The sequence below is a fragment of the Campylobacter sp. CNRCH_2016_3089 genome (assembly GCF_025772505.1).
GTDB lineage: Bacteria > Campylobacterota > Campylobacteria > Campylobacterales > Campylobacteraceae > Campylobacter_D > Campylobacter_D lari_D.
This window is the reverse complement of the sequence record NZ_JAKMSF010000005.1, coordinates 57,672-113,946: the sequence shown is the minus strand read 5'-3', so window position 1 is coordinate 113,946 and position 56,275 is coordinate 57,672. Positions and strand designations below refer to the sequence as shown.

At 29.4% G+C, this 56,275-nt stretch carries 66 protein-coding genes, 1 tRNA gene and 1 other RNA gene (2 of these 68 only partly in view); 37 read left to right on the top strand and 31 right to left on the bottom strand.

What is annotated here, in order from left to right:
- The 3 genes in view from L8W69_RS04855 to L8W69_RS04845 are tightly spaced (at most 15 nt apart) and all read left to right on the top strand, a layout consistent with a single transcriptional unit that may run on beyond the window.
- Positions 1-1,546 carry the 3' portion of a nickel-dependent hydrogenase large subunit gene (locus L8W69_RS04855; RefSeq protein WP_220566244.1) on the top strand. It extends 170 nt beyond the left edge of the window, so the window shows 1,546 of its 1,716 coding nt (coding positions 171-1,716); the start codon falls outside the window, past its left edge; the stop codon is at positions 1,544-1,546.
- 15 nt (positions 1,547-1,561) lie between these two features.
- Positions 1,562-2,254 (top strand): Ni/Fe-hydrogenase, b-type cytochrome subunit, encoded by a 693-nt coding sequence (gene cybH, locus L8W69_RS04850; RefSeq protein WP_258107368.1) that lies wholly within the window; start codon positions 1,562-1,564, stop codon positions 2,252-2,254.
- Positions 2,251-2,784 (top strand): HyaD/HybD family hydrogenase maturation endopeptidase, encoded by a 534-nt coding sequence (locus L8W69_RS04845; protein WP_133318932.1) that lies wholly within the window; start codon positions 2,251-2,253, stop codon positions 2,782-2,784. The genes cybH and L8W69_RS04845 overlap by 4 nt, the downstream gene beginning before the upstream one ends.
- Before the next feature lie 22 nt (positions 2,785-2,806).
- Here L8W69_RS04845 and L8W69_RS04840 read toward each other — a convergent pair whose 3' ends face one another.
- Complete coding sequence (locus L8W69_RS04840) at positions 2,807-3,229, bottom strand: PepSY-like domain-containing protein (protein WP_133318931.1); 423 nt, start codon at positions 3,227-3,229, stop codon at positions 2,807-2,809.
- A 126-nt stretch (positions 3,230-3,355) separates the two neighbouring features.
- Here L8W69_RS04840 and gltX point away from each other — a divergent pair, with 126 nt between their 5' ends.
- Genes gltX through L8W69_RS04825 form a run of 3 tightly spaced genes read left to right on the top strand, consistent with a single transcriptional unit; the run spans position 3,356 to position 6,578 of the window.
- On the top strand, positions 3,356-4,651 hold the full coding sequence (gene gltX, locus L8W69_RS04835; protein ID WP_263659681.1) for a glutamate--tRNA ligase: 1,296 nt from the start codon (positions 3,356-3,358) through the stop codon (positions 4,649-4,651).
- 1 nt (position 4,652) lies between these two features.
- Positions 4,653-4,940, top strand: coding sequence for a YggT family protein (locus L8W69_RS04830; protein ID WP_012661430.1), 288 nt, complete (start codon positions 4,653-4,655; stop codon positions 4,938-4,940).
- Positions 4,941-6,578, top strand: a complete 1,638-nt coding sequence (locus tag L8W69_RS04825) for a lytic transglycosylase domain-containing protein (protein WP_263666559.1) — start codon at positions 4,941-4,943, stop codon at positions 6,576-6,578.
- On the opposite strand, the gene L8W69_RS04820 is transcribed toward L8W69_RS04825, so the two are convergent.
- Positions 6,466-6,960: a hypothetical protein gene (locus L8W69_RS04820; RefSeq protein ID WP_263661337.1), complete on the bottom strand. Its 495-nt coding sequence runs from the start codon at positions 6,958-6,960 to the stop codon at positions 6,466-6,468. The two genes, L8W69_RS04825 and L8W69_RS04820, sit on opposite strands and share 113 nt — an antisense overlap.
- Positions 6,961-7,047: 87 nt before the next feature.
- On the opposite strand from L8W69_RS04820, the gene mobB reads away from it, so the two are divergent.
- From mobB to L8W69_RS04790, 6 genes are all read left to right on the top strand, one after another.
- Positions 7,048-7,527, top strand: coding sequence for a molybdopterin-guanine dinucleotide biosynthesis protein B (gene mobB, locus L8W69_RS04815; protein ID WP_220566249.1), 480 nt, complete (start codon positions 7,048-7,050; stop codon positions 7,525-7,527).
- Between the two features lie 9 nt (positions 7,528-7,536).
- The gene (locus L8W69_RS04810) at positions 7,537-8,385 is read left to right on the top strand and encodes a class 1 fructose-bisphosphatase (protein WP_263660318.1); all 849 of its coding nucleotides are present in this window, start codon (positions 7,537-7,539) and stop codon (positions 8,383-8,385) included.
- Positions 8,385-8,579, top strand: coding sequence for a hypothetical protein (locus L8W69_RS04805; RefSeq protein WP_263660319.1), 195 nt, complete (start codon positions 8,385-8,387; stop codon positions 8,577-8,579). Before L8W69_RS04810 ends, L8W69_RS04805 begins: the two co-directional genes overlap by 1 nt.
- Positions 8,580-8,591: 12 nt before the next feature.
- Entirely contained in the window at positions 8,592-10,478 is a 1,887-nt protein-coding gene (gene metG / locus L8W69_RS04800) for a methionine--tRNA ligase (RefSeq protein WP_263666558.1), read from the top strand.
- Positions 10,479-11,420, top strand: coding sequence for a hypothetical protein (locus L8W69_RS04795; protein ID WP_220566252.1), 942 nt, complete (start codon positions 10,479-10,481; stop codon positions 11,418-11,420).
- 61 nt (positions 11,421-11,481) lie between these two features.
- The gene (locus tag L8W69_RS04790) at positions 11,482-12,225 is read left to right on the top strand and encodes a substrate-binding domain-containing protein (RefSeq protein WP_263666557.1); all 744 of its coding nucleotides are present in this window, start codon (positions 11,482-11,484) and stop codon (positions 12,223-12,225) included.
- 41 nt (positions 12,226-12,266) lie between these two features.
- Here the strand turns inward: L8W69_RS04790 and L8W69_RS04785 are convergent, their stop codons facing one another.
- Both L8W69_RS04785 and queC read right to left on the bottom strand, forming a co-directional pair.
- Positions 12,267-12,839 carry a YceI family protein gene (locus L8W69_RS04785; RefSeq protein ID WP_263666556.1) on the bottom strand — a complete coding sequence of 191 codons (573 nt, stop codon included), beginning with the start codon at positions 12,837-12,839 and terminating at the stop codon, positions 12,267-12,269.
- Between the two features lie 62 nt (positions 12,840-12,901).
- Positions 12,902-13,567 (bottom strand): 7-cyano-7-deazaguanine synthase QueC, encoded by a 666-nt coding sequence (gene queC, locus L8W69_RS04780; protein WP_263666555.1) that lies wholly within the window; start codon positions 13,565-13,567, stop codon positions 12,902-12,904.
- 53 nt (positions 13,568-13,620) lie between these two features.
- Here queC and ybeY point away from each other — a divergent pair, with 53 nt between their 5' ends.
- Positions 13,621-14,031 carry an rRNA maturation RNase YbeY gene (ybeY, locus tag L8W69_RS04775; protein WP_263666554.1) on the top strand — a complete coding sequence of 137 codons (411 nt, stop codon included), beginning with the start codon at positions 13,621-13,623 and terminating at the stop codon, positions 14,029-14,031.
- Positions 14,032-14,313: 282 nt separating this feature from the next.
- On the opposite strand, the gene L8W69_RS04770 is transcribed toward ybeY, so the two are convergent.
- Positions 14,314-14,724: a PepSY-like domain-containing protein gene (locus L8W69_RS04770; protein ID WP_263666553.1), complete on the bottom strand. Its 411-nt coding sequence runs from the start codon at positions 14,722-14,724 to the stop codon at positions 14,314-14,316.
- Positions 14,725-14,837: 113 nt separating this feature from the next.
- On the opposite strand from L8W69_RS04770, the gene L8W69_RS04765 reads away from it, so the two are divergent.
- Both L8W69_RS04765 and L8W69_RS04760 read left to right on the top strand, forming a co-directional pair.
- Positions 14,838-15,368 carry a rhomboid family intramembrane serine protease gene (locus L8W69_RS04765; protein WP_133318917.1) on the top strand — a complete coding sequence of 177 codons (531 nt, stop codon included), beginning with the start codon at positions 14,838-14,840 and terminating at the stop codon, positions 15,366-15,368.
- Positions 15,365-15,856, top strand: a complete 492-nt coding sequence (locus L8W69_RS04760) for a SixA phosphatase family protein (protein WP_133318916.1) — start codon at positions 15,365-15,367, stop codon at positions 15,854-15,856. Before L8W69_RS04765 ends, L8W69_RS04760 begins: the two co-directional genes overlap by 4 nt.
- A gap of 421 nt (positions 15,857-16,277) precedes the next feature.
- On the opposite strand, the gene L8W69_RS04755 is transcribed toward L8W69_RS04760, so the two are convergent.
- Positions 16,278-16,478: a molybdenum cofactor biosynthesis protein gene (locus tag L8W69_RS04755; protein WP_133318915.1), complete on the bottom strand. Its 201-nt coding sequence runs from the start codon at positions 16,476-16,478 to the stop codon at positions 16,278-16,280.
- Positions 16,479-16,571: 93 nt separating this feature from the next.
- On the opposite strand from L8W69_RS04755, the gene L8W69_RS04750 reads away from it, so the two are divergent.
- A complete protein-coding gene (locus L8W69_RS04750; RefSeq protein WP_263661341.1) occupies positions 16,572-17,255 on the top strand; it encodes an aspartate/glutamate racemase family protein in 684 nt (227 codons plus the stop codon).
- Positions 17,255-18,322, top strand: coding sequence for a tyrosine-type recombinase/integrase (locus L8W69_RS04745; protein WP_263659689.1), 1,068 nt, complete (start codon positions 17,255-17,257; stop codon positions 18,320-18,322). Before L8W69_RS04750 ends, L8W69_RS04745 begins: the two co-directional genes overlap by 1 nt.
- A 34-nt stretch (positions 18,323-18,356) precedes the next feature.
- On the opposite strand, the gene L8W69_RS04740 is transcribed toward L8W69_RS04745, so the two are convergent.
- Positions 18,357-19,214 (bottom strand): DMT family transporter, encoded by an 858-nt coding sequence (locus tag L8W69_RS04740; RefSeq protein WP_263666552.1) that lies wholly within the window; start codon positions 19,212-19,214, stop codon positions 18,357-18,359.
- Positions 19,215-19,300: 86 nt separating this feature from the next.
- On the opposite strand from L8W69_RS04740, the gene murA reads away from it, so the two are divergent.
- Both murA and L8W69_RS04730 read left to right on the top strand, forming a co-directional pair.
- Entirely contained in the window at positions 19,301-20,557 is a 1,257-nt protein-coding gene (gene murA, locus L8W69_RS04735; protein WP_263661344.1) for a UDP-N-acetylglucosamine 1-carboxyvinyltransferase, read from the top strand.
- The gene (locus L8W69_RS04730) at positions 20,554-21,714 is read left to right on the top strand and encodes a molybdopterin molybdotransferase MoeA (RefSeq protein ID WP_263666551.1); all 1,161 of its coding nucleotides are present in this window, start codon (positions 20,554-20,556) and stop codon (positions 21,712-21,714) included. The genes murA and L8W69_RS04730 overlap by 4 nt, the downstream gene beginning before the upstream one ends.
- Positions 21,715-21,744: 30 nt before the next feature.
- Here L8W69_RS04730 and L8W69_RS04725 read toward each other — a convergent pair whose 3' ends face one another.
- Positions 21,745-22,041, bottom strand: a complete 297-nt coding sequence (locus L8W69_RS04725) for a hypothetical protein (RefSeq protein ID WP_263666550.1) — start codon at positions 22,039-22,041, stop codon at positions 21,745-21,747.
- A gap of 108 nt (positions 22,042-22,149) precedes the next feature.
- Here L8W69_RS04725 and L8W69_RS04720 point away from each other — a divergent pair.
- Positions 22,150-22,224, top strand: a tRNA-Gly gene (locus tag L8W69_RS04720).
- Positions 22,225-22,228: 4 nt separating this feature from the next.
- Here L8W69_RS04720 and L8W69_RS04715 read toward each other — a convergent pair.
- Entirely contained in the window at positions 22,229-23,536 is a 1,308-nt protein-coding gene (locus L8W69_RS04715) for a Cj0814 family flagellar-dependent secreted protein (RefSeq protein ID WP_263666549.1), read from the bottom strand.
- A 156-nt stretch (positions 23,537-23,692) separates the two neighbouring features.
- On the opposite strand from L8W69_RS04715, the gene flgA reads away from it, so the two are divergent.
- Genes flgA through L8W69_RS04675 form a run of 8 tightly spaced genes read left to right on the top strand, consistent with a single transcriptional unit; the run spans position 23,693 to position 30,656 of the window.
- The gene (gene flgA / locus L8W69_RS04710) at positions 23,693-24,355 is read left to right on the top strand and encodes a flagellar basal body P-ring formation chaperone FlgA (RefSeq protein ID WP_263666548.1); all 663 of its coding nucleotides are present in this window, start codon (positions 23,693-23,695) and stop codon (positions 24,353-24,355) included.
- On the top strand, positions 24,352-24,930 hold the full coding sequence (locus tag L8W69_RS04705) for a UbiX family flavin prenyltransferase (protein ID WP_263661346.1): 579 nt from the start codon (positions 24,352-24,354) through the stop codon (positions 24,928-24,930). Before flgA ends, L8W69_RS04705 begins: the two co-directional genes overlap by 4 nt.
- Positions 24,927-25,409 (top strand): pantetheine-phosphate adenylyltransferase, encoded by a 483-nt coding sequence (gene coaD, locus L8W69_RS04700; protein WP_263659694.1) that lies wholly within the window; start codon positions 24,927-24,929, stop codon positions 25,407-25,409. The genes L8W69_RS04705 and coaD overlap by 4 nt, the downstream gene beginning before the upstream one ends.
- Positions 25,400-25,984, top strand: coding sequence for a dTMP kinase (gene tmk / locus L8W69_RS04695; RefSeq protein ID WP_263666547.1), 585 nt, complete (start codon positions 25,400-25,402; stop codon positions 25,982-25,984). Before coaD ends, tmk begins: the two co-directional genes overlap by 10 nt.
- Entirely contained in the window at positions 25,977-27,203 is a 1,227-nt protein-coding gene (gene hisS, locus L8W69_RS04690; RefSeq protein ID WP_263664684.1) for a histidine--tRNA ligase, read from the top strand. The genes tmk and hisS overlap by 8 nt, the downstream gene beginning before the upstream one ends.
- A complete protein-coding gene (gene speA / locus L8W69_RS04685; protein ID WP_133318906.1) occupies positions 27,200-29,029 on the top strand; it encodes a biosynthetic arginine decarboxylase in 1,830 nt (609 codons plus the stop codon). Before hisS ends, speA begins: the two co-directional genes overlap by 4 nt.
- The gene (gene cysE, locus L8W69_RS04680; protein ID WP_133318905.1) at positions 29,026-29,628 is read left to right on the top strand and encodes a serine O-acetyltransferase; all 603 of its coding nucleotides are present in this window, start codon (positions 29,026-29,028) and stop codon (positions 29,626-29,628) included. The genes speA and cysE overlap by 4 nt, the downstream gene beginning before the upstream one ends.
- Positions 29,625-30,656, top strand: a complete 1,032-nt coding sequence (locus tag L8W69_RS04675) for a UDP-N-acetylglucosamine--N-acetylmuramyl-(pentapeptide) pyrophosphoryl-undecaprenol N-acetylglucosamine transferase (RefSeq protein ID WP_263666546.1) — start codon at positions 29,625-29,627, stop codon at positions 30,654-30,656. Before cysE ends, L8W69_RS04675 begins: the two co-directional genes overlap by 4 nt.
- On the opposite strand, the gene L8W69_RS04670 is transcribed toward L8W69_RS04675, so the two are convergent.
- Genes L8W69_RS04670 through L8W69_RS04650 form a run of 5 tightly spaced genes read right to left on the bottom strand, consistent with a single transcriptional unit; the run spans position 30,649 to position 33,890 of the window.
- Entirely contained in the window at positions 30,649-31,266 is a 618-nt protein-coding gene (locus L8W69_RS04670) for a YggS family pyridoxal phosphate-dependent enzyme (protein ID WP_133318903.1), read from the bottom strand. The genes L8W69_RS04675 and L8W69_RS04670 overlap by 8 nt on opposite strands.
- Positions 31,267-31,272: 6 nt before the next feature.
- On the bottom strand, positions 31,273-32,520 hold the full coding sequence (locus L8W69_RS04665) for an RNA polymerase factor sigma-54 (protein WP_263666545.1): 1,248 nt from the start codon (positions 32,518-32,520) through the stop codon (positions 31,273-31,275).
- The gene (gene lptB, locus L8W69_RS04660; RefSeq protein WP_263666544.1) at positions 32,520-33,245 is read right to left on the bottom strand and encodes an LPS export ABC transporter ATP-binding protein; all 726 of its coding nucleotides are present in this window, start codon (positions 33,243-33,245) and stop codon (positions 32,520-32,522) included. Before lptB ends, L8W69_RS04665 begins: the two co-directional genes overlap by 1 nt.
- Positions 33,238-33,645: a tRNA (adenosine(37)-N6)-threonylcarbamoyltransferase complex ATPase subunit type 1 TsaE gene (gene tsaE / locus L8W69_RS04655; protein ID WP_263666543.1), complete on the bottom strand. Its 408-nt coding sequence runs from the start codon at positions 33,643-33,645 to the stop codon at positions 33,238-33,240. Before tsaE ends, lptB begins: the two co-directional genes overlap by 8 nt.
- Positions 33,642-33,890, bottom strand: coding sequence for an RNA-binding S4 domain-containing protein (locus L8W69_RS04650; protein WP_066007995.1), 249 nt, complete (start codon positions 33,888-33,890; stop codon positions 33,642-33,644). The genes tsaE and L8W69_RS04650 overlap by 4 nt, the downstream gene beginning before the upstream one ends.
- 115 nt (positions 33,891-34,005) lie before the next feature.
- Between L8W69_RS04650 and L8W69_RS04645 the strand changes: the two genes are divergently transcribed.
- From L8W69_RS04645 to rnpB, 8 genes are all read left to right on the top strand, one after another.
- A complete protein-coding gene (locus L8W69_RS04645; RefSeq protein WP_258107343.1) occupies positions 34,006-35,226 on the top strand; it encodes an argininosuccinate synthase in 1,221 nt (406 codons plus the stop codon).
- Positions 35,227-35,237: 11 nt separating this feature from the next.
- Positions 35,238-35,681 carry a 50S ribosomal protein L9 gene (rplI, locus tag L8W69_RS04640; RefSeq protein WP_039618280.1) on the top strand — a complete coding sequence of 148 codons (444 nt, stop codon included), beginning with the start codon at positions 35,238-35,240 and terminating at the stop codon, positions 35,679-35,681.
- Positions 35,681-36,223 (top strand): ATP-dependent protease subunit HslV, encoded by a 543-nt coding sequence (gene hslV / locus L8W69_RS04635; RefSeq protein WP_133318899.1) that lies wholly within the window; start codon positions 35,681-35,683, stop codon positions 36,221-36,223. Before rplI ends, hslV begins: the two co-directional genes overlap by 1 nt.
- Entirely contained in the window at positions 36,220-37,539 is a 1,320-nt protein-coding gene (hslU, locus tag L8W69_RS04630; protein ID WP_263666542.1) for an ATP-dependent protease ATPase subunit HslU, read from the top strand. Before hslV ends, hslU begins: the two co-directional genes overlap by 4 nt.
- Positions 37,536-38,408 carry a GTPase Era gene (gene era / locus L8W69_RS04625; RefSeq protein ID WP_263662445.1) on the top strand — a complete coding sequence of 291 codons (873 nt, stop codon included), beginning with the start codon at positions 37,536-37,538 and terminating at the stop codon, positions 38,406-38,408. The genes hslU and era overlap by 4 nt, the downstream gene beginning before the upstream one ends.
- Positions 38,398-39,408 (top strand): hypothetical protein, encoded by a 1,011-nt coding sequence (locus L8W69_RS04620; RefSeq protein WP_263665721.1) that lies wholly within the window; start codon positions 38,398-38,400, stop codon positions 39,406-39,408. The genes era and L8W69_RS04620 overlap by 11 nt, the downstream gene beginning before the upstream one ends.
- On the top strand, positions 39,371-39,910 hold the full coding sequence (locus L8W69_RS04615) for a hypothetical protein (RefSeq protein WP_263665720.1): 540 nt from the start codon (positions 39,371-39,373) through the stop codon (positions 39,908-39,910). Before L8W69_RS04620 ends, L8W69_RS04615 begins: the two co-directional genes overlap by 38 nt.
- Positions 39,911-39,936: 26 nt before the next feature.
- Positions 39,937-40,258, top strand: an RNA gene (gene rnpB / locus L8W69_RS04610) — RNase P RNA component class A.
- On the opposite strand, the gene L8W69_RS04605 is transcribed toward rnpB, so the two are convergent.
- The 17 genes from L8W69_RS04605 to L8W69_RS04525 all read right to left on the bottom strand — a co-directional run bounded on the left by L8W69_RS04605 (position 40,253) and on the right by L8W69_RS04525 (position 55,216).
- A complete protein-coding gene (locus tag L8W69_RS04605; RefSeq protein ID WP_133318894.1) occupies positions 40,253-40,468 on the bottom strand; it encodes a hypothetical protein in 216 nt (71 codons plus the stop codon). The two genes, rnpB and L8W69_RS04605, sit on opposite strands and share 6 nt — an antisense overlap.
- A complete protein-coding gene (gene fliS / locus L8W69_RS04600) occupies positions 40,465-40,836 on the bottom strand; it encodes a flagellar export chaperone FliS (RefSeq protein WP_133318893.1) in 372 nt (123 codons plus the stop codon). The genes L8W69_RS04605 and fliS overlap by 4 nt, the downstream gene beginning before the upstream one ends.
- Positions 40,837-40,854: 18 nt before the next feature.
- Positions 40,855-43,149 (bottom strand): flagellar filament capping protein FliD, encoded by a 2,295-nt coding sequence (fliD, locus tag L8W69_RS04595; protein WP_263666541.1) that lies wholly within the window; start codon positions 43,147-43,149, stop codon positions 40,855-40,857.
- Between the two features lie 2 nt (positions 43,150-43,151).
- The gene (locus L8W69_RS04590; protein ID WP_133318891.1) at positions 43,152-43,493 is read right to left on the bottom strand and encodes a FlaG family protein; all 342 of its coding nucleotides are present in this window, start codon (positions 43,491-43,493) and stop codon (positions 43,152-43,154) included.
- A gap of 119 nt (positions 43,494-43,612) precedes the next feature.
- Positions 43,613-45,406, bottom strand: coding sequence for a menaquinone biosynthesis decarboxylase (locus L8W69_RS04585; RefSeq protein ID WP_263666540.1), 1,794 nt, complete (start codon positions 45,404-45,406; stop codon positions 43,613-43,615).
- Positions 45,407-46,333, bottom strand: a complete 927-nt coding sequence (gene hemC, locus L8W69_RS04580) for a hydroxymethylbilane synthase (protein WP_263659844.1) — start codon at positions 46,331-46,333, stop codon at positions 45,407-45,409.
- Positions 46,324-46,719 carry an FxsA family protein gene (locus L8W69_RS04575; RefSeq protein WP_133318888.1) on the bottom strand — a complete coding sequence of 132 codons (396 nt, stop codon included), beginning with the start codon at positions 46,717-46,719 and terminating at the stop codon, positions 46,324-46,326. Before L8W69_RS04575 ends, hemC begins: the two co-directional genes overlap by 10 nt.
- Positions 46,716-48,416, bottom strand: coding sequence for a proline--tRNA ligase (locus L8W69_RS04570; protein ID WP_220567209.1), 1,701 nt, complete (start codon positions 48,414-48,416; stop codon positions 46,716-46,718). The genes L8W69_RS04575 and L8W69_RS04570 overlap by 4 nt, the downstream gene beginning before the upstream one ends.
- Complete coding sequence (gene hemA, locus L8W69_RS04565) at positions 48,403-49,710, bottom strand: glutamyl-tRNA reductase (RefSeq protein WP_258107336.1); 1,308 nt, start codon at positions 49,708-49,710, stop codon at positions 48,403-48,405. The genes L8W69_RS04570 and hemA overlap by 14 nt, the downstream gene beginning before the upstream one ends.
- A complete protein-coding gene (locus tag L8W69_RS04560; protein WP_258107335.1) occupies positions 49,710-50,603 on the bottom strand; it encodes a polyprenyl synthetase family protein in 894 nt (297 codons plus the stop codon). The genes hemA and L8W69_RS04560 overlap by 1 nt, the downstream gene beginning before the upstream one ends.
- Positions 50,604-50,650: 47 nt before the next feature.
- A complete protein-coding gene (locus L8W69_RS04555; RefSeq protein WP_133318977.1) occupies positions 50,651-51,058 on the bottom strand; it encodes an exporting protein in 408 nt (135 codons plus the stop codon).
- A 29-nt stretch (positions 51,059-51,087) separates the two neighbouring features.
- Complete coding sequence (locus L8W69_RS04550; RefSeq protein WP_258107334.1) at positions 51,088-51,351, bottom strand: DUF2018 family protein; 264 nt, start codon at positions 51,349-51,351, stop codon at positions 51,088-51,090.
- Between the two features lie 2 nt (positions 51,352-51,353).
- Positions 51,354-51,980: an HAD family hydrolase gene (locus L8W69_RS04545; RefSeq protein ID WP_263666539.1), complete on the bottom strand. Its 627-nt coding sequence runs from the start codon at positions 51,978-51,980 to the stop codon at positions 51,354-51,356.
- On the bottom strand, positions 51,977-52,309 hold the full coding sequence (locus tag L8W69_RS04540; RefSeq protein ID WP_258107332.1) for a hypothetical protein: 333 nt from the start codon (positions 52,307-52,309) through the stop codon (positions 51,977-51,979). The genes L8W69_RS04545 and L8W69_RS04540 overlap by 4 nt, the downstream gene beginning before the upstream one ends.
- Positions 52,306-53,931, bottom strand: a complete 1,626-nt coding sequence (locus tag L8W69_RS04535) for a cation:proton antiporter (RefSeq protein ID WP_133318882.1) — start codon at positions 53,929-53,931, stop codon at positions 52,306-52,308. The genes L8W69_RS04540 and L8W69_RS04535 overlap by 4 nt, the downstream gene beginning before the upstream one ends.
- Before the next feature lie 25 nt (positions 53,932-53,956).
- The gene (locus tag L8W69_RS04530) at positions 53,957-54,331 is read right to left on the bottom strand and encodes a heat shock protein transcriptional repressor HspR (protein ID WP_039668403.1); all 375 of its coding nucleotides are present in this window, start codon (positions 54,329-54,331) and stop codon (positions 53,957-53,959) included.
- A 12-nt stretch (positions 54,332-54,343) separates the two neighbouring features.
- Positions 54,344-55,216 carry a J domain-containing protein gene (locus L8W69_RS04525; RefSeq protein ID WP_263666538.1) on the bottom strand — a complete coding sequence of 291 codons (873 nt, stop codon included), beginning with the start codon at positions 55,214-55,216 and terminating at the stop codon, positions 54,344-54,346.
- A gap of 152 nt (positions 55,217-55,368) precedes the next feature.
- Here L8W69_RS04525 and L8W69_RS04520 point away from each other — a divergent pair, with 152 nt between their 5' ends.
- Positions 55,369-56,275, top strand: partial view of a DegQ family serine endoprotease gene (locus tag L8W69_RS04520; RefSeq protein ID WP_133318880.1) — the 5' portion only. It continues 509 nt past the right edge of the window; the window shows 907 of its 1,416 coding nt (coding positions 1-907); it begins with the start codon at positions 55,369-55,371; the stop codon falls past the right edge of the window.

Here is a 56,275-nt window from a genome sequence, read left to right as displayed (position 1 = left end):
AACTCAAAGAATTTGTGGTGTTTGTACTTTTTCACATTATAGAGCAGGGATTATCGCAGTAGAAAATGCTTTAGGTATTACTCCGCCACTAAATGCAGTTTTAACTAGAACTTTAATGAATGCAGCTTTATACATGCATGATCATCCTGTACATTTTTATCAACTTCATGGTCTTGATTTTGTTGATGTTGTAAGTGCTTTAAGTGCTGATGTAAAAAAAGCAAGTGATGAAGCATTTAAATATACTGATATGCCTTATGCAACAGGTGCAGATAAGCTTTTAGAAGTTCAGCAAAGACTAAAAACCTTTGTAGATAAAGGAAATCTTGGACCATTTGCAAATGCTTATTATGGACACGCAACTTATCGCTTTACTCCTGAGCAAAACCTTATTGCACTTTCGCATTATTTAGAATGTTTAAGAATTCAAAGAACAATAGCTCAAGCTATGGCGATTTTTGGTGCTAAAAATCCTCATCCACAAAGTTTAACAGTAGGTGGTGTAACTTGTGTTATGGATCTTTTAAACCCATCAAGAATGGCTGAATATATGACTAAATTCCAAGAAGTAGCTGATTTTATTAATCGTGCTTATTATCCGGATTTAATCATGGCAGCTAAAGCTTACTCTAAAGAAGCAAGTGTATTAAATGATGTAGGGGTAAATAACTTTTATACTGAGAGAGAATTCCAAATTTCAAGTGATGAATGGTTGTTTGAAGGTGGTATTATTAGAAATGGTGATTTGAGTAAGGTTGAAGAAGTAGATGAAGCTAAAATCACCGAAGAAGCTACAAGATCATGGTATGCAGACAATGAAGCTTTACATCCTTATGATGGTAAAACTAATCCAAACTATACAGGCTTAATTGATGGTGAAAGCATTGATGATAAAGGCAATATGGTTCATAGTAAGGTATTTGATATTAAAGGCAAATATAGCTGGATTAAAGCTCCAAGATATGAAAATTCGCCTATGCAAGTTGGGCCATTAGCAAATATTTTAGTAAATTATGCTAAGGGTAATAAAATTGTAGTAGAAGCGGTTGATTCTTTCTTAAAAGCTACGAATTTACCAGTTCAAGCACTTATGAGCACTTTAGGAAGAACAGGAGCTAGAGCAATTGAAGCTAAAATTATTGCTGATCATGGTTTAAAAGCATTTGATTCTTTGGTTGAAAATTTAAAAACAGATGAAAGCACTTGTACTACTTATGTAATTGATAAAAACAAAGAATACAAAGGTAGATTTATGGGAAGTGCACCTCGTGGTGCGTTAAGCCATTGGTGTAGGATTAAAAATGGTGTAATTGAAAATTGGCAAGCAGTAGTTCCTTCTACTTGGAATGCAAGTCCAAAAGATGCAAATGGAGTAGGTGGTAGCTATGAACAATGTCTTATTGGTATGAAACTAGCTGATGTTAAACAGCCTTTAGAAGTAATAAGAGCTATTCACTCTTATGATCCTTGTATAGCATGTGCAGTACATGTAATGGATACTAAAGGTAATAATCTTAGCGAGTATAAAGTTAATGTAAATTTATAAGGAAAGGACTTTAGTATGGATTCTAAACATTCCTTAAAATCAAACAGAAAGGCCGAATACGAATTTAGTATCGGTCTTCGTTTTACACATTGGTTAAGAGCGGTTGCAATCGTGATTTTAGTGGGGACTGGGTATTATATTTCTTATGTATTTCAATCTCCATCTATTTCATCTGAACCGACTTTATTTATGCAGGCAAAATACCGCATGGTGCACCAAATTTTTGGTTTTATCTTAATAGCTTGTGTGATTTTTAAAACATATTTGTTCTTTTTTGATTCAAAAAGTGATGGTGAGAGAAAGAGTATAAAAGATATTTTTAATGTAAAATTATGGATAGAGCAAATTAAATTTTACATTTTCCTAGGAAAGCACCCGCATTTACAAGGTGTATATAATCCTTTGCAATTTGTAACTTACCTTTTCTTTTATCTTGTTATGTTTGGGCTTATTTTAACAGGTCTAATTCTTTATATGCATGTATATCATGAAGGCTTGGGTGGATTTTTATATAATATTTTAAGACCTATTGAGGTAATGTTAGGTGGATTGGCTGATGTTAGAACCTATCATAGAATTTTAATGTGGGTTGTGTTGATTTTTGTTCCAGTGCATATTTATATGGCTGTATTTAACTCAGTTAAAGGTAAAGATGGTGCTTTAGATGCTATCTTTAGCGGTTATAAATTTGTAAGAGAAAATCGTTGAAACTTCTAGTTTTAGGTATTGGTAATATTATGTTTGCAGATGAGGGCTTAGGCGTTCATCTTTGCAAACTTTTAGAAAAAAATTATAAGTTTTATCATGAAAAAGACTCGGTGAGTTTTGTAGATGGTGGAACTTTGGCTTTACAACTTAGCTATATTATAGCCGAATATGATGAAATGATTGTGATTGATTGTATTGCAGCAGATGATGCTAAGATTGGAGATATTTTTTTCTTTCCTTATGATGCAATGCCAAAAAAAGTTAATTGGAGTGGTAGTGCGCATGAGGTTGAAATGCTTCAAACTTTACAATACATGGAACTTATGGGAGATTTACCTAAAACTCAAATTTTAGCTTGCGTGCCAAAGCGTATAGAGCCATTGAGTTTTGAACTTTCAAAAGAAGTCTTAAATGCTTTAGAAAAAATGGAGAAAATTTTACTTGATTTTTTAGAGAAAAAAGGCTTTACTTACAAGAGAATTGCTAATTATAATATACAAGAGCTTGCTCTAAATTCTTATAAAAGCTAAGCAAAAAAGCTTAGCTTAAATTCTAATCATCAAATTTTTGTCCTAAGAAATTTCCATTTACATCAGTATAAATTTCCATCATATTATTAAGTTTAAATTTATAACCTTGAATTTCTTTTTCAACTTTAATTATACTTGCATTTGGGTGCATTTTTTTAATTGTTGCTAAAACATTTGGACTTAAAAAAGAAGTATCAATTGGTCTGTATTTTGCATCGATTTCTTTCCAATCTCCATTGATAAAAAACTCAAGCTCAGTTCCATTGTCTAAATAAACATCAAAGCTATCAATATCTTGTTTAACTAAAGCAATGTTTGAACCTGTAAAATGTTTTTGTATGAAATTTTTAGAATTTGCTGGTAAAGCATTAACTCCTACAATCATATCTTGTGCAAAAACAAAACCTGCAGTAACTAATGTTGCTAAAGCTATTTTTAATTTCATTTTTTATCCTTTATGTTGAATTATTTATGAAATCATATTGCTATTGAGTGAATTTTGTGTGAACTTAAAAGAAATAGCAAGTATTTAATTGTATAATGATAAAAAAGTTTTTTAAAAGGATAAATAATGTATAGGTTTGCACCATCGCCTACTGGAGATATGCATATTGGAAATTTAAGAGCAGCTTTATTTAATTATATTAAAGCAAGACAAGAAAATTCTGATTTTATTTTGCGTATTGAAGATACGGATAATGCTAGAAATATAGCTGGAAAAGAAGAAGAAATAAAAGCTATTTTAAAAGAATTTGGTATAACTTGGCAGCATTATTATGTACAAAGTGAGAATTTGAAATTTCATCGTCAAATGGCTTTAAAGCTAGTAAGTGAAAAAAAAGCTTTTGCTTGTTTTTGCACTGAGGATGAATTAGCTCATAAAAAAGAACTAGCTAAAAGTAAAAATCAAGCATATAGATACGATGGTACTTGTGAAAAACTTGCAGATATTGATGTATTAAATTGTGAAAAACCTTTCGTAATCCGTCTTAAAAAACCTCAATCGCAAATGAAATTTATAGACTATATTAAAGGTGAGATTAGTTTTAATCCTGAAGATATTGATAGTTTTGTAATTATGAGGGCTGATAAAACCCCAACTTATAATTTTGCTTGTGCGGTTGATGATATGCTAGAAGGTGTTACTTGTATTATAAGGGGCGAAGATCATGTTTCAAATACTCCTAAGCAAGAACATATTAGAGCAAGTTTGGGTTATGATAAAAGCATGACTTATGTACATTTGCCTATCATTTTAAATGAAGAAGGTGTTAAAATGAGCAAAAGAGAGGCTCATTCTAGTGTAAAATGGATGCTTGATAATGGATATTTAGCAAGTGCTATTGCAAATTATTTAATCCTTCTAGGTAATAAAACTCTAAAAGAGATTTTTACTTTAGAAGAAGCCATAGAATGGTTTGATTTGAAAAAAGTTTCAAAATCTCCTGCAAGATTTGATACTAAGCGTTTAATGCAAATTAACCGTGAGCATATAAAAATGCTTGATAATGATAAATTAAATTCTTTATTAAATTTAGGCAAAGATGTAGCTGAGCTTGCAAAATTTTATACTCAAGAAGCTAGCACGCTAAATGAGATAAGAGAAAAAATACAAGCAATTTTTGCAGTTAAAAATTATAATGAATTTGAAAAAGAATGTAAGTTGATTAAAGAAGTTTTAAAAGATTTAGATCTACCTCAAGAATATGATGAGTTTAAAAAGATTTTGATGGAAAAAACAAATTTAAAAGGTAAAAATTTCTTTATGCCTTTGCGTTTGGTATTAACAGGAGTTACTCACGGACCTGAAATGAGTGAAATTTATACTTTAATTAAGCCTTTTGTTAAAGAAATTATAAAGGAGTAAAATGGGAGTTGGAACAAGTTTGATTGTATCTTTGGTGCAAATTTTTTCTTTAGTTATTGAAATTTATGTATGGATTATAATCATTGCAGCATTGATTTCTTGGGTAAGGCCTGATCCATATAATCCTATAGTGCAAATTTTATATCGTTTAACTAATCCTGCTTATGCTTTTGTAAGAAGGTTTATTCCTACTACTATAGGGAGTATTGATTTAGCACCTTTGATTATTATTTTAGGATTAAAATTTATCCAAATATTTTTATCAAATTTAATTTTAGGAAGTTTATAAGTGTTGAAAAAAAGTGTAGTGTTACTTTTAGCTGGAGTGGTTTTTGCAAATAGTGCAATGTATTCTTATAAAGAATTAGAGCAAAGACCAAATTCTTTAGCTAAGGATTATTATTTATATCGTTTATTAGAAAAAAGTGAATTTAAAAAAGAAGAAGTTGAAGGTTTAAAAGAACATATTTATCGTTATGCAGGGCGTATTAAAAATGCCATTGAAGCTATTATTCCGCCTTTGGGGTATAATAAAGAATATGAAGCTTGTTATAAATTTAATACGCAAAATATCTTAGATGCTAATGCTACTTGTCAGCTTATAAGATTAAATAGTTTAACTTTTATACAAGATCTTAATGCTTCAGTGCGTAATGAGATGAAAAAAAATATCTCACAGGATAATCCAAATTTAACAAAACTTTTAGAAGCTTTTGATGCTAAAGATCCTCTAAGTTATGCGGTTTTAAATTATGATAGTGCTAATTTTTATAAAATCTATAATTTCTTAAAAGATAAAAAAGATTTTTTCTTAGAAAAAGATTTTGTAAATGAATTAGCTAAAGAAAAAGAATTTACAAATTTTGTAAAAGAAATTATCATTAAGAAAAAAAGTCCATTGATAAGAAAATCTCTAGTCAATGTAGATGCAAATTTAACTTTTCAAGATAATGCTTTTTATCTAGGTGTAAATGCTATTTTAGAAAATGACGATAAAAAAGCATTGGAATTTTTTCAAGTAGCAAAAGATACTTTTAAAAGCAAACCTTTAGTAGATAATGCAAATTTTTGGCTATATTTGATCACTCAAGATAAAAAGTACATTGATGAGCTTGCTCAAAGTGATTCTTTAAATATTTATAGTCTTTATGCAAGAGAGTTAAAAGGCTTGCCTTTACCTAAAATAGAAGAATTAAAGCCAAAAAAACAAAAAAATGATTTTGATATGAAAGATCCTTTTGCTTGGCAAAAGCTCGCAAAAGAAATTGCAAAAGGCACTCCTAATGAGCTAGAAAAACTTGCAAAAGATTTTTATACCAAGGAAAATATCGCTATTTATGCCTATATTAAAGAAAGGGCTGAAGGTTTTAAAAAACATTATTTTATTATGCCTTATTTTGAATATTTAAAAGATTATTCTACGCAAAGAAAAGCTATGATTTTAGCTTTAGCTAGACAAGAAAGTCGTTTTATACCAACAGCCATTTCAACTTCTTATGCTTTGGGTATTATGCAATTTATTCCATTTTTAGCTAATCATATAGGCAATAAAGAACTGCAAATTCCAAATTTTGATCAAGATATGCTTTTTGAACCAAAAACAGCTTATACTTTTGCAAATCATCATTTAGATTATTTAGAATCTAAACTTAATTCCCCGGTTTTTGTGGCTTATGCTTATAATGGAGGTATAGGATTTACCACTAGAATGCTCAAAAGAGAAGATATGTTTAGAGCGGGAAAATATGAGCCATTTTTATCAATGGAGCTTGTTCCTTATGCAGAAAGCAGGGTATATGCTAAGAAAGTTTTAGCTAATTATGTTGTTTATTTGCATCTTCTGAACGATAATACACCGATTTCGAAATTTTTTGAAACTTTAGCTCAAAACACTGATTCTCAAAACACAAATCAAGTTTTAAAATAGGTTTTTGCACTAATTCATTAAGAGTGATTTTATAATAACTTGCATAATCACTCTTAATGATATATTTAAATAATTCATCATTTTGATCTAAGGTTTTTATGTTAGTTTTTTCTCCATCTATGAGTATTGAAATTTGCTCTTGTTTGATGTTGATATTTGGCAAAAAACTAAGTACAAAAACTTCTTTTTGACTTTTTTCATCTAATACAGGGTTTAAATAGCTCAATAAAGCAACTACTCTATTATCTTTATAATTAAAATTAATTTTTTGTGCATACATTAGAGTTTGGCTTTTTAAATTAATTTCACTTTGCTCTTGGGTTTTATTAGAGCATGCGGTAAAAATAAGTGTTAAAAAAATAATCATATAAACTTTTTTCATATTTTTGTTCCTAATTTTTTTATAATTATAAGCTTTTAACTTTTAAAAAGATATAATTTCATTTATTTTATTTGATTTAAGGAAGTTATGAAAAGATTAGCAATGGCTTTTAGCGGGCCTTCCAATTCAGGTAAAACGACTTTGATTACTCAAGTTGCTAAGTATTTTATGGAGCAAAATTATAAAGTATGCATTATAAAACATGATCCAAAAGATAAAGCAAGCTTTGATATAGCAAAAAAAGATAGTTTTAAATTTTTTCAAAGTGGTGCTGATGTAATGGTTTTAAGTCCTACAAGGACAACTTTATTTACACATTCTCCAAGTACTTTAGATGAAGCTATTTCTAAACTAGGAGAATTTGATTTTTTATTTATAGAGGGCTTAAAAACCTTAGATATGCCAAGAATTAGCGTTTTTTGTAAAGAAGTAGATGAGAGCTATTTTGCTTATTCTAAGGCTATTGCAAGCTATGAGAAAATTGAAAATAAAAATTTAACTTGGCTTTATTTGGATGATTTGGAAAGTATTTGTGATTTTATATTAAAAAATTCAAAAAAAGTATAGAGGTAAAATATGCAAGAATTAATTGACGATATACAAAAAGCAGTGATTGAAATTTCAAAAGAACTTAGATATTTAAAAGATTTTGATTATACCACTTCTCAAAATGCCACAGGAGATAATCAATTAAAACTTGATGTGAAAAGCGATGAGATTATCACTAGAATTTTAAAGCAAAGCAAAGGTTTAAAAAGCTTAATTAGCGAGGAAAAACAAGAGCAATTGCTAATCAATGAAAATGAGAAATATGTTGTTGCTTATGATCCTTTAGATGGTTCTTCTTTAGTAGATGTGAATTTTGCTATAGGTTCTATTTTTGCTATTTACGAGCAAAAGGCTAATGCAAAAAATCTAAAAGCAGCAATTTATGCTATTTATGGCGTGCGTTTAGAGCTTATAGTGTGTATAGACACTCCTAAGCTTTATAGATTAAATGAAAAAGATGAATTTGTTTTTGTTAAGGATTTAAAATTAAATGAAAAAGGCAAATTAAATGCAAGCGGTGGGACACAAAAAAATTGGTCAAATACTCATAGAGCTTTTATAAAAGCTTTATTTGATGAGGGTTATCGCTTGAGATATTCTGGTGCTATGGTGAGTGATTTGCACCAAATTTTACTCAAAGGTGGAGGGTTGTTTTCATATCCTGCAACAAGCGATGCACCAAATGGAAAATTAAGAGCATATTTTGAGGTGTTTCCTTTTGCTTTTATTTTTGAAAAAGCAGGAGGATTTTCTACCAATGGAGAAAATGATTCTTTACTTGATTTAGAATTTGAAAAAATTCATGCAAGTACGCCATGCTTTTTGGGTTCTAAATATGAAATTGAAAAACTAAAACAAGCTTATAAAGGTTTTTAATGGCTGAAGTTAAAGATGAATTTGAGTTGGCTTTAGAAGTTAAAAAAAATGAACTTCAAGCTTGTCAAAACGAAAAAAAATTAAAATCTTGTTTACCTTGCTCTATGATTTTTGAGTGCTCTTTAAGAAAAGAGTATATAGAAGCAGTTTATAAGAGTATGTCTAAAGGTAAAGAAGGTGGATTTGATTTTTAATAAAGGTTGAAAATGCGTTATATTACTACCCCGATATATTATGTAAATGATGTGGCTCATATTGGTCATGCTTACACTACGATTATAGCAGATACTTTGGCTAGATTTTATCGCTTACAGGGAGAAAAAACATTCTTTTTAACAGGCACAGATGAACATGGTCAAAAAATAGAGCAAGCTGCTAGCGTTAGAAATTTTACCCCTAAAGAATATGCAGATGAAATTAGTGCTAAGTTTAAAAAACTTTGGGATGAGTTTGAAATTTCTTATGATTATTTCATTAGAACTACGGATGAAAATCACAAATTAAGCGTTCAAAAAGCATTTAAAAAAATGTATGATAAAGGTGATATTTACAAAGGAACTTATGAAGGCTTTTATTGTGTTTCTTGTGAGAGTTATTTTACCCAAACTCAGCTTGTAAATGAGTGTCATTGTCCAGATTGTGGTAAGAAAACACAGCTTTTAAAAGAAGAAAGTTATTTTTTCAAGCTTTCTAAATATCAAGATCAAATTCTTAAATGGTACAAAGAAAAAGAGCCGATTTTACCCAAAAATAAGGCTAATGAGTTGATTTATTTTGTAGAAGGTGGCTTAAAAGATCTTTCCATTACAAGAACGAGTTTTGAATGGGGTATAAAGCTTCCAAAAGAATTAAATGATGAAAAACATGTGGTGTATGTTTGGCTTGATGCTTTGATGAATTATGTGAGTGCTTTGGGCTATGGACTTGATGATGAAAATATGGATCTTTGGCCTGCTCATATACACTTTGTAGGCAAAGATATTTTGCGTTTTCATGCAGTGTATTGGCCTGCGTTTTTGATGAGTTTAGAACTTCCTTTACCTAAATTTATAGCAGCACATGGTTGGTGGACTAAAGATGGTGAAAAAATGAGCAAATCTAAAGGCAATGTAGTAGCGCCTAAAGAAGTAGCAGATACTTTTGGTTTAGAAGCTTTTAGATATTTTTTACTCAGAGAAGTTCCTTTTGGTAATGATGGGGATTTTTCGCAAAAAGCATTAATCACTAGAATCAATGCAGAATTAAGCAATGAGCTTGGAAATTTATTAAATAGAATTATCGGTATGAGTGCTAAGTATTCTCAAAATATTATTGAGTGTAAAGATGTGAATTTGTATTTTAATCAAGAATTAAATGAATGTAAAGAGTATTTAGATAATGCAATCAATGCTTTGGAAAATATCCAGCCAAATCGCTATTTAGAGGAACTTTTCAAGGCTTTATCTTTAGCAAATTTAAGTATTAGTAAATATGAGCCTTGGAATTTGATTAAAAATAATCAAACGCAAAAAGCTAATGCTTTAGTGGCTTTATGTGCTAATATTTTAACAAAAGCAACTATTTTACTTTCAGCTGCTATGCCAAAGACAGCATTAAAAATTGCAAAGGCTTTAAATTTTGAAATATCAAACGAAAATTATCAAAAACTAATTTTAAATAATCAATTATGTGATTTAAAATCAAGTGCATGTGAAGCTTTGTTTCCAAAAGTTGAATTAACCCAAGAAAACAAAAAAGAAGAAAAATTAGAAGAGAAGCCAAATTTAGCTCAAATTAAAATAGATGATTTTAAAAAAATCGAAATCAAAGTAGCATTGGTAAAAGATTGTCAGAATATAGAAGGCAGTGAAAAGCTTTTAAAATTTCAACTTGAACTTGAAAATGGCGAACTAAGACAAGTGCTTTCAGGTATTGCTAAATTTTATAAAGCTAGTGAGTTAATAGGCAAGCAAGTTTGCGTAATTACAAATCTAAAAAAAGCTAAAATTTTTGGTCATGAAAGCCAAGGTATGATTTTAAGTGCTCAAAAAGATGAAAAATTAGTTTTGATAAGCCCACAAGGCTTTATCGAAAATGGAGCTTTAATAGGCTAGATGAATATTTCTAACTTTATCGAACTTATTAATGCTCGAGTTTTAAATTATGGAGCAACTTCTAGTGTTTATGATTTTAGTATAGATTTAAACAAAGTCAAACAAGCAAGTGTTTTTTTTGCTAAAAATAATGAACAAGCAAGCTTTGCTATAAAACTTGGTGCTTATGTTATAGTAAGTGAGGAAAGATTAAAACTTGAAGATAAAGATGTGTTTTATCTTCAAGTTGATGATTTAGAAGCAACTATTTTTAGACTTTTTAGATTTTTAAGTGAAGAAAAATCTTATGAATTTATATATTGCAATCATGTAGAATTAAAATTTGCAAAGGCATTTAATTTTAAAGTCTTAAACTCAAATATTTTATTAGATTTTGATCTTTTAAAAAATTCAAAAGAAAAAACTTTCTTTTGCTCTGATGATGAAAAATTTATTTTAAAACTTAAATTAAATTTTCATACTTTAAAAGCATGTAAATACGAAATTTTAGGCTCTAAATCTTTATTTCAAACGAGTTTGCTTTGTAAAAATTTGTATTTTAAAGATTTAAAATTTGCATTTTTTTATGCAGATATTTTTGCTAGATTTATAGATTTTGCTGAAAAGCAAAATCTATCTTTTAATTTTAGTGAAAAAAAGTTAGATCTTTTTAAGGCATATTTTTTAAACTCAAAAAATGAAATTTGTGCTTTTGGTGGAAGTTCTAGAGTAATTTTACTTGTGGAAAATGAAAAAGATTTTGAATTTATATGCCAAAAGCTCCAAGGCGTTAAAGATTTCAAAATAGCATTAAAAAATTCATTATTTTGCGATTTTTCTTATATAAATTTGAGTGAATTAAAGAATTTTTTTGATTTTAAATATTGCCTAATCAAAGAAAGTGAAGAAGAGTTTTTGGAATATTTTTTAGCACAAGAGAAAAAAATTAGTTTATTTGATTAAAAAAATATCAACTTTAAAAAGATATATTTACGATTTTATTTTATTAATTTAAGGAAAAAATATGAAAAAATTTTTATTTTTAAGTTTATTTGCTGCAGCTGCATTAAATGCTGAAATTTTAGTTTATGGTCCAGGTGGTCCTGCTCCTGTTTTGAAAGAGCTTGCTAAGCAATTTGAAGAAAAATATGGAGAAAAAGTTATTATTAATGCAGGACCAACACCTAAATGGATAAAAAAAGCAAAAACAGATGCTGATATTATTTATTCAGGTAATACTTCTATGATGGATGGTTTTGTTAAAGCAATGCCAAAACAAATCAAAATACAAGATGTTCAAGTTTTAAATGCTAGAGGCTCGGGTATGATTGTAAGAGCAAATAATCCAAAAAAAATTAAAAAATTTGAAGATCTTTTAAAAGATGGTGTTAATGTTATGGTGGTTGATGGAGCAGGGCAGGTTGGCTTATACGAGGATATGGCTTTAAAAACAGGAAAAATTGAAAACCTAGAAAAATTAAGAAAAAACATTAAAGTATATGCTAAAAATTCAAAAGCAGCGGTTGATGAGTGGAAAAATAATCAAAATATCGATGCTTTAATCATTTGGACACATTGGATTAAAGCAGTTGGAGAGAAAGAAAATAAATTTATTTTAGCGGATAAAAATTCAATCATTTACAGAGCGGCTGAAATAGTTCCAACGCAAAAAGGTTTAAAAAATCCAAAAGTAGCTGAATTCATCAAATTTACACAAAGTAAAGAAGCTCAAAAAATTTGGAAAAAAGAAGGTTGGGTAGCTAAATAAAAATCAAAGCATTTTACAAAAAGTAAAATGCTTTTATAGTATTATTTTTCGTTGATTTCTGCTTCGATGCTAATTTGTACTTCATCGCTAAGTGTTAAGCTAGAAGTATCAGGAGCAAATTTGAAATCACTTCTTTTAATTTGTCCTTGTAGAGTAAAACCTGCTTTTTCTTTACCACTATCTGTTTTAATAACACCGCCAATTTCAGTATCTAAAACAACATCTTTGCTTATTCCAGCAATGCTTAATGAGCCATACATTTTACCTTTTTCATTAGAGATTTTTTCATATTTACTCATAGTAAAAGTAATGTTTGGATGAGTTTTTGCTTTAAAAAAATCATCTTGTTGTAAATGTGCATCTCTTGCTTTATTTTCTGTGTTTATAGAAGCAACTTTTATATTTGCTTGAAGTTTGTTAAATTCAAATTTAGCACTATCAAAATCAATTACTGCATCATAATCTTTAAAATTTCCATTTACATTGCTAATTTGTAAATGTTTGATTTTAAAAGCTACATTTGTGTGTGCTTTATCTAAGCTAAATTCTTTACTCAAAGCACTACTTGCCAAAATCGAAGCAGCTAAAAATGAACCAAATAATATTTTTTTCATGTTTTCTCCTTAATGTTTAAAAAAGCAAATTATACAAACTAAAATAAAATGAAAATAAATTTTTAAACATATTCTATAAAATCTTTTACATTAGCCTCTTTAAAGCCTTTTAGTCTTAATAAACAACTATCACATTTACCACAAGCTTTATCTCCTCTTTCATAGCAAGACCAAGTATATTCTAAGGCTACCTTTTCTTTTAGGGCTAATTCAACTATTTGTCCTTTACTTAGATGAACTAATGGGGTTTTTATTTGTACTTTGCAAGTTTTTGTTGTTCCTTCATTGATAAATTCATTGGCTCTTTGTATAAATTTCGCACTGCAATCAGGATAACCACTGCTATCTTCTTGTACCACTCCTATAAAAATACTTTCACAATTTTCCTTTTCAGCTATAGCACCTGCGATAGATAAAAAAATACCATTTCTAAAAGGAACATAGGTGTTTGGGACTTCTTTTTCATGTAGTTTTTCTTTGGGAATTTCTAAATTTAAATCTGTTAGTGAGTTTCCTCCAATATTTGCTATAAATGACACATCTAAAATATATTTTGTTTTTATGTTAAGTTTTTCACAAATTTTATTAAAACATTCCCTTTCTTTAAGCATGGTGCGTTGGTTATAGTCAAAATGTAAAGCAATGATCTCATATCCTTCTTTTTTAGCTAAATATGCACATAAAGTACTATCCATACCACCACTTATAATACAAAGAGCTTTTTTCATGCTTTTCCTTAATTTTGATATAATTTTGAAATTATAAAATCAAAAGGATAATAATGATTTTTTGTGAAGAAGAAATGGATATTTCTTTTCTTGAAAAAATAGCACAGAAAATGAGCGATCAAAATGTAGAGCTTGTTTTGGTAGATGAAAGAGTTATGCGTGAGATTAATTTTAGTCAAAGAGGTATAGATAAAACTACAGATGTGTTATCTTTTCCTTTGATACAAAATTGTGAAAATTTACTTGGCAGTATTGTGATAAATTTAGATGAAGTAAGTAAAAAAGCAATGGAGTATAAACACAGTAATGAAGAAGAGATGGCATTACTTTTTATACATGCTATGCTTCATTTACAAGGATATGATCATGAGGTAGATCAAGGACAAATGAGACAAAAAGAACAAGAATGGATTGAATATTTTAAGCTACCAAAAAGCCTGATAGTAAGAGTACAAGAGGAGTAAATATTTAAAAAATTTTAGCTTATGTGTGAGTTATATACTTATAATGAAAATACATTTATACTAAATATTTTAGGAAAAATTTGATATTTGTTTATCTAATTTGACAAAGAGTAGTACTAATTTTGATTTTGTCCAAACAAAGTAAAAGCAATATTTAAGGTGAGAAAATCAATACGGAGCCTATGATAAAGCTCCTTATTTTAAAATTTTTATAAGTTTTGATAAGGGTTAAAGCCTTTTTAGAATAAAATTTAAAACTTGCTTATTTAATCTTAAACAATTTTAATCGTCAAATTTTTGTCTTAAAATCGTTCCATTGTTATCTATGTAAAGTTTCATTTGATTATTAAGTTCTATTTTGTAATATGAAATTTTTCTTTCTATTTCAATAATCGCTGCATTTGGATAGGTATTTTTAATGGTATTTTGTATTGCTAAAGGCAAAATAGCATAATTTAAAGATCTGAAATTTTCAGCTTCTTTAAATTCTCCATTGAGTGAAAACTCAATTTCACTTCCATCACTTAAATAAATTTCGTAAGAATATCCATCTTGTTCTACTAGACCAATCTCTGCATTAAAGTAATCTTTAATAAATTGTTTGATATTTACCGGCAAAGAATCAGGTGCTATGACTATACCAGCATTAAGAGTATTTAAACTAATCAAAAAAGCTAAAGCTAGTTTTTTCATTTTTAACCTTATTATATTTTTGACGATATTGTATCTTATTAATGTGAATTTTATGTGTAAGCTAGAATTTAAATAGCTTTTTGTTATAATTATCAAAAATACAAAGTAGGGCAATGGTAGCTTCATTTTTAATCGCTTTTAATGTTATTGTATTTATTTTTGTAAATTATCTTTATTTTGGTTCTTTAAATTTAGATACTATTTTGGGTTTAAATTTATTTTTTTTTCAAGGATTTTATTGGCAAATTTTAAGCTCAATATTTATGCATGGAAATTGGCCTCATTTGATTTTAAATATGATAGTGCTTTTTCAATTTGGTTCTATGCTTGAAAAATACTTAAAAAGTTTTAAATTTGCCCTGCTTTATTTAATCGGTGGAATTCTTTGCTCTTTACTTAGTGCTTTTTATGTGTATTTAAGTTTTGATGGTAGTTTTGTAAATGTAGTGGGTGCAAGTGGTGCTATATGTGTTTTAATGGGGTATTATGCATATTTGGATAAAACCGCCACCAAAGGACTTATCGTGGCTATATTATTAATGAGTTTTGTGCCTATTTTTATGGGTGTTAATATAGCTTGGTATGCACATATTTTTGGCTTTATATGTGGATATGCTTTGGGTAAATTTAAGGTTATAAGATGAAATATATCTATTTTATTCGTCATGCTAAAGCTCAAAAAGAAAATTACGATCAAGATTTACAACGAGAACTTAGTTCTAGTGGAAAAGATGATTTAAAAACTATGATTTATAGGATTAAGGATTTAGAATTTAAAGCCCAAAGCATTATCTCAAGTCCTGCTAAGCGTTGTATAAAAACAGCACAAAAACTCTGTAAAAGCTTTTCTTTAAAAGAAAAAGATATCAAGATAGAAAAAAGCTTTTATGATGGTAATTTAAAGGATGTGTTAAATTTTATAAAAGAATCAAAAGAGAGTAGGGTAGTGCTAATTATGCACAATCCTTTATTGCAAGAACTTTGTGAGTATCTAGCTCATATAGACTTAGAAAACTTTCCAACTTCTGCTATTTTATGTATGCAATTTGATATAAAAGAATTTAAAGATATAAAAGAACACAGCGGGGAAGTTGTGTTTTTTGATTATCCTAAAAGTCAAGAAAATAACTAATCTACATTTTTAAACTTCAAATTTATTTAAGCAAAAATATAAACTAAAATTTAGTTGAAATAAAAAATATACATCTTTAGTCTTTTATAACTGCATAAAATAACTTATAATATTTTTCAAAAAATTATACTTATTTTTTTATGGATAAATTATTTTCATCCAAAAAATAAAATGCTTTAAAATACTATATTATAGGTATTTTTAAATATATTTTACTTATGTATAAACAGATAAATATAAAAGTTTGAAAATTATAGTTTTCAATACAAAATATATATAATTTCAATATTTTACTATTTATCATATAATTTTACATATATATTAAGTTTAAGTTAAAATATTTTTATAGACTAAAAAAGTTAAAATGATGAGTAAAAAAAGAAATTAATACAAAAGTTTAACTTGTGTGGAGTTTTTGATTTTATTTGGATTTTTGAATCAATCTTGAAAGTTGTTTTGCTAAAAGTTTAGCACTATTTTCATTTTTGCTAAGTTTTTTCATATTTTCTCTAAATTCGTAAAGTCTTTTTTCTTGTGCAAAGTCGTTATTTAAAGTATTATCTTGTTTTGAAATATTGTTTTGTTTTACTTGCTTTTGCGCGGTTTTTTTCTTAAAAAACATATCATCACCCTATTTTGTTTTTATAATTATAGCTTGATATTTTTTAAGTAAGATTTTTTTATAATTTTTATATTAATTTTAAAAGGAAAAAAATTGAAAACCATAGGTTTAATAGGCGGAATGAGTTATGAAAGCACACTTAGCTATTATGAAATAATCAATAAATTAACAAATGAAAAATTAGGAAAATTACATAGTGCTAAGATAGTTTTAACTAGTGTTGATTTTGAAGAAATAGAAGAATGCCAACGAAAGAATGATTGGCAAAAAGCAAGTGAAATTTTAACCCAACATGCCCTACTTTTGCAAAAAAGTGGAGTTGATTTTATATTAATTTGCACTAATACTATGCATAAATGTTATGAAAATATACAAAAAAACATTCAAATTCCTATCTTACATATAGCCAAAGCTATGCTTTTAGAACTTCAAGAGCAAAATATCGATAAAGTATTGTTATTGGGGACAAAATACACTATGCAAGAAGATTTTTATAAACAACTTTTAATTAACTCAAAGATTGAAGTTTTTATTCCCAAAAATGATGATATTTTAAAGCTTAATGACATTATTTTTAATGAACTTTGCAAAGGTATTATAAATGAAAAATCAAAAAGATATTTATGTGATTTGATTGCTCAATTTTCGGAGGTTCAAGGAGTGATTTTGGGTTGTACTGAACTTGGTTTGATTATAAAAGAAAGCTCTAAAAAGCTATTTGATAGTGCTTATATCCATGCTAAAATGGCTACTTTGAAAGCTTTGGAGAATGAGTGATGAAATATCCTCTAGATTGTGAAGAAAATTTTGAAAAGTCATTTTTATTTTGGCTTTGTAGATATGTGAAATTTAAACTAAATTCTTTATCAAATAAAGAATTAAAAGACCCTCAAGCCTTGGCTGTAGTAAATTTAGCCTTAAGTAAGGGTGTTAAAAATATACAAGAGCTTGATGCTTATGTAAAAAAAGCAAGAAATGCAGGACTTAGCGGTGTAAATACATATTTTAATCCTTTGAAAAAACTTTATGAGTATTTGTTATTTTATAAGCTTTATTCACTAAAACAAATCGATGAAGAGCTTTTAGTAGAAATTTTAGCAAGTATTAGTGCTTCTTTGTCTGATGCGAGTAAGAAAAACTACCGTATAGCTGTGATTAATTTTTTTGCATTTTTAGATAAACAAAACGAAGAAGATCAAAAGGCGCACATTTTTGATATTAATCTTAAAAACTGGGCGGGTATAAGTGGTTCTAAGGGAGTTAAGCTACCTGAGTATATGAGTGAAGATGAAGTGAGTAAATTTTTAGATGCTATTGATAATACAGATTTTAAAAGTAATACCATACGCAATCGTTTGATTATTAAAATTATCATTTTTACAGGAATTAGGGTTAGTGAAGCTATTAATATAAAATTAAAAGATATTAGCGAAGAAAATGATCTTTATATTATACGCATTAGAGCTAAAGGTAATAAATACCGCGTTGTGATGATTAAAAAAGAGCTTATAGAACATCTTTTAAAAGATGTAAGGGTAAATTATCTTTCTTATGATGGACTTTTATTTGTCAATCGCAATGGCAAAGCCCTAACCCAAGCTTATGTTTCGCGTATAGTAGAACAAATTTTATTTAAAGCAGGAATTCGCAAGCAAAAAAACGGAGCTCATATGTTAAGACATACTTTTGCTACCCTACTTTATAAAAAACAAAAAGATTTAGTTTTAGTCCAAGAAGCACTAGGGCATGCGAGTTTAAATACTTCAAGAATTTATACGCACTTTGATAATGAAAAGCTAAAATTAGCTGCAGAGGTAGCCAAAAAACTTCACGATAGAACCTAGATAGTTTTATCTAGTATTTTTTAATCACTTATTCTTAGTGTTTTTTGGCATTTAAAAACACACTAAGAATAATCAAAGCAAAAGCAAAAAGATCAATCACACTATAAATAGTTCCTAAAAATAAAAAACTCATAAAAGCAGCAGCCACAGGTTCTATACAAGCTATCATACTAGCTTTAAAAGCTCCTATTAATTCAACTCCTTTTAAATATAAACAAAAAGCCCCTATTGTGCCTATAAATACAATCGCGCTCATAGCCAAAAAGGAATTTAAAGAAAAATCATGTTTTGGGATATTTCCTTGCAATAATACAAAAAGCAAAAAAGAAGCAAATAAACTAGCCAAACCCATGATTAAAAATAAGCCATATTTTGCTATGATAAGCCTAGCACTCAAAGAATAAAATGCCACTCCAAGAGCTCCAAAAAAAGCCCAAATAACACCTCTTATATCAAGTTTTAAGTTGTTAATATCTCCATTTGTTATAAGTAAAAATAAGGCAAAAAGTATTAAAAACAAAGCGATTAGTTCTATTTTTTTAGGTAAAATTTTATTTTTAAAACACATAAAAAGCATTATGATTAATGGTGCGTTGTATTGTATCATCGTAGCAGTTCCTGCATCGGTATAATAAATAGCTTTAAAATAACCATATTGAGTTATCAATAAACCAAAGATAGAAAAAATCAAAAGAGAGCTAAGTTCTTGTTTTTGCTTTAGCAATTTTAATTTGAAATTTTTTGCACCCAAAATTATTAAAATAACACCGGTAAAAAGCAAACGATAAAAACTTACCCATTCAGCAGAATAATGATTTTTAAACAAATACTCAGCCAAAACTCCACTTATGGCCCAAAATATCCCACCAAGTATGACTAGAAAAACTCCCAAAAAACACCTTTAATCTTATTAATTTATATAATATTTGTAGTAAAATATTATTATATCATTAAATGTATATATTTTAAGGAAAATTAATGACTTATTTAGAGATTGATGGTGTTGAAAAGTTAAATGGAGAAGTGATAATAAGTGGTGCAAAAAACGCTGCACTTCCTTTGATAGCTTCAAGTATTTTAGCTAAAAATGAAGTGCAAATTTCAAATTTGCCAAATGTAGCAGATATTTGCACCCTACTTTCTTTGCTTGAAAATTTAGGAGCAAATTATACTTTTAAAGACAATTTTGCAAAAATAAATACAAAACATTTAAATAAAACCATAGCAAAATACGACATCGTGCGTAAAATGCGTGCTTCCATACTTACCTTGGGGCCTTTACTAGCTAGATTTGGAAATTGCGAAGTTTCTTTACCGGGAGGTTGTGCTATAGGCCAACGCCCTATTGATTTGCACCTTTTAGCTTTAGAAAAAATGGGAGCTAATATTGAGATTAAGCAAGGTTATGTGGTAGCTAGTGGAGAGCTTAGGGGCGCTGATGTGATGTTTGATAAAATCACTGTTACAGGCAGTGAAAATATCATCATGGCAGCAGCCCTAGCTCATGGTAAAACTAGACTTTTAAATGTTGCTAAAGAGCCTGAAGTAGTGCAACTTTGTGAGGTTTTAGCTAGAGCCGGACTTGATATACAAGGCATAGGGTCTTCTGAACTTGAAATTTATGGCACAAGTGGAGAACTTTTAGAATTTAAACCTTTTGAAATCATTCCTGATCGCATTGAAGCAGGAACTTATTTGTGTGCAGGAGCTATCACTAACTCAAAAATCACTCTAAAAAAAGTCAATGCAAGCCATCTTAGTGCAGTTTTAGCAAAGCTAGAGCAAATGGGCTTTAGTTTTGATATTAATGAAGATAGTATTAGTATAAATCCTGCTAAAGAAATCAAACCAGTTGAAATTTTAACTAGCGAATATCCAGGTTTTCCAACGGATATGCAAGCACAATTTATGGCTTTAGCTTTAAAAGCAAATGGTACAAGTATTATTGATGAGAGATTATTTGAAAATCGTTTTATGCATGTAAGTGAGCTTTTAAGAATGGGAGCTGATATAAGGTTAAACGGGCATATTGCTACTATAAATGGCACTAAAGAGCTTTTGGGAGCTGATGTTATGGCTACTGATTTGCGTGCGTCTTCTGCTTTGATTTTAGCGGCTTTAGCAGCTAAAGGAACTAGTAAAATTCATAGAATTTATCATCTTGATAGAGGGTATGAAAATTTAGAAGAAAAATTTAAAAAACTAGGCGCAAGTATAAGAAGGCTTGAAGAATGAGAGATATTTTTGCAACTTTAAATTTTTTAAAAGAACAAATCAAAGCAAAAAATGAATTTCAAAGAGTAAATTTGACGCAAGCTTTGGGGCGTATTTTGTATGAAGATGTTTTTGTGAAAAAAAACCTACCCGCTTTTGATAATTCTGCCCTAGATGGTTATGCACTAAATTATACACATAAGAATGAATTGCTAGAAATAAAAGGAAGCATTTTAGCAGGCGATAAAAATGATTATATTATAGAAAAAAATGAATGCTATAAAATCATGACAGGGGCTAAAATTCCTCAAAATGCAAACACCATTTTAATGTTTGAAGAAGCTTTGCTTGAAGATGAAAAGCTCAATGCTAAAAACGCTAAAGAAAACAATGCCATCCGCTTTAAAGGTGAGGAAGCAAAGCTTGGAGAGCTTTTGTTTAAAAAGGGACAAAAAATCACTTCAGGCATGGTAGCTATGCTTGCTGCTCAAGGAATTTATGAGTTAAATGTCGTTAAAAAATTGCGTGTTGGGATTTTTTCAAGTGGAGATGAGCTTGTAGAACCTTGGGAAAATGCCGATGAATACAGCATATACAATGCAAATGCTTTTGGAATTTATGCTATTTTGCAAGATTATGCTGATGTTGAGTATTTAGGACTTATAAAAGATGATTTAAATGCATATAAAAAGCTTTTAGAAAATAAAGAATTTGATATGCTTGTAAGCAGTGGTGGAGCCAGCGTGGGTGAGGCTGATTTTATCAAACAAGCTTTACTTGAGTGTGATTTTAGCCCTATTTTTGAAAAAGTAAATGCTAAACTTTGTAAGCATGTAAAACTTTTTAGCAAAATCGATATGCTTTTTCTAGCCCTACCAGGAAATCCTTTGGCCTCTTTAGTTTCAACGCATATTTTTGCAAAAAATATACTCAATTTGCTTTATGGTAAAGAACTTTTGGAATTTGATAAAGCAAGATTGACTAAAGATTTAAATTTCAAAGGTCAAAGAAATGATTTTGCTTTTGGAAAATTAGTCGATGGGTATTTTAAACCAAGTGAAGCTAAATTTGGCTCAGGTATGCTAAAACCTTTATGTGAAAACACGCATATTTTAATCACGCAAATTGATGATACAAAATTAGTAAAAGATCAAGAAGTTAAAGTTTTAAAAATTTAATAGGGTATTGCACTACCCTATTTTGAATGATTAACTTCTTGCTTTATCTAAAGTTTTAAAAAGATTGTTTAAGATATTTTCTTCATTTTTTTGGTATTTGCTTTGGCGTAATTTCTCCCAAGCATATACGCTATAATCTTTAGAAATTGAACCTATATTTAAATCTGTATTACTAAAAGCATTGTTGTTATCTTTTTTATACTCTTTTTCCTCTTTGTCTTTAAGTGCATTAAGTGTAGCTTGAAATTCATCTGAAGATGTGTTTTTTTCTTTGATTTTTGTCATATTGTTTAAGGCTAGCGGACTATTTTTATCATTTACTTGCATGAGTTGCTCCTTTTAAAATTTAATAATCACAAGCAAAAAACATTCCTTAATTTTAAAAACTTGACAATAAAATAAAGTTTTGATAAAATCACACTCTACTTTCAAAATGCGGGAATAGCTCAGGGGTAGAGCACAACCTTGCCAAGGTTGGGGTCGCGAGTTCGAATCTCGTTTCCCGCTCCATTTTTTACACCCTAGTTTGACTCATGAGATTATTTAATCTATCCATTATAGAATTTGTATAAGAATTAATTGTGTTGCTTTGTGGTTTCCAACCATTAGCAAAATATTTTTTCATGTCGAAGTCTAATTGAGAATTTCCCATTGCTTCATTTTTTGAAATTCCATGTTCATAAAGATAAAGATGTATGTTTTGAAAACTTTCTTCAGCATAATACTTAAACAAAGACTGAAAATCGATTTTTTTTGTCATTATATCATCCAAGTGCATACTTGGGCTTCCAAAGCTTTCTTTTGCTCTAACTGCATTATGCATTTGTGCTTTTGGGTTTAAAGTGGTGTTTGGGCTATATAAAATACGCCCTTCTTGAGATTTTAAAAAACTCATAAATAAAGCTTCTTTAGGATAACTCCCATCTTCATTTTTTGGATAAACAGATATATCAGGCTTGAATTCATGCTCACCGCCTTTATTGATGTTGTTTAAGTCTTTCATAGATAGTCCTAGAGTTTCGGGCTTGATACCTGTTATTAACCCCCAAGAATCATCATAAATATTATTTGCCTCATTAAATTGCTCTGATGTTTTATATACATTTGAAATTTTTACATCAGAATAATCTACCAAGAATTTAATGCGTATATCATTATTTCTTATTGTGTCTGAATGTTGAAAGCCTATGCCATATCCATTATAAAACCCATCAATAGCATAACCTTTTGGCATAGAATTAATATCTGCTTCACTAAAGCTTATTTTATCATTTGGAAAACTTTGATCTAAAGCACTAGAAAAAATATTATAATATTGTCTTATAGTATCAGCCATATCTATATTTGTATAGTAATTTGAAATGCCTAGATATTCTTTTTCGCCCGCAATAATAGGATTGTTTTCAGCTACTCTATACAACTCATCTAAAGTAGATTTATGTATCTTAAAATCTTCAGGTAATCCCGCTGCTTTGTTAAAATCACTACCCATATAGCCACTAGAATCAACACTATAACCATAAGCCATAGAAGCAGGATTATTAGCTTGTCTATATTTTAAAGCATAAATAGAATTTTTAAAATCGCTTGATATATGATAATTAGGAGAATCGCTTTTAATACTATTTTGATTTAATATTGCTTCATTGAGTGCTAATGTTTGAGTATTATTACTTTGAATTTCAATTAATTTACTAGCATTTTGTTTAACAAAAGTATTTGCAAAATTTGTTTTTGAACTTGTTTTATTTTCTTTATTTGCTTTTGTTTGTGAAATAATAGAACCATAAGAGGAATTATCATTTATGCTAAATATACTCATTATGCAATTCCTTAGATTTAGATTTTGCCCTCAATCTTCAATCTTGCATTTTTACAAGCAAATTTTATTCCATTTATTTTAGCAATTTTCAACTAAATTCAAACTTTTTTTATGTATGATATATTAGTTTTAAATTTATTACAGAGGTTGTATTATTTGAGATATATTATATTGTTTTTATTTTTCTATACTTTAAGTTTTGCTTCGAATTTTGATGAAGTAAAATTAGCTTTGATTAAAGAATTTAAAATAAATTATCCGCAGTTAGAAATCATTTCTTTAGAACTTAACACTCAATCCAGTTTGCCTGCTGATTTTAATCAATATATTTTTTTAAAGCTAGGTAATCATAATTTTGATAGAGCCGATGGCTTTATAAAGGCTGAATTTAAAACTCCAGAGCAGTTTAAAAAAAATATATTTTTTAAGTATTTTTTAAAGGCAAAATTAGAAGTTTTACAAACCACGCGTCCTATTTCGCGTAATGAAAATTTAAGTCCTGCTAGTTTTAAAATTTTAAAAATTCCTTTTGATAAAGCTCCCCAAGGTGTATTAAAAAAAGATGAAATCGCAAATTTAATAGCCAAAAGCAATATAAGAGAAAATATGATTTTAAAATATAATATGTTTAAAACCAAAACCCTTATACAAAGAAATGATTCTGTTTATGGTATTATCAAAGATGGGGATTTAAGCATGATGATAGAATTAAAAGCCTTGCAAAGTGGGAATTTAAACCAAAGAATTCGCCTTAAAAATAAAGATGGAAAAGTCGTGCATGGTAAAGTTATTAGTAAAAATTATGTGGAGCTAAAATGAGAAAAATTTTAGTAGGTATTAGCGGAGCTAGTTCTTGCGAGCTTGGCTTTTTATTATTAAAACATTTAAAAGAAAAAGGACAAATTTATGCTATTGTGAGTAAAAATGCAAAAATAAGCTTTATAAAAGAAAATTCCCTTTTGCAAAATATAGACTTTTTGCAACACATAAAAGATAAATTTGAGCTTGAGCATGTAAATTTTTTAGATAATGAAGACATTAGTCAATGCGTAGCAAGCGGATCTTTTGGCATAGAAACGACTTTTATCACACCTTGCTCGATTAATACTTTAGCAAAAATTGCTTGCGGTATAAATGATACTTTACTTACAAGAGCTGCAGGAGTGGCTTTAAAAGAACGCAAAAAGCTCATACTTGGAGTAAGAGAAATGCCCTATTCTACTTTAAATTTAGAACAAATGGCTAAACTTTCTAGCTATGGAGTTATCATCTCTCCTCCTGTAATGGCAAGTTATGCTAAGATTGATAATTTAGAAAAATTATATGAATTTATCATAGGAAAATGGCTTGATTTAGCAAATATCGAGCATAATTTATACCAAAGGTGGCAATGATGGCTAGTTGTGTGTATCCAGGAACATTTGATCCTATCACTAATGGACATTTAGATGTTATCATTAGAGCTAGCAAGATGTTTGAAGAGGTGGTAGTTGCTATAGCTAAAAGTGAAAGTAAAAAGCCTATGTTTGGTCTAGAGCATAGAGAAAAAATGGTAAAAATTGCTACAAAAGACTTAAAAAATGTTAAAATTACAACTTTTGATAACTTACTAGTAGATCTTGCTAAAAATTTGCAAATAAATATTATTATAAGAGGCTTAAGAGCGGTGAGTGATTTTGAGTATGAATTACAACTTGGCTATGCAAATCACATGCTTTGGGAAGATTTTGAAACTATATATCTTATGCCAAATTTAAAAAATTCTTTTATTTCAAGCTCCATAGTAAGATCAATTTGTGCTCATAATGGTGATGTGAGCAAGCTTGTGCCAAAAGAAATTATACCTTTATTAAAGGAGAGAGATTGTATATAGCTTTTGAAGGGGTTGATTGTGTGGGTAAAAGCACACAGATAGAACTTTTAAAAAAATATTTTCATAATGCATTTTTTACTAAAGAACCAGGTGGAAGTGAGCTTGGAGTGCATTTGAGAAAAATTTTATTAGAAAGCAAAATACATTTTTCTAAAAAGGCTGAGCTTTTGCTTTTTTTAGCAGATAGAGCAAATTTAATCGACATGTATTTAGCACAAAATAAAAACAAACTTATCATTTCAGATCGTAGTTTTATTTCTAATATGGCTTATGCAAGATATGATTTTGATCAAAATATTTTATTTGAGTTAAATTCTTTTGCCACAGGCGGGGTTTTTCCGCAAAAGGTTGTGTTTTTGCATGGCTCTAAAGAGCTTATTGAACAAAGGCTTTCTAAAAAAGATCTAGATAGTATTGAAAAAAGAGGGGTTGAATATTTTTTAAATATACAAAATGCCCTAGAAGAAACTTTAGAGTTTTTAAAAACTAAGATAGATATAAAAATTTTAAAATTAGATGCTTCTTTGAGTATTGAAATTTTACATGAAAAAATTAAGGATTTTATAGATGATTAATGCTTTAAAAGGAATGAAAGATTTACAAGATGATCAAGCTACTCTTTATGAAAAAGTGGTAAAAACTTGTGAAGAAGTAGCTAAAAACTATGGTTTTACTTTTATTAATTGTCCGCATTTGGAACTTACTAAGCTTTTTAAAAGAAGTGTTGGAGAAAGCTCTGATATAGTTGGCAAAGAAATGTATGAATTTGTTGATAAAGCAGGCAATGAGGTGTGTTTAAGGCCTGAAGGGACAGCTGGGGTGGTAAGATCATACATAGAAGCTAAAATGGACAAGGCTCAAAGTGTTAAAAGATGGTTTTACCATGGCTCTATGTTTCGCTATGAAAGGCCACAAAAAGGAAGATTGCGTGAATTTCATCAATTTGGAGTAGAAAGCTTTGGTGTAGCAAGTGTATATGAGGATGCGAGTATTATTTTAATGCTAAATGAAATTTTTAAACGCTTAGAAATTCATACAAGCTTGAAAATTAATTCTTTAGGCTGTAAAGAATGTATGGGTGTATATAAAGAAAAACTCATAGCTTTTTTAAATTCTAAAGAAGGTTTTTGCGAAGATTGCTTAAGAAGAAAAGACTTAAATCCTATTAGAGTGCTTGATTGCAAAAATGATCATTGTCAAAGTTTAATCGAAAATGCACCAAAACTAAGTGAAAATTTATGCTCATGTTGTAAGAAAGATTATGAAAAATTGCAAAAACTTTTAAAAGAAAATGATGTTGAATTTGAATGTGATGAAAAATTAGTGCGTGGGCTTGATTATTATTCTAAAAGTGCATTTGAGTTTGTTAGCGATGAAATCGGTGCAAAAGCTGCCGTAGCAGGTGGTGGAAGATATGATAGATTGATTGAATATTTAGATGGTAAAAGTGGCTATGGTGTGGGTTTTGCTATGGGTATAGAAAGGATTATGGCTATTTTAGAGCAAAAACAAAGCGTAAAACCAAGAGAAGGAATTTATCTTTGTGCTATGGATGAAGCTTATATAGATACTATTTTTAAATTAGCAAATACTTTAAGAAAAAAACATAAGGTATATTTAAGCTATGAAGCAAAAAAACTTGCAAAGCATTTAAACCAAGCAGATAATGCTAATGCTGAAATCTTTTTGTGTATAGGCGAAGATGAAATGCAAAAAGAAGAGATTTTTTATAAAAATTTAGATAGTAAAGAAAATAAAAATATAAAATTAGCAAATTTGGAGAATGAGTTATGATTGATTATGGTATTAATATTTGGGGTGCAAATAATTTTATCATTGAAAATGGCAAAGTATGTGTAAATCATGGTAAAAAACCTGCCATTATAGATATAGTAAATACTTTGCGCGATGATGGTTATAAGGGGCCATTGTTGCTTCGTTTTCCTCATTTAATCCATAAGCAAATTGAGCAAATTTATAATAAATTTGCTAAAGCAAAAAAAGAATTTAACTATAAAGGTTCTTTTAACGCTGTATATCCTTTAAAAGTCAATCAATATCCAGGTTTTGTAAAAAATTTAGTTAATCTAGGTAAAGAATACAACTATGGCTTAGAGGCAGGAAGTAAGGCCGAGCTTTTACTAGCTATGGCTTATAATAATGAAAGTGCTCCTATAACAGTTAATGGCTTTAAAGATAAAGAACTCATAAATATGGGCTTTATAGCGTGTGAAATGGGTCATAATATCACTTTAACTATGGAAGGACTTAATGAGCTTGAAGCGATGATTGAAATTGCTAAAAATCGTTTTAAGCCAAAGCCAAATATAGGTTTAAGAGTGCGTTTGCATTCAGCTGGAGTAGGAATTTGGGCAAAAAGTGGTGGTATAAATTCAAAATTTGGTTTAACATCCACTGAGCTTATTGAAGCGGTAAATCTTTTAAAAGCTAATAAACTTTTAGAGCAATTTACTATGATACATTTTCATTTAGGCTCACAAATTACTGAAATTCATCCTTTGAAAAAAGCTCTAAATGAAGCGGGTAATATCTACACCGAGCTTAGAAAAATGGGGGCAAAAAATTTAAAAGCTATTAATCTTGGTGGAGGTTTAGCGGTAGAATACTCTCAGTTTAAAAACGAAACAAGCAGAAATTACACCTTAAGTGAGTATGCAAACGATGTTGTGTTTATTTTAAAAGGTATTGCAGAACAAAAAAAAGATTTAGAACCTGATATTTTTATAGAAAGTGGGCGTTTTGTAGCAGCTAATCATGCTGTTTTAGTAGCGCCTGTTTTAGAGCTTTTTTCTCAAGAATACACAGAAAGCAAGCTTTTATTAAAAGATAAAAACCCAAAACTTATTGATGAACTTTATGATTTGTATAAAAACATTAAAGCTTCTAATGCGCTTGAGTATTTACATGATAGCATTGATCATATGGAGAGTATTTTAACCTTGTTTGATTTGGGTTATGTGGATTTGCAAGATCGCTCTAATAGTGAAATTTTAGTACATTTGATTATGAGAAAAGCTATTTCTTTGGTGGGTGATCAAGCTGATTTATCGAGTTTGCAAAATGAAGTGCAAGAAAAATATTTAGTGAATTTTTCAGTATTTCAGTCTTTACCTGATTTTTGGGGTTTAGAGCAAAATTTCCCTATCATGCCACTTGATAGACTCAATAAAAAGCCAACTAGAAGTGCAAGTATATGGGATATAACTTGTGATAGCGATGGGGAAATTTCTTATTCCAAAGATAATCCTTTGTTTTTACATGATATTGATGTAGAAGCTGAAGATTATTTTTTAGGATTTTTCCTAGTGGGAGCTTATCAAGAAGTGCTTGGTATGAAGCATAATCTTTTTACACATCCAACCGAAGCTTGTATAAGTATTAATGAAAAGGGTTTTGAAGTAGAAAGCGTGCTAGAGGCTCAATCTATTTTAGATACCTTAGAAGATCTTGATTATGATGTGCATGCAATTATGGACAATATTAATGAAAAAATTTATGCTTCAAAACTTGTAAATGAAAATCAAAAAAAACATATTTTGGGTGAAATTTATTTATTCTTAAATGATAATGGATATTTAAAAAGCATAGGTTCTAAATGAGTATTTTTAAACTAATCAAAGAAGATTTTTCTATGCCAAAACAAAAAGATCCTGCATATAGATCTTGGGTGGAATTAGTTTTTAACTATCCTGGTGTTTGGGCTGTGGTAAATTATCGTTTTGCACATTTTTTTTATATCAAAAATTATAAACGCATAGCAAGAATGATTAGTGGAATTTCTCAGTTTTTAACAGGAGTTGATTTGCATCCTGGAGCTACGCTAGGTAGAAGGATATTCATAGATCATGCAATAGGTGTGGTAGTAGGTGAAACAGCTATAATTGGTAATGATGTGATTATCTATCAAGGAGTAACCTTAGGTGGTACAAGTTTAGATAAAAATACCAAAAGACATCCTACTATAGAAGATGGTGTGATCATAGGCTCTGGGGCTAAAATTTTAGGTAATATTACCATAGGTAAAAATGCAAAAATAGGTTCAAATGCAGTTGTATTAAAAGATGTTGGGGCAAATTTAACAGCTATTGGTATACCTGCTTATATTAAAGAATTTCAAATAAGCCAAAAAGAGAGAATTCAAAAACTAGAGGAAAGAATTAAATTTTTAGAAGAAAAACTAAATAAAGAGGACAAATGATAGCAATTACAGGTGGAGGCACAGGAGGACATTTAGCTATAGCTAGATGTTTATTGCAAAGTGCAAGAAAACAAGGCATAGAATGCATTTACATAGGAAGTGAAAATGGCCAAGATAGACTTTGGTTTGAAAATGAAAATGGTTTTTATAAAAAATATTTTCTAAGCTCTCAAGGCGTTGTTAATAAAAAAGGCTTAGCTAAAGTTCAATCATTTTTACATATTTTAGAACTTGCAAGAAAAACAAAACAAATTTTAAAAGAACATAATATTAAAGCAGTTTTTAGTGTGGGTGGATATAGCAGTGCCCCAGGCGCTTTTGGTGCTTTAATGGCAAATATCCCACTTTTAATCCATGAGCAAAATTCAAAAATAGGAAGTTTAAATTCACTTTTAAAGCCTTTTTCTAAAGCTTTTTTTACTGCTTTTGATGATCAAATTAACAAAGCAAATACTTTCTTTTGTCCTTATCCTATTAGCGAGATTTTTTCTCAAAAAGCAAGAGTGAGAAAAGAATTAAAAAATATTATTTTTCTTGGCGGCTCTCAAGGGGCTAAATTTATTAATGACCTTGCTTTAGAAAATGCTTTATACTTTAAAGAAAAAGACATAAATATCATTCATCAATGTGGTAAGAATGATTATGAAAGATGTAAAAAAGCTTATGAGGATTTAAATGTCAAAGTAGAGCTTTTTGACTTTGATAAAAACATTATAGATAAAATTTCTAAAGCAGATTTAGCTATATCAAGATCAGGTGCAAGTAGTCTTTTTGAGCTTAGTGCAAATTTACTTCCTTGTATTTTTATTCCTTATCCATATGCGGCTAAAAATCATCAATATTTTAATGCTTTGTATTTAAAAGAGCGTAATTTATGTGAAATTTTAACCCAAGAAGAAAAACATCAATTTTTAAATTTGGTAGAAAATTTCTCATTAGAAGAAAAATCTATAGCCTTGCAAGGATTAAAAAGTGAAAATGGCGCAGATTTTATGATAGAAAAAGCAAAACAAATGGGGTTTATTTAAATAAAATACTCCCCAAACGCACCATATTTGAACCACATTTTATGGCTAGTTCAAAATCCCCACTCATACCCATGGAGCAAATTTTTGCCCCGTGTTTTTGTAAAATTTCATAGATTTTAAAAGTTTGCTCAAAGCTTTCTTGAACTTTTTCCTCATCCATAGAGCCTATACACATAATGCCTGTAAGGTTTAAATTTTTACACTCTTCTTGTATTTGTAAATACTCTTCTATGGCCTTATTTTGCTCTATGCCACTTTTAGAACTTTCATTGGCAGTATTGATTTCTAATAAAGTATCTAATTTATAATCAAGTCTTTTATCTACGGCTTTGGCGATTTTTAAGCCATTGCAAGATTGCCAAAGTAATGGGTTTTGTTTGATTAAAAGATTGATTTTGTTACTTTGAAGATTGCCTATAAAATGCCATTTGATTTCTAAATCTTGAAGTTTTTCTTTTTTTAAAGCTAAAGCTTGGACTTGATTTTCTCCAAACTCTATAACACCTTGCTTAAAAAGCTCTCGAATTTGTTCATCTTGAACATACTTGCTAGCTGCTACTAAACGCACATTTTGTTTTATGGTTTTTTCAAAAATACTTTCTAAATTCATCTTTTCCTACATCAATTCATATAATTTTTTACGCTCACTTGAGCTTCCTATACCAAGTTGCATACGATATTTAGTGATAGTCCTACGCCCTAGTTGCACACTTGGGAATTCTTTTTGAGTGAGTTCAAGAATTTTCAAATCACTCAAAGGTTTTTTAGGATTTTCTTTTTTAATTAAATTACTAAGAAAATCTTTGATTGTAGCATTAGAAGTTTCGCCATCATCAACTGCGGTGGTAAAGAAAGATTTTAAAGGTATTAAACCTCTATCACAACTTAAGTATTTGTTTGCAATTGCCCTTGAAATAGTAGAAGCATTTCTTTCAAGATCTTGTGCTAAATCTTTAAGCTGCATAGGTTTGATGTCCCCACCCATGAAAAAATCATATTGATATTCTATAATCATAAGCCCTAGTTTATAAAGGGTAGCTTTACGCATAGCTAGTGCATCGATTAAATTTTTTGCATCTTTTAAATAAGCACTTAAAAACTCATGATCTAAACCATCTGCTTCAAAAGCAATTTCAGGATAATAATCATCATTAATTTTAATTTTAATTTCACCATTTTCTTGATAAATAAATATATCAGGAATGATTTCCATGCTCTCTTCAAAATACTCCAAAAAAGGTGGAATGGAGATTTTTTTAATTATAGCTATAGCCTTTTTATACAAAGGATCTTTGATAAAATCTTTTGCATTTTCTAAATTTAAAATTAACATTTTGCAAAACTCATAAAGCTCATCATCTAAGTCAAAATGTTCTAGTGCAAAAATAAAAGCTTCTTGATTGTCTTTTGCACCTACTCCAATAGGCTCAAGATACTTAAATCTTTGTCTGATTTTTTCTACTTCTAAAGGATCAAATTCACCTAAAATTTCTTCATCATATTCAAAATAACCTTCATGATTTAAACATTCTATGATTTTTTCAGCAATGGTTTGGGATTTTTTAGTAGGAAAAAATGGTGGTATGATTTGCTCGCTTAAAAGTTCATATACATTTTTTACTTCCAAGCTTTTTGCATCAATCATTTGCGTGGTGGTATTTTTACTAAAATACTCTTGATAATACTTGTTTTGATTGCTTGTAATGCTTGAGTTTTCTTTGATCTCTATAAAAGGATTTTCTTTAGCAAATTCATCTAAACTTTCTTTTAGATCTTCAATATTAGCTTGCAATATAGGAAGCCAAGATCTTAAGGTTTGTGATAGTTTTGCTTTTTGTGTTATAGAGGTTTTTTGTTTAAGCATTATTCAAGTCTAAACTCACTTCCAAGATAATATTTTTTAACATCTTCATTATGTGCAATTTCATTAGCATTACCGCTAGCTAGCAACCTTCCGCTTCTAATCACATAAGCTCTATCGCAAATTGCTAAAGTTTCTCTTACATTATGGTCAGTGATTAAAACACCTATATTCATAGCTTTTAAATCATTAATCAAACTTTGAATTTCACTCACTGCGATAGGATCAACCCCAGCAAATGGTTCATCTAAAAGTAAAAATTTAGGATCACACATAAGTGATCTTGCGATTTCACAACGCCTTCTTTCGCCACCGCTTAAGCTCATACCTTTTCTGTGCCTAATAGGCTCTATGCTAAGTAATTCTAGCATTTGTTCTATCTTTTGTTCTAATAAATTTTTATCCTTATATATTACTTGGGCGGCTAAAAGTAAATTTTCTTCTACGCTTAAGTCTTTAAAAACACTACTTTCTTGAGGTAAATACCCAATGCCAAGCTTTGCTCTTTTATTAAGTGGTTCTTTTGTGATATCTTGTGAGTCTAAAAACACCTGTCCACTTGTTGGTAAAATAAGCCCACATATCATATAAAAACTCGTAGTTTTTCCTGCTCCATTAGGCCCTAAAAGTCCTATAACTTCTCCACTTTGCACTTCTAGCGAAACATCGTGTATGATTTTAGTTTTTTTAATGATTTTTTCTAAATTTCTAGCTTCTAGCTTACTCATGTATTATATACTTTCTTTTATTTTCATAAGGAATGATTTGTAAAATTATATTAAAAATTTGATATTTATCTAAATATTTTTTTAATTTTTCATCACCCCACTCTACCAAATGCAAATCCTCTTCAAAAAAATTTTCAATCAAGCCATTTTTTAAAAGTCCATCAAAACCTTCTTGATAAATATCATAATGATACATTTTACCTTGTTGAAAATCATACTCTTGCATGATAGAAAATGTAGGAGAATTAAGCGTTTTTTCTACTCCAAGAAATTGAGCATAATTTTGTACTAAAGTAGTTTTACCGCTTGCTAAATCCCCTTGAAGTAAAATAACTCCATTTTTAGGTAAAATTTCACAAAGCTTATAAAGCTCATTTTGGCTTAAAATCATTTCTTTCATTGGATTTTTACCACATATTTTTCTTGCATAGCTTTTGGTATGCTTTTGGTTGTTGGTATATCTAAGACTTTATAGGTATTGGTATATTCTATAAATTTAATGCTTATTTCATCGCCAATTTTTACTTCTTTACTAGCTTTAACTACTTGATTGTTTATACTTACTACACCACTTTTACACATATCTTCTGAAATAGCACGACGCTTAGTAATATTAACTACATTTAAAAATTTATCTATTCTCATAAAAATATTTTATCAAAAAATACAAGAAAATGTTATAAAATGTCTAAATATTTTACATTATATTAAGCTAAATTCGTTAAATTTTACAATCATTTTTTTACAAAGAGGAAAGACAATGAAAAAAGATATTAAAAAAGTAGTTTTAGCATATTCTGGCGGACTTGATACAAGTATAATTTTAAAATGGCTACAAGATGAGTATAAATGTGAAGTAGTAACTTTCACAGCAGATATTGGACAAGGCGAAGAGCTTGAACCTGCTAGAAAAAAAGCGCTTTCTTTGGGTGTAAAAGAAGAAAATATTTTTATTCAAGATTTAAAAGATGAATTTGTAAAAGATTATGTGTTTCCTATGTTTAGAGCAAATGCTATTTATGAAGGAGAATATTTACTAGGTACAAGTATAGCAAGACCTTTGATAGCAAAAGCTTTAGTAGAAATAGCAAATAAAACTAATGCAGATGCTATTAGTCATGGAGCAACAGGTAAAGGAAATGATCAAGTGCGTTTTGAATTAGGTGCTTTGGCGCTAAATCCAAATTTAGCCATTATTGCTCCTTGGAGAGAATGGGATTTAAATAGCCGTGAAAAACTTTTAGCTTATGCACAAAAACATGGTATTGATATAGCTAAAAAGCCAGGTAAGTCACCTTATTCTATGGATGCAAATTTATTGCATATTTCTTATGAGGGTTTAGTACTTGAAGATCCTGCTGCTAAACCTGAAGCGGATATGTGGCGTTGGGTGAAAGATTTAAAAGAAACTCCAAATGAAAGCGAAGTGATAGATCTTGAGTTTAGTAAAGGCGATTTATGTGCTATTAATGGAGAAAAAATGTCTCCTGCGCAGCTTTTAGCAAAACTTAACGAGCTTGGTGCAAAACATGGTATAGGTCGTCTTGATATTGTCGAAAATCGCTATGTGGGTATGAAAAGTAGAGGTTGTTATGAAACCCCAGGTGGAAGCATACTTTTAAAAGCACACCGTGCTATAGAAAGTATTACTCTTGATAGAGAAGCAGCACATTTAAAAGATGAATTAATGCCAAAATATGCAAGTTTAATTTACAATGGCTATTGGTTCTCGCCTGAAAGATTAATGCTTCAAGCCTTAATTGATGAGTCGCAAAAATATGTAAATGGTAAAGTTAAACTTGAATTATATAAAGGTAATGTAATGGTAATAGGCAGAGAAAGTGCGAATGATAGCTTATTTAGCGAGGCTTATTGTACTTTTGAAGAAGATGCTGTGTATGATCAAAAAGATGCAGCAGGCTTTATAAGATTAAATGCTTTGAGATTTATCATCGCAGGTAAAAATGGAAGAAAATTTTAAAAAGGAAAACAATGAAAGTATTATTAATTAAAGATGTAAAAAGCTTAGGAAAAGCAGGAGAAGTTAAAGAAGTAAAAGATGGATATGGACAAAATTTTTTAATTGCCAAAGGTTTTGCCAAAGCTGCTACGCATGAAGTTTTAAAACAATATGAAGCAGAGCAAAAGAAAAAGGCTGAAAATTTAAGATTTGAACTTGCAAATTTGGAAAAATTAAAAGAGGAATTATCTAAAATCACTATTTGTATAGCTAAGCCTGTGGGAGCTAATGGAAGCTTGTTTGGTGGGGTTACTAAAGATGAAATCGCACATGCATTAAAAGATCAAAAAGGTATAGAGCTTGATAAAAAAAGCTTAGAATGTGATACCATAAAAGAGCTTGGTGTGCATGAAATTTCAGCAAAATTAGGCCATGCAATTCACGCTGTATTTAAGCTAGAAGTTAAAGGAGAATAATGTTTCACGCAACTACAATTTTAGCTTATAAAGGTAAAAATAAATCTGTAATTGGTGGAGATGGGCAAGTAAGTTTTGGAAACACTGTTTTAAAAAACAATGCAGTTAAAATTAGAAAATTAAACAATGGAAAAGTATTAGCAGGTTTTGCAGGAAGCACCGCTGATGCTTTTAATCTTTTTGATATGTTTGAAAAACTACTTTCTAGTTCTAAGGGTGATTTATTAAAAGCTGCAATAGATTTTTCAAAAGAATGGCGTAAGGATAAATACCTAAGAAAACTTGAAGCAATGATGTTGGTATTAGATAGAGATCATATATTTTTACTTTCAGGAACTGGAGATGTAGTTGAGCCTGAAGATGGTGCTATAGCCGCTATTGGTAGTGGGGGTAATTATGCACTTTCTGCTGCAAGAGCTTTAGCCAAACATTCAAATTTAGATGAAGAAGAATTAGTCAAAGAAAGCTTGCAAATAGCTGGTGAAATTTGCATTTATACTAATACAAATATTAAAACTTATGTAATTGAGGATGATAAATGAATTTAACTCCAAAAGAGATTGTAAAATTTTTAGATGATTATGTAATTGGACAAAAAAATGCTAAAAAAATCATAGCAATTGCTTTAAGAAATCGTTATAGAAGAATGCAGCTTAGCCCTGAACTTCAAGATGATATCATGCCAAAAAATATTTTAATGATAGGATCAACTGGGGTTGGTAAAACAGAGATTGCAAGACGCCTTGCTAAGATGATGGGACTTCCTTTTGTAAAAGTTGAAGCAAGTAAATATACTGAAGTTGGTTTTGTTGGGCGTGATGTAGAAAGCATGGTTAGAGATTTAGCTAATGCTGCTTTAAATTTAGTAAAAAACGAAGAAAAAGAAAAAAATAAAGACAAAATTAATGAATTTATAGAAAATAAAATTTTAGAAAAACTTTTACCACCTTTACCAAAGGGTGTTAGTGAAGAAAAACAAGAAGAGTATCAAAATTCTTTAGAAAAAATGCGCGTGAAATTAAAAGCTGGTGATTTAGATGATAGCACAATAGAAGTTGAAATTTCACAAAGCGTGTTTGATACTAATCCAAATTTACCACCTGAAATGGGTGCTATGCAAGATATAGTAAAAGTTATTGGCGTGGGTAATAAAAAAGTTAAAAAAGAAATGAAAGTAAAAGATGCAAGAATAGCTTTAGCTCAAGAAGCAAGTGAAAAAATTCTTGATATGGAAAGCATTAAAGGCGAGGCTTTAAGAAGAGCTGAAAATGAAGGGATTATTTTTATCGATGAGATAGATAAAGTAGTAGTTTCAAGCTCAAATTCAAACCGCCAAGATCCAAGCAAAGAAGGGGTGCAAAGGGATTTGCTTCCTATAGTTGAAGGTAGTACTATACAAACTAAATTTGGACCTTTAAAAACTGATCATATTTTATTTATCGCAGCAGGTGCTTTTCATTTAAGCAAGCCAAGTGATTTAATCCCTGAACTTCAAGGGCGTTTTCCTTTAAGAGTTGAGCTTGATTCGCTAGATGAGGATGCTTTATATGCTATTTTAACAAGACCTAAAAATTCATTACTAACACAATACATTGAGCTTTTAAAAACTGAAAATGTAGAGCTTGTTTTTGAAGATGAGGCTATTAGAGAAATAGCAAAAATAGCAAGCAAGGCTAATGAAGAAATGCAAGATATTGGCGCAAGACGCTTACACACGGTGGTAGAAAAACTTTTGGAAGATGTTAGTTTTGAAGCAGATGAATATGCTGGAAAAGTTTATAAAATAGATGATTTTAAAGTGCAAGTTAAACTTGGAGATATCATAGAAAATAAAGATTTAGCTAGGTATATCTTGTGAAAAGTGGCTTTATAAGCATAGTAGGTAGAACTAATGCAGGAAAAAGTTCTATCCTTAATTCTTTATTAGAAGAAAAAGTGGCTATGGTTTCTCATAAGCAAAATGCCACAAGAAGAAAGATTAATGCAATTATAATGCATGAGAATCATCAGCTTATTTTTATAGATACACCAGGCTTGCATGCAAGCTCTAAAGCTATGAATCAGCTTATGATTGATTTGGCGATTAAAAGCATTGCAGATTGTGATGTGATTTTATTTGTGGCTAGTATTTATGATGATATTAAAGATTATGAAAATTTTTTAAGTTTAAATCCTAAAGTGCCGCATATTGTATTAATCAATAAGGTTGATTTGGTAAAAAAAGAAGTCTTACTTAAAAAATTAAGCGAGTATTCTCAGTTTAACTCACATTTTAGCGCCATTATCCCCTATTCTGCTAAGCAAAAATTTTATAAAAAAATTCTCTTAGATGAGATGATTAAGTATTTGCCTGAACATCCGTATTATTTTGATCCTGAGTTTATTACTACCACAAATGAAAAGGATATCTATAGAGATTTTATTTTAGAAGCCATATATGAAAATTTAAGTGATGAAATTCCTTATAGCACTGAAGTAAAAATAGAAAAAATCAAAGAGCTAGAGCAAATTTATTATATTAACGCCATCATCATTACAGATAGTAATTCTCATAAAGGAATGATACTAGGTAAAGATGGAGCTACAATTAAGCGTATAGGTAAAGAAGCTAGGATGAAGATAGAAAAATTAGCGCAAAAAAAGGTAATGCTAAAATTGTTCGTTCAATTAGAAAAAAATTGGCATAAAAACGAGCAAAATCTCAAAAAAATCCTTTATGATGAGTAAAAAAATCATCAAAAAAGATTTTCTTACTTATGAAAAACTTTTATATGTAAAACTTACAAATCCTATTAGTGAAGATGAAATCTTAAAAAAGAGCTTTGAGGAACTTGGTCTTAAAGATGATTTTTCATATGAGCTAAAGTATTTTCAAGATAAATCTTTTACTCATGTATTTTTGTGCAAATATGAAGATATTTTAGATGTTGATTATGTAATCCCAGAACCCCTGCTCTTTGAAGTGTATTTTAGGAATGATACAAATAGTGAAAATCTTGCATTATTATTTAAGAAAAAATACATAGTTTTAGTGGAGTATTTGGGATGTGAATTTCAAAATTGCAAAGTTATGCCATTAAATACTTATAGTAAAATATATGATGAAAAATTAAAAAATACATATAAAAACACCATAAGTATAGACGATACTCAAAATCTTAGCAGTTTTGATAAATTTAATAGTAATATTTTCTATCAAAAATTATTAAAAAAATGTGATCGAGTTAAAATTAATTTTGCCAATAAAGCAAAAATAAATCATTTAAAATCTTTTAGTTTTAAAATTTTATTAGCTTTTACATGCGGGATTTTACTAGCCTTAGTTTATCCTTTGTATTTATATACGCAAAAATCATTTTATGAAAAAGAAAAAATAAAATATGAAAATTTAATCAAAAATCAAGATGATATCTTAGAGCAAGCAAAAATAAATCAAAAACAAAATCAAGAAGTTGAAAAATTACAAGAAAAAAATGAACAAAAAATTGATTTGTTACAAAAATTTTATGCAAATACGCTCTGCTATAAGGATTTTTATAATTTTTTAAAAGTCTTAAATTCTCATCAAAGTTATATAGAAGCTTTATATATAAAAAATAATGATTTTATCATAAAGCTTAATAAAGATTATGATTTTTATGATGATTTTAAAAAATATCATTTCGTGTTAAAAAGTAAAGAGATTAACGATGAAAAAATTACTCTTGTTTTTGAAAAATCTTTATGAAAATTTAGAAAATATCTTTACGAGATTATCTAAACGCGAATTTATATTGACTTTGATAATGGCTTTTGTATTTGGTTTTTTTATAATCTATATGAGTATTTTTGAGTATTTCGAAAAACAAATGAAATTATCAAAAGATGAGTTATTTATTTTACAAGCAAAATATAAGCAAAAACAAGAATTGATTTCTGATTTTAAAGATGAAAAATTGCAATCTTTTGATAATGAAATATCCTTAGAAGAAAGCAAAGATTATCAAAGTGTTTTAAAAAATATAGAAAAAAATCTCACTAAAATAAGGTTTTTACAAATCCAAAGTCATGAAAGTCAAGATCAGTATTTTACTTATTATGATTTAAGATTGAGTTTTAATGGTGATTTTTATTTCTTAATGCAATTTTTGCAAGAACTAGATCCTTATATAAAAGTCAAAAATTTAGAGCTTGTAAAATATGAAAATGAATTAAAAATTACATTAAATCTTATTTTTACTCTAGTATAAAAATGATTTTTTTGATAAAATTTACCTAAACATGGCAAGCGATCGCTTCTTTTGAAGAGGAAAGTCCGAGCTGCAATAAGACAAGGATTCCATCTAATGGATGGCTAGGGTAACCTAAGGGAAAGTGCAACAGAAAGAAAACTACCATATTATATGGAAAAGGTGAAACGGTAGAGTAAGAGCCTACCAGTAGCTTTGGTAACAAAGCTAGCTATGTAAACCCAATCCGCAGCAAGAAGGGGTGGTTTTAGTCTTATATTATAACCCTTCGCTTGAACTTGTTTGCAAAAACAAGTCTAGATAAATGATCGCTCTTGACAGAACTCGGCTTATCGCCATGTTTTATTTCATATAAGCAGATGCTTTTTTGAGTTTTTGTAAATTTTTTGCTACTTCATCTTGCTTTTTTTTCATAAAAGCTATTGCCTCATTAGTAAGAGCCAAAGCCTCATTGGGACAATCTTTAAAGTCAGGTTTTTCTATGAGTTTAACTATTTTTTCCACATCTTCAGTATATACAGCTAGTTTAAACTCATCTATCCATTTTTTTTCACTCATTTTTGATGAACTTCTCTCCAAGCCTCTAACAAGCCTTTGACTACATTGATAACTTCATCTACTCTTGCTTCACTATTTTCTATATTTGCCAAAGAAAGAAGTTGCAATTCTCTAGTGTATAGGCCACTTAAGTAGTGTGCTATTTCTCCGCCTTTTTCATAATCAAGGCAATTTAACAATTCTATAAAAATAGCACTAGCTCTTTTTACATAATACACTCTTTCTTCTATATTTCCATTTTGAATAGCTATTTTTATCCTACTTGCAAAGCGTAAAATCCCACTATATAACATCTCTATAAGTTTTTCTTGGGATTCTACACCAGTTTGATTTTGTGAATACGCATTATATACTGCACTATTTAGCATTTAAATCCTCTCTATTTTTTAAGAATTTTGATTATTTGCTGCATTAATCATATTTGTAATAACACTTGCTTGGTTATTTAATTTTGCAATTATACCATCATATGCAGCCCATCTTGACCACATTGTGTCATATCTGCTTTCTATGGATTTTTTAGTATTTTCTATAGTTTCGTTTAGATTTTTTGATTCTTTAGTTAAAGAGTCTTTATAACCCCCAAAAGAACCATCAGAGCTCATCATCTCGCCCATAGTGTTTTTTAATACCCCAAAGGTTCCAGTTTCTTCTTTATAAACTGAATATATAGTTTTTGGACTTAAGCCAAATTTTTTCAAAAAGTCTTTATCACCTTGAATTTCTAGGTTACTTCCTGATGTTCCTTTGATTTTAAATTGAATTTGTTGATCATTGCTGCCTTGGTTGATAATTTGAAAACTAGCTTCTAAGCCTTCTAAGCCAAAACTATTTATATGATCAACTAAATTTTGGGCTTTTTCTACATCATCTTTTCCAGTTAAAGTAAAAGGATCTCCATTGGCGGTTTTACCTAAATCTATAGTTTCATCATTGTAAGTAATAGTAAATTTACCTTGTTCAAATTTTATTTCACCTTCATCAAATTTGCTAATTTTATCTCCTACCAAATCAATGTCTTCAAAGCCATTGTGTCCTACGAAAAATTTCTCAGCCATTTCAGGATCTTCGTTAAATTTAGCATTAAATTTTCCAGAGTCAAAGGTTAAAACCCCATCATTTAAAGTCAAACCATAATCAGCTAAAGATAAACTTACTTTTGAAGAAACTTTAACACCATCTGAAGTATCACTATCTCCAACTGTGATTGTTCCATCTACTGTGATAGTTTGAAGCAAAATATTGTTAATTTGTGATTTTATATTATAAATCGAGCTTACACCTACGAAATTTCCTTTTGTCCCTGCATCAGGATCGTATTTTGTCGCTGCATTAAGATTGATCATCAAATCATTATAAGCAGTAGCTAAACTTTCTAAAGATTGTGCTATGGCTTCAGTATCTTGAGTAACATTGAAGCTAATTTCACCCTTTTGTTTAAGCTCTAGGGTAATATCAGGTCCTATATCTGTGATGGTATTAGTTGGTCTAGTCATTTTAACACCATCTACACTAAAGATAGCATCCATACCTTTTTGGATATGATTTTCATTGTTTGAAGCTACATTGTAGCCCTGTGGTGTGCTTGTATCTAAGGTAATGCCAAATTTACTACTTAATAATTTTGTGGCTTTTTCATCTCTAGTATAATTAGCTTGATCTATATTGCCATCAGCATCAGTTGCATAGCCACCATCAAAAAGACTTAATTCACCACCATTAGTAGCTCTAAATGTAAAAGCTTCCCCCTCAAAGCTTAATTCCACTTTTCCATTAGTTTGTTTTTTTAAATCTTCTGCTAAGCTCTTATAAGTAGTGTTCTCGTCTATATCAATAGTAAATCTATCATATCTTTCACCATTTTTAATAACAAAAGTAAAAGAAGTACTTTCTTCTCCTGGACTAAGTAATTTATCTTCAGGCTTTCCGCTAAATGTTCCACTTATTTTATCTTTTTCATTTCCAGCGTTTTGGGGTCTAAAACCATACAAACCACCCGCACTAATGCTATTTTTATCAAGCCCCCAACCCATAGCATTTAATAGATCTTCATCACCTGAAAAAGAGATATTATTTTTAGTTCCTGTTTCAGTGCTTTGCACTACTAAACGATAAGGATTGTCTCTATCTCCGGTATTTACTAGCTTAGCTTCTATTTTACCACCTGTGGCGGAATTGATTTTTTCAGCAAGTTGGGCTACGGTTGTGCTTTGATCAATTTCTATTTTATAGTCTTTTCCATCTTGGGTAATAGTAAAAGAAGCTTTACCATCTGTTCCTTCTATACCAAGACTTTTCATTACAGAGGCAGTTTTATCTTGGAAGCCATTGCTTTGATAAACATCTTTTTGAGCAAGTTGATCGACTATGACTTTCATATTTGAAAGATTAGATAAAGAGCCTACAACCAAGCTAGCAGCAGCGCTATCGCCACTTACACTAGGAGAAACTTTCTTTTTGTTAAATTGAGAAGTATCGCCAAGACTATTTACAGCAGTTTGAAAAGCAAGTAGTTTAGCTTCAAGCTCTGCTAAGTCTTTTTGTCTTGAAGTGTTAGTTTCAAGTTGCGTGTTATAAAGCTTTAAGTGAGCATTCATTTCTGCTTCTTTAAGCTTATTAAGTGTATCGCTTGTTAAAACTCCTGAACCTATACCTAAGCTTCCTAAACTACCTACTGCCATGATTAACTCTCCTTATCAAAAATGGTGCCAATAACACCTTTAAAATGTTCTATTAATTTCATAACTTCTTCACTAGGAATTTTGCGTATTAACCTACCTGTGTCTTTTTCGGTGACATTTACATACATTTCGTTTATTTTATCATTATACGCAAAACGCACATTTGTTTCCAATGTCTCCATTTGTCTATTAAGTTTTTCTGTTGCGTTTTTTAATTTTTCATTTAAATTCTCATCTTGATCATTTAAATCAACCTGTTGCTTATTCTCTTGAGATGGCTTTTCAACACTTTTTGTGTTAAAATGAGTTATATTTGTATCCCTTTGAATATTGCTAATGTCCATTTTAAACTCCTTTTTAAAAGACTCTAAAACACACTATCGACACAATTTTAAAAAACTTAATATTTAAATTAAAAATATATATATTTAATAAGCAAAAAGTGTTCTCAAAAAGTTTAAAATTAAAAAATTTCAAACTTTTTGAAGAATTTTTCATCATTTACAAGTAATTTTTTTGCAATAAGTCTGTCTATAACTTCTTTGGAGCAATTTGTCATTAAAGGCCACTCTTTATGATAATCTTCTAATGATCCTTTATTTGTCGCATCAATTGCAACACAATCTTTTTTGATAAATATATCTCTTTTTGCATCGATATTATTTACCACACGCCAAATTAACATATAAGGATTTTCCAAAATAGCATCTGAATCTAAAAAAACTAAAATTCTAAAATGTTTTTTATAAATTTGTAGTTTTTCAAAAATTTGAGCAATTTTTTCTTTTTTATCAATTAAGATCACACAAATTGGAGCAAAGGTTTGGGTGTAAAATTGTTTTAATTTTAAAATATTTTGATCTTTTTCTTTAAAAAGTGAAAACAAAGTTTCATCACTTAGAATTTCAAGTTCAACTTTTTTCTCATCGCCACACGCATCAAGCCCTGCTTTGCCACCGTAACAATAAGTGCTTGAAGCATGATCGAGTTGATCACAAATTCCTTCACTAATAAGTAATTTTTCTTCATCAAAGCGATTAAGTATATAAGGTATGAGCTTGTCATAATCTTGCAAGCAAGGTGCATTTTCATCGACAAAAATAGCATGTTTTACAAAACTCATTTGCCCTACTCCCCAAAAAGTATGCATTACTTGTTTTGCATGAGCTGGATATTTTGCTTCTATTTTGGCTAAGATTAAATTATGAAAAACTCCATTTTCAGGCATGTTATAATCTATCAAATCAGGTGCGTTAGTTTGAAGTAAAGGTAGAAAAACTCTTTCTGTGCCAAGCCCCATGTATTTATCTTCTAAAGGCGGTTTTCCTACAACCGTAGCTTGATAAATCGCATTTTTTTTAGCAAAGATTTTTTCTACTTTTAAGACAGGACAAAGTTCAACAGGAGTATAAAAGCCTGTATGATCTCCAAAAGGCCCCTCGGGTGCAAATTCATTTGGATCTACAAAACCTTCAATCACAAAATCACTATCATAAGGCACATAGAGGTGATTGCTTTTGCATTTTGCCAAAATAGCAGGTTTTTTCTTAATAAAACCATAAAGTAAAAGTTCAAAAATACCTTTTGGTAAAGGCGCTTGAGCACACCAAATATATAAAGGATCTCCACCTATGGCTATACTTACTGGCATTTTTTGATTTGCTTTTTTATACTCATGAAAAAAATGGCTCGCGTCTTTGTGAATTTGCCAATGCATAAGCAAGGTTTTTTCATCAACTACTTGCAAGCGATACATTCCAAGATTATTTTGTTTTCCATCTATGCTTTGAGTATAAACTTGCCCCATAGTGATAAAAGGTGCAGCGTCTTTTTCCCAAGTTTTTAAAATAGGTATTTCATATAAAGAATTTAAGCTTTTGTAGTTAAATTCTCCATCTTTTTTGATGCGTTTTGGTGGGATATTTTTTAAATCAAGCAAGGTTTTGAAAAAATTTAATTTCGCACCAAAGCTTTGCGGTATGTGCATTTTAAGTAAAGAGCTAATTTCTTTAGCTACATCTTCATAATCTTTTCCAAATGCTAAATTTAAAGCTTTTTTGCTGCAAAAAGTATTTAATAATACAGGATAATCGTATTTTTTGCCATTTTTTACTGCATTAGTAAAAAGCAAGGCTTTAGAGTCTTCTTTTTTAACTTCTATATAAGCTAAATGTGCCATTTCAAGTTCTACATCTACTGGCTCATGGATGGTTTTTAATAAATTATTTTTTTCTAAAAGCTCTACGAATTTTTGCATTTATATCATACTCTCTGCTTCTTTTAAAATTTCTTTTGCACCTTTTGCTATCATTTCTTTGGCTAAAAGCTCGCCTGCATTTGAGTAATTTTGCTTATCAATTACTCTTTTTTCTTTTAAAATTTTACTTGCATCGGGTAAACCCACTATGGCGCGAATTTCTATTTTTTCATCAATGATTTTTGCATTAATTCCTATAGGTACTTGACAACCACCTTCTAGGGTTTTTATAAAATCTCTTTCTATATAAGTTTCTACAAAGGCATTTTTATCGTTTAAGCATTCAAGGTATTTTAAAATTTGTTTATCATCAATGCTTTCTATACCTAAAGCTCCTTGAGAAGCTGCAGGTATCATCTCATCAAGCTCAAAAGCCCTAATGTACTTTATTTCTTTATCTAAACCCAAGCGTTTAATGCCAGCTAGAGCTAAAATAATAGCATCAAATTCCTTAGCTTTAAGTTTTTCTAAGCGTGAGTTGATATTACCTCTTAGAGAAATGATATTTAAATCAGGTCTTAACGCTAAAAGCTGCATTCTTCTTCTAAGACTTGTAGTGCCTACTTTTGCACCTTTTGGAAGAGCATTTAAGTTTTCATAATATTCACTTAAAAAAGCATCATTTACCACTTCTCTTTTTGAAATAGCAGCTAAAACTAAGCCATCAGGAAAGAAGCTTGGCACATCTTTTAAGCTATGCACAGCTAAGTGTGAATCACCTCTTAACATACTTTCTTCAAGTTCTTTTGTAAAAAGTCCTTTTCCACCTATTTTAGCTAAAGGAGAATCAAGTAAAACATCACCTTTAGTTTTAAAACCCTCTAAAGAAATTTCTAAATCAGAATGTGTTTGTAATAATTTATTTTTTATATACTCACTTTGCCATAATGCAAGTTGGCTTTTTCTTGTTGCGATGATTAATTGCATTTTTTATGCTCCTGTATGATTTCTACATCTATGATTTCTTCTTCGTTGTTTGTTTGATGATATTTTCTTTTTTGTTTTGTAAATAATTTTAATATCATCATAAAAAATAAGAGTAAAATTCCCAAAAATGTACTTAAAATTCCTGGTATTAAAAGTAAAATTCCAACTATAGTTAAGGAAAATAATTTAATCATACCAAATAAATTAGTATTGGCATTTTGCATAGTTATGAGATTTGTCCAAGTCTTTGCTAAAAACATTGCTCCTAAAAACATACTTGCAAAAACTATCATAAAAAAATTTAAAAAACCAAAAAAGACTATAAATAAAATACTAGCAATCAATTCTAAAATCAAAAAAGCACTTAAATTTGTTTTTGCTATCATAAAATTTTCTCTAAGTGTGAAATTACTTCTTGGGTTTTTAAAACTTGTTTTTCTAGAGTATTTCTATGGATTAACTCTACTTCATCGCTTTCTAAACCCTTACCTATAACTAAAGCATAAGGAAAGCCCATTAATTCAAAATCATTAATCTTTACACCAAAACGCTCATTTCTATCATCAAACAAAATTTCTTTATCTTTAAAATGAGTATAAATTTGCTCGGCAAATTCCATAGCTTTTGTATCTTTTATATTAGAAACGATAATATCTAAAACAAAAGGAGCTAGAGTTTTATTCCAAATACAACCTTTTTCATCATGGCTTGCTTCTATGGCAACAGCTACTAAACGGCTCACCCCCATACCATAACAACCCATAGTGAAAAATTGAGCTTTACCATTTTCATCTAAATAGCTTGCATTCATTGCTTTTGAGTATTTATTTCCAAGTTTAAAAATATGTCCTACTTCAATACCTTTGCTTTGCTTAAGCTTGTGCTGACATTTTGGACAAAGATCATGCTCTTTAACTGCGGCAAGATCTTTAAAGCGTTCTTTATTTAAATTTACAACATTGATTCCAACCAAATGATAATCTTTTTTATTTGCTCCAATAATCATATTTGTTTCATTTTCAAGCTCATGATCAATATAAAAATCAACTCCATTTAATCCTACAAAGCCAATAAATCCTGGCACTAAACCTGCTTTTTCTAATTCTTCTTCACTTACATCGGCCAATTCTAATGCATTTGCTGCATTTAGTGCTTTAACTTCTTGCAGTTCATCATCGCCGCGTATAAAAAATACTACAATTTTTTCTTCATTTTCATAAATAGCTTTTTTAGCAATAGCTTTAACAGTATAGTAAGGATTAATTTTAAAAAATTCTGCTAATTCTTCTATAGTTTTTACATTTGGAGTGTGAAATTGTGTAGCAAAGTCAGCTTCTGGTCTTTCATCTTCGCAACTTTTTTTAGCTCTTTTTGCTGCTTCGATATTTGCAGCATAATCACAATGCTCACATAATAATATATCATCTTCACCATTTTTAGCCAAAACCATAAATTCTTTTGAACCACTTCCGCCAATAGCCCCGCTATCAGCTTCAACAGCTCTAAAATCAAGCCCTAATCTTGTAAGAATTTTACTATAAGTTTCATGCATAAGATTAAATTCTTTATCTAAATCAGCTTCATTGCTATGAAAACTATAGCCATCTTTCATTAAAAATTCTCTACATCTTAAAAGTCCAAATCTAGGTCTAGCTTCATCTCTAAATTTAAGTCCTATTTGATATAAATGCAAAGGAAGTTGCTTGTAAGAATTTACTTTATTTCTAACCAAAGCTACTATGGCTTCTTCATGGGTTGGTCCTAAGACAAAATCATTTTCTTTTCTATCTTTAAAGCGTAAAAGCTCTTTACCAAAAATATTAAATCTTCCACTTTCTTTCCAAAGTTCAGCTGGGGTATTAAAACTTAAATTTACTTCTAAAGCTCCCGCTTTATCCATTTCTTCTTTGATGATATTTTTAATCTTATCTAAAACTCTTTTTCCTAAAGGTAAAAAATTATATAAGCCACTTCCAATTTGTTCTACAAAAGCACCCTTAACTAAAAATATATGACTTGGTAGGGTAGCATCTTTTGGATTTTCTTTTGTGCTTATGGCATAAAATTTACTAAATTTCATGATTATTCTCCAAATTAAATTCACATTTATAGAAGTTTAAACCTTCCATGCTTTCATTTTTTAAATCAAACACATAACGCATGGCATTTACAACAGAGTCATTTTGCATAGTTCCACTTAGTTTTTTTAAATTTACACTAGGATGATGTAAAAATGCATTCATCACCTGTCTTATAAGCTTTCTTGCTTCTTCATGATTTGAGTGTTTTAAATATCCTTTATCTATGGCCTTTTGTAATTGTTCTTTAGCGATTTCATCAGCTTGCAAGCGTAATTGCTTAACCAAAGGTAAGGTTGCTAGTTTGCTTAGATGTTGGAAAAACTCATTTGTCATAGTGCCTACTATAGAATAAGCAATCTGGGCTTGATGTTCTCTTAGTGTTAAATTTTTTCTTACAACTTCTTCTAAATCATCAACAGCATAAACTATATTTTTTTCATTTGCTTTTACATCAATATCCCTAGGCACTGCTATATCAAAAAAATATCTTTTATAATCTTTTTCTTCTAATATGTCATTAGTTATGATAGCATGTGGAGCATTTGTGGCGCTAAAAAATATCTCATATTTATTTAATGCTTCTTTTAAATTTGCGATACTTTCGCAATTTGCATTTTCGCCTAAATCCTCACAAAGTTTTTGGGCATTTTGTATATCTCGATTTAAAATCAACACTTTAGCTTTAGCATTTAACAAATGCTTACAGGCTAACTCGCTCATTTCCCCTGCACCTACTACAACTGCAGTTTTATTTTCTAAATTTATAAGCTCTTTGGCTTTTGCTACCGCTACTGAAGCAACCGAAATAGGATTTTTGGAAATTTCAGTTTGATTTCTAATATTTGCTGCGCATTTAAAAGCATAATGGACTGCTCTAGTTAAATGCACACCACATCTTTGTTCTTGTAGAGCAAATTTATAAGCATCTTTTAATTGTCCAGCAATTTGTGTTTCTCCAATAACTAAACTATCAAGTGAGCTTGCCACAGAAAATAAATGATGGATAGCCCCACTATCTTCATAAAAATCAGCTTTTGTGCTTAAATTTTCTTTATCAACCCCACAAAGTAAACTAAGTGTTTTTAAAATATGTTCATTGATACTTTCAATTTCTCCGATAAAAAGAAAAATTTCAACTCTATTGCAAGTGCTAAGCACTAAACTTTCTAGAATTTTATTATTAGTATGGATTAATCTTAATAATTCTCTTTTTTTATCTTCATTGGAAAAGGAAAGTTTTTCTCTAGTAGCAATATCTGTATTTTTGTGCGTAAAACTGATACAATAATAATGCATTAAAATTCCCTTTCTATCATACTTTTAATAATATCTTCTAAATCTTTTATATTGTATTTTTCTATGGCTTTTAAGGCATTATTTGCATAGGTGTTTAATTCTTGACCAATTTGATTAAAAATTTCATGCTCTTGCATTTTATTTTTAATCCAAGTAAGTTCATCTATATTTAAATCTTTCTTGTAATAAGACTTAAGTATTTCTTGATCTTGTGGATTTAATTTTTCATATAAATACATATAAGCAAGGGTAGTTTTACCTTCTTTAAAATCATTCATGGCGGGTTTGCCTAAGGTTTGTTCATCGCCTTTGATATCTAAAATATCATCTACGATTTGAAAAGCCAAGCCCAAGTTTTTACCATATTCTGCAAAATCATCTTCATTTAAATTAGCAAGTATAGCCCCACATCTTGCACTAGCTTCGATTAAAACGGCTGTTTTGTTATATATCATTTGCAAATAAGCGTTTTTATCGGTATTGAAAGTTTCGCTTAAATTTACATCCATTAATTCGCCAATGGAAAGCTTTACAACAGCATTGGAGATGATTTTTGCTAATTTTAAATCTATTAAAGAAAGTTCATAGAAGGCTTTTGAGTATAAAATATCTCCAAGCATGATAGCATTTTTGGCTCCAAATTGTTCATTGATAGATTTTACACCTCTTCTTAATTTTGCTTCATCAATCACATCATCATGCAATAAGCTTGCAGCATGGATTAATTCTATAATGGCACAAATTTTATAACTAATATCGTTTTCACTAGCTATTTTTAAAAGTAATTTTGAGCGTAATTTTTTACCGCCTTGAAGTTTTGAACTCATTGTTAAAATAGGCTTGTAATTTAATTCAGATAAAAATTCATGCATATATTGATCTATCTTTTGCACCATGCTTTCCTTAATTTTCTTATAATTATATTTTATTAAATTTTACTTTAGTTTTGATTAAGAGTGACTTTTCTAGGATCTAAAAATTCCACTTCTAATCTTTTATCTCTATCTTCTATGTAGATAGTGAAAATAGCCTCACCTTTTTTAAAATCACTAAATTCAAGTATTAATCTTGCTCTATCTATGTGTGGATTTTTATAATCAGGCACTAAAGTTTGATCTACCCAATTTAAATTTCTTCTTAAAGACATTACAAATTGCCTAGGGTATTTTTTATACCTTGAATGAACGATGATATTAGTTTGATCAAATAAAGTCCATGAAAAGTCAAAATAATAAATCTCATCAGGATAATCAATTTCTTTTATTTTTACACTTGCTTTTTCATCTTTACTTAAGGTAAATTTATAAGTATAATCAAAAAATACTTCAGCTTTTAAAAAATTAAACATCAAAAATAAAGATAAAAATAAACGCAAAATCAACCCTCATGCCCTAAAATTTCAGCACTTAAGCCTATATAAAAATCATTTTTTCTCTCATCTATTAAGAGTGAATTTTCCATTTGAAATTGTGCTACATCATTTTCATTTAAATTATTTTTTTCTAAAAGCTCTATCATAGCGATATGATCGGCTAATAATTTTTCTAAAACATTTTCTAATGCACCTAAATTTGCATATTTTATTGTTTCGATAAATTTTTCTTTAGGGCTTTTTGCAAACATTTCATCAAAAATATCCATTTTTAACCTTTTATGTAAGTTTGAATTTTTTCTATTAAAGTAGTTTTATCGTTAGCTTCATCTAAGTCTTTAATTTCTTTTTGCCAAGAAATATGTATATAATCCATCTTAGCATTTTTAGCACAAAGTCTGTCTTTTAAGCTATCGCCTATGAAAATACTTTTTTCATATTTTGCTTCATCTGCGATTAATCTTAGCATCGTAGGATCAGGCTTAGCTTCTATACCATAACTAACACCTAGTATTTTATCAAAATATAAAAGAATGTTTTGTTTTTTTAAAATAGGTACCAAGCTTTCTTGAGGTGCATTTGTGGCTATAGCTAAATAGCAATCATTTTTTTTACAAAATTCCAAAACCTCAAGCACACCATCAAAAAGCACCACGCTTTGATCATAATGCTTAATAAAATACTTCTCATAACCTTCTTTAAAGCTAGTATGTGAGTAAGTATCAACCTCGTAAAAAATCTTAGCATAATTTTGTCCAGGAGTATTGATAGTATCTAAAATAAACTCTCTTTTTAAAGGTTCTAAATTTAAATCCGCTCTTATTTCATTTACCGCACATACTATAGCATTAGCACTATCTATAAGCGTGCCGTCCATATCAAAAATTACATTTATCAATATTCATCCTTAAATTTAATTTTATGTTTGTCTTTTTTATAACTTTGATTATTTTTTAGCTTATATAAGGCATTGGCTTTTGAAGCTAAGGTTTTTTGGTCCAAACTTTCATCTAAACACTCATTTACAAAAATCTCCAAAGCCTTAGTATAAGTAGAATCTAAAAACACCGCTTGAATTTTCTCAAAGATTTTAGCATTTTTTTGCATTCTTTCCCTAAAAAGAGTTAAATCAAAATCTTCTCTTTTTAAAGCACTCACAGCAGAATTAGTAAATTTTTCTAAAGCTCTTACATATTTTACCCTTAAAGCTTTTTCATCATTTTTCATTCTGCTGCACTTGTATTGATTCTACATTGTAATGCTTCTTGTACTAAATTTCTTGCTATTGAAGCTTCAGCATCTACAATGTGTAAATGTTTATCAGTATGTGGGAAAATGATCTTAGCACCTGTACCACTTGTTTTTAAAACCGTTTGTATGGGTTTGTTAAAGCTAGAAAGCACTTGATAGAGCATATCAAGCTTAGCTTCATTACTTATAGTTATAATAGCAACTGAGCATTCTTCTATATTTGCTACTTTTAATGTTTCTACTTGGGCTACATTTGCAAAAAAGATATTTTCATTTCTACTGCGGCCAAGTTCAACTAAATTTAAATCACTTTCTAAAACCAAATATGGAATACCTGTTTTTTTGATCTTTTGCACCACTTCTTGACCTAATCTTGTATAACCAAAAATGATAAAATGATCTTTCATTTTTTGATCACATAAATAAAATTTAGCCATATCATTTTGCTCACCTTCGGCTGCGTTGGCTATTTTTCTAAGATTATTTAAAATAAAAGGCGTTGCAACCATAGTGACGATAGAAACTATAATAAAAATTTGTGCTGTTTTTTCATCTATAAGTGAATTTACTTGCATTAATGAAAATACTGCTAGCGCAAATTCTCCAATTTGAGAAATACTCAAAGCAGTTTTTAACGCTACTCTTTTTCTTGTATAAAGGATTAAAAGACCGTAGATTACTACAAATTTTATCAATAAAACCAAGCTTACAAAAACAAAAATCAAAAACCAATTTTCAAAAACTATATGAAAATCAATTTGCAAACCAACACTGATAAAGAAAAATCCTAAAAGCAAATCTCTAAAAGGAACCAAATCTGCTTCTATTTTATGTTTATATTTAGTTTCAGCTATCAAAGCTCCAGCTATGAATGCTCCAAGTGAGTATGAAAAACCAAAAGAATGAGCCAAAAAACTCGCTCCTATTACAGTAAAAAGTATGGTAGCGATGAAAATTTCATTTGCGTTAGTTTTAATGATGAATTTTAAAACATAAGTAAAAAGGTATTTGCCTATAAAATAAAGCAAAACAAGTAAAATCACAGCACTAACTAAAGTTGTAAGTAAAAGTTTTGAAATATCAGCATTTTGAGAACTAAATATATCAATCATTAATAGCAGTGGTATTACAGCAATATCTTGAAAAAGTAAAATTCCTAGAGCTTTTCTGCCGTATTCTTCGTTGATATCGCCATTATCATTAAGTATTTTTAAAACTATAGCAGTGGAAGATAAGGCTAGAGCAAAACCTGCTATCATTGCGATATGGCTTGCTATACCTAAAATATAAGTTACAAGTAAAGTACAAACCAAACCACAAGTTAGCATTTGCAAACTTCCATTTAAAAATACTTCTTTTTTCATTGCCAAAAGATGTTTAAATGAAAATTCAAGCCCTATGGTAAACATTAAAAAAACTATGCCAAATTCAGCTACATGTATAACAAATTCATTAGTGCTAAAACCATAAAATTCACGCACAAATAAACCTGTAGCTATATAACCTATAATAGTTGGAATACCAAATTTTTTAAGTATAACATTAAGTATGACAGCAACTGCTACTGCAGTTAAAAATAAAGTTATAAAAGCATCCACTCACCAACCTTTTGTAATGTTTTTATTATTTTATTTTTTCTAAAAAAATTAAATCAAAATTACTTCTATGTTTAACTACTGCTCTTGATTTTGAAGGATTATCTCTTCTATCAAGTTCTAATCTTAACTCTTCAATAGTGTTTTCAAACTCATCAATTTTTGTTTTTAGTTTTAAAATCACATCAACACCAGCCAAATTAACCCCAAGATCTCTTGTTAAGCGTAAAATCATTTTGATTCTATCTATATCTTTTTGAGAATAAAGCCTCATTTTACCATCGGTTCTACTTGGCTCAACTAAACCTTCTTTTTCATATTGTCTTAGAGTTTGTGGATGTATACTTAAAACTTTTGCAACAACACTTATAAGATACACCGGTTCATCATAACTATGCTCCATTACTTACTCCTTTCAAGGTAATTTTTCTTCTAAAATTTTTACAAATTCAGGATCAAGGCTATTAATATCAGGTATTTTTACATTTAAAATTAAATACATATCCCCATAAAGATCTGTTTTTCTATTTTGCACTCCATAGCCTTTAAGTCTGATTTTTTGATTGTTTTTAGAATTTGGTGGTATGGTGATTTTTACTTCTTTTCTTGGAGTATGCACGCTGATTTTATCTCCAAAAAGTGCTGTTTTTAAGCTAATTTCAACCTTTTTGTATAAATCATCATCTTCTCTTTCATATTCATCACTTTTTTCAAATTCAACTTTTAAAATCAAATCCCCTCTTTGCCCTTGAAAGCTTTTTCCTTTACCTCGTATGCGTAGCTTTTCGCCATCTTTTATACCATGTGGAATTTTGATTTTAACTTGTTCATTATTGATATTTATAGTATGTTCACCACCTAAAATTCCTTTTTCAAAAGGAATTTTAATGCTTGCTTGTAAATCCAAATCCTCTTCAAAGCCCCCAAAACCTCCAAAACCACTTCTAAAATTATTACTAGAACTAAAACCGCCACTAAATCCTCCAAAGCCTCCACCAAAAATATTTTTTAAAATATCATTGATGTCAGCTCCACCTGCATTTCTTGAAAAATCATGAAAACTTTGCCCGCCAAACATAGAATCGCCATATCTATCATACTGAGCTCTTTTTTTCTCATCACTTAAAATTTCATAAGCGGCGTTAATTTCTTTAAATTTTTCCTCAGCACCATTTTCTTTGTTGATATCAGGATGATATTGTCTTGCTAATTTTCTATAAGCTTTTTTTATCTCATCTGCACTAGCGTTTTGCGAAACTCCTAGTGTTTCATATAAACTATTACTCATTTTTGTTATTCCTTAATTTTTTATAAGATTATATCAAAAACTTTAGTCTTAGTCAATCAACTTTTATAAGTTTTAAAACTAAAGGTTTTATTTACAATTGTGTAAAAATAAAATTTTATACTTGCATTAAATGATTTTACAAAGGATAAAACATGAAAAAAACTATGATTCTTTCTTTGGCATTGGCAACTAGTCTTTTTAGTGCTAGTATTGATTTTAAACAAGCAGATGATAATGTAAAAAGAACTTTACCAACTGATAATCAAAATACTATACTTTCTTATCATGATTCCATACAAAAAGTTAAAAATTCAGTTGTAAATATCTCAACTTCTAAAACTGTTCAAAGTAGTTCATTTGGAATTGATGATTTTTTCAATGACCCTTATTTTAGACAATTTTTTGGTTTTGATTTCCCACAAGCTCCAAAAAATAAAAAAAATAAAGAAGTTGTAAGCTCATTAGGTTCTGGTGTAATTATTTCAAGCGATGGTTATATTATAACAAATAATCATGTTATAGAAGATGCTGAAAAAATCACTGTAAATTTACCTGATTCTAGTACTGAATATAAAGCTAAATTAATCGGTGCTGATCCTAAAACAGATTTAGCAGTGATAAAAATAGAAGCAAAAAACTTACCCGCAGTAGTTTTTGCTGATTCAGATAAATTACTAGAAGGTGATGTAGTGTTTGCTTTGGGTAATCCTTTTGGTGTTGGAAGTAGTGTTACAAGTGGGATTATTTCGGCCTTAAATAAAAACAATATAGGTCTAAATCAATATGAAAATTTCATCCAAACTGATGCTTCTATTAATCCTGGAAATTCAGGCGGAGCTTTGGTAGATAGTAGAGGAGCTTTAGTTGGGATAAATTCAGCCATACTTTCAAGAAGTGGTGGAAATAATGGCATAGGTTTTGCAATCCCTTCTAATATGGCAAAATCTATTGCACAAAAACTTATTGAGCATGGAAAAATTGAAAGAGGGTATTTAGGTGTAGTCATAGGAGCTTTAACTCAAGATATTAAAAAAGCCTATACTAATCAAGAAGGTGCTT

Coding starts and splice junctions, on each gene's coding strand:
- mobB (WP_220566249.1), top strand. CDS start 7,048: ATGAAAAGATTAGCAATGGCTTTTAGCGGGCCTTCCAATTCAGGTAAA.
- L8W69_RS04795 (WP_220566252.1), top strand. CDS start 10,479: ATGAATATTTCTAACTTTATCGAACTTATTAATGCTCGAGTTTTAAAT.
- L8W69_RS04785 (WP_263666556.1), bottom strand. CDS start 12,839: ATGAAAAAAATATTATTTGGTTCATTTTTAGCTGCTTCGATTTTGGCA.
- L8W69_RS04540 (WP_258107332.1), bottom strand. CDS start 52,309: ATGAAAAATGATGAAAAAGCTTTAAGGGTAAAATATGTAAGAGCTTTA.
- murA (WP_263661344.1), top strand. CDS start 19,301: ATGACTTATTTAGAGATTGATGGTGTTGAAAAGTTAAATGGAGAAGTG.
- L8W69_RS04590 (WP_133318891.1), bottom strand. CDS start 43,493: ATGGACATTAGCAATATTCAAAGGGATACAAATATAACTCATTTTAAC.
- L8W69_RS04525 (WP_263666538.1), bottom strand. CDS start 55,216: ATGAGTAATAGTTTATATGAAACACTAGGAGTTTCGCAAAACGCTAGT.
- L8W69_RS04675 (WP_263666546.1), top strand. CDS start 29,625: ATGATAGCAATTACAGGTGGAGGCACAGGAGGACATTTAGCTATAGCT.
- L8W69_RS04645 (WP_258107343.1), top strand. CDS start 34,006: ATGAAAAAAGATATTAAAAAAGTAGTTTTAGCATATTCTGGCGGACTT.
- L8W69_RS04760 (WP_133318916.1), top strand. CDS start 15,365: ATGAAATATATCTATTTTATTCGTCATGCTAAAGCTCAAAAAGAAAAT.
- L8W69_RS04725 (WP_263666550.1), bottom strand. CDS start 22,041: ATGCAAGTAAATGATAAAAATAGTCCGCTAGCCTTAAACAATATGACA.
- L8W69_RS04575 (WP_133318888.1), bottom strand. CDS start 46,719: ATGATAGCAAAAACAAATTTAAGTGCTTTTTTGATTTTAGAATTGATT.
- ybeY (WP_263666554.1), top strand. CDS start 13,621: ATGATTTTTTGTGAAGAAGAAATGGATATTTCTTTTCTTGAAAAAATA.
- L8W69_RS04765 (WP_133318917.1), top strand. CDS start 14,838: ATGGTAGCTTCATTTTTAATCGCTTTTAATGTTATTGTATTTATTTTT.
- metG (WP_263666558.1), top strand. CDS start 8,592: ATGCGTTATATTACTACCCCGATATATTATGTAAATGATGTGGCTCAT.
- hisS (WP_263664684.1), top strand. CDS start 25,977: ATGATTAATGCTTTAAAAGGAATGAAAGATTTACAAGATGATCAAGCT.
- gltX (WP_263659681.1), top strand. CDS start 3,356: ATGTATAGGTTTGCACCATCGCCTACTGGAGATATGCATATTGGAAAT.
- L8W69_RS04705 (WP_263661346.1), top strand. CDS start 24,352: ATGAGAAAAATTTTAGTAGGTATTAGCGGAGCTAGTTCTTGCGAGCTT.
- L8W69_RS04605 (WP_133318894.1), bottom strand. CDS start 40,468: ATGAGTGAAAAAAAATGGATAGATGAGTTTAAACTAGCTGTATATACT.
- cybH (WP_258107368.1), top strand. CDS start 1,562: ATGGATTCTAAACATTCCTTAAAATCAAACAGAAAGGCCGAATACGAA.
- L8W69_RS04530 (WP_039668403.1), bottom strand. CDS start 54,331: ATGGAGCATAGTTATGATGAACCGGTGTATCTTATAAGTGTTGTTGCA.
- L8W69_RS04820 (WP_263661337.1), bottom strand. CDS start 6,960: ATGAAAAAAGTTTATATGATTATTTTTTTAACACTTATTTTTACCGCA.
- speA (WP_133318906.1), top strand. CDS start 27,200: ATGATTGATTATGGTATTAATATTTGGGGTGCAAATAATTTTATCATT.
- fliS (WP_133318893.1), bottom strand. CDS start 40,836: ATGCTAAATAGTGCAGTATATAATGCGTATTCACAAAATCAAACTGGT.
- hemA (WP_258107336.1), bottom strand. CDS start 49,710: ATGCATTATTATTGTATCAGTTTTACGCACAAAAATACAGATATTGCT.
- L8W69_RS04555 (WP_133318977.1), bottom strand. CDS start 51,058: ATGTTTAATTTTTTAAAAGCTGAAGTATTTTTTGATTATACTTATAAA.
- L8W69_RS04810 (WP_263660318.1), top strand. CDS start 7,537: ATGCAAGAATTAATTGACGATATACAAAAAGCAGTGATTGAAATTTCA.
- hslU (WP_263666542.1), top strand. CDS start 36,220: ATGAATTTAACTCCAAAAGAGATTGTAAAATTTTTAGATGATTATGTA.
- L8W69_RS04830 (WP_012661430.1), top strand. CDS start 4,653: ATGGGAGTTGGAACAAGTTTGATTGTATCTTTGGTGCAAATTTTTTCT.
- L8W69_RS04730 (WP_263666551.1), top strand. CDS start 20,554: ATGAGAGATATTTTTGCAACTTTAAATTTTTTAAAAGAACAAATCAAA.
- cysE (WP_133318905.1), top strand. CDS start 29,026: ATGAGTATTTTTAAACTAATCAAAGAAGATTTTTCTATGCCAAAACAA.
- L8W69_RS04840 (WP_133318931.1), bottom strand. CDS start 3,229: ATGAAATTAAAAATAGCTTTAGCAACATTAGTTACTGCAGGTTTTGTT.
- hemC (WP_263659844.1), bottom strand. CDS start 46,333: ATGCAATTAATCATCGCAACAAGAAAAAGCCAACTTGCATTATGGCAA.
- L8W69_RS04745 (WP_263659689.1), top strand. CDS start 17,255: ATGAAATATCCTCTAGATTGTGAAGAAAATTTTGAAAAGTCATTTTTA.
- L8W69_RS04650 (WP_066007995.1), bottom strand. CDS start 33,890: ATGAGAATAGATAAATTTTTAAATGTAGTTAATATTACTAAGCGTCGT.
- rplI (WP_039618280.1), top strand. CDS start 35,238: ATGAAAGTATTATTAATTAAAGATGTAAAAAGCTTAGGAAAAGCAGGA.
- L8W69_RS04670 (WP_133318903.1), bottom strand. CDS start 31,266: ATGAATTTAGAAAGTATTTTTGAAAAAACCATAAAACAAAATGTGCGT.
- L8W69_RS04665 (WP_263666545.1), bottom strand. CDS start 32,520: ATGCTTAAACAAAAAACCTCTATAACACAAAAAGCAAAACTATCACAA.
- L8W69_RS04770 (WP_263666553.1), bottom strand. CDS start 14,724: ATGAAAAAACTAGCTTTAGCTTTTTTGATTAGTTTAAATACTCTTAAT.
- L8W69_RS04620 (WP_263665721.1), top strand. CDS start 38,398: ATGATGAGTAAAAAAATCATCAAAAAAGATTTTCTTACTTATGAAAAA.
- L8W69_RS04805 (WP_263660319.1), top strand. CDS start 8,385: ATGGCTGAAGTTAAAGATGAATTTGAGTTGGCTTTAGAAGTTAAAAAA.
- queC (WP_263666555.1), bottom strand. CDS start 13,567: ATGAAAAAAGCTCTTTGTATTATAAGTGGTGGTATGGATAGTACTTTA.
- L8W69_RS04790 (WP_263666557.1), top strand. CDS start 11,482: ATGAAAAAATTTTTATTTTTAAGTTTATTTGCTGCAGCTGCATTAAAT.
- coaD (WP_263659694.1), top strand. CDS start 24,927: ATGATGGCTAGTTGTGTGTATCCAGGAACATTTGATCCTATCACTAAT.
- tsaE (WP_263666543.1), bottom strand. CDS start 33,645: ATGAAAGAAATGATTTTAAGCCAAAATGAGCTTTATAAGCTTTGTGAA.
- hslV (WP_133318899.1), top strand. CDS start 35,681: ATGTTTCACGCAACTACAATTTTAGCTTATAAAGGTAAAAATAAATCT.
- L8W69_RS04755 (WP_133318915.1), bottom strand. CDS start 16,478: ATGTTTTTTAAGAAAAAAACCGCGCAAAAGCAAGTAAAACAAAACAAT.
- L8W69_RS04615 (WP_263665720.1), top strand. CDS start 39,371: ATGAAAAAATTACTCTTGTTTTTGAAAAATCTTTATGAAAATTTAGAA.
- lptB (WP_263666544.1), bottom strand. CDS start 33,245: ATGAGTAAGCTAGAAGCTAGAAATTTAGAAAAAATCATTAAAAAAACT.
- fliD (WP_263666541.1), bottom strand. CDS start 43,149: ATGGCAGTAGGTAGTTTAGGAAGCTTAGGTATAGGTTCAGGAGTTTTA.
- L8W69_RS04550 (WP_258107334.1), bottom strand. CDS start 51,351: ATGGATATTTTTGATGAAATGTTTGCAAAAAGCCCTAAAGAAAAATTT.
- L8W69_RS04585 (WP_263666540.1), bottom strand. CDS start 45,406: ATGCAAAAATTCGTAGAGCTTTTAGAAAAAAATAATTTATTAAAAACC.
- L8W69_RS04715 (WP_263666549.1), bottom strand. CDS start 23,536: ATGAGTATATTTAGCATAAATGATAATTCCTCTTATGGTTCTATTATT.